Source organism: Asticcacaulis solisilvae, from assembly GCF_052327315.1.
GTDB classification, from domain to species: Bacteria; Pseudomonadota; Alphaproteobacteria; order Caulobacterales; family Caulobacteraceae; genus Asticcacaulis; species Asticcacaulis solisilvae_B.
The window spans coordinates 3,969,205-4,025,365 of sequence record NZ_CP166196.1; the positions used below are offsets into that span (position 1 = coordinate 3,969,205).

Sequence of the window (56,161 nt, forward strand, 5' to 3'; positions counted from 1 at the left end):
AAGCGTTCGAAGCCTTCGGTTTCGATCAGCTTCTTCAGGATGGCGATCTTGCCTTCCTTGGTGAAGGTGATTTCCTTGTCGCGGCCTTCGATGCGTTCCTGCACCCACGCCTTTTCCTGCGGATCGGCGATGTGCATGTACTGGACGCCGATATTGCCGCAGTAGGTGCGGCGCACGATGGCCAGGATTTCGCGAAGCGAGGCGGTCTCAAGGCCCAGCACGCCGTCGATGAAGATCGGACGGTCCATGTCGGCTTCGGCGAAGCCCCAGTATTCCGGCGTCAGCTCGGGGTTCTGGATGGGAGGCTCGATACCCAGCGGGTCGAGGTTCGATTGCAGGTGGCCGCGGATACGGAAGGCGCGGATCAGCATCAGGGCGCGGATGGAGTCGCGCGCGGCCGACTGGGTGTCGGCGACCGATGCCTGCGGATTGCGTTGCTGGATGCCCTTTTCGACCTTGGCGGCGACGGCCGGCCACATGCCGTCCATGGCCGAGATCAGGTCGTCGCGCGGCGCGGGTGCGGGCTTGGCCCACTGGCCGGTCGCCGCATTGGCCTTTACAGTGTCGGGACGATCGAGGAGCTGATCGAAGAAGGCCCGCCATTCAGGGGGCACGGAGTTGGGGTCAGCTGCCCACTTCTCCTGCATCATCTCGATGTACACCGCATTGGTGCCATAGAGGAACGAGGTCTCCGCGAAGACCTGGTTGAGCCGGCTGGAATCGTCCGCCATGTTTCCTGTCCAGACGGCCAATTACGACACCGCCTGCCTTTCCACTATATGTGCGTTGATGTCCGTCATGGGACACCGCCGCGATTTCAACGTGAAGCGGCCAATCACGACACCGCTCCGAAGTTGCCCCTGCGAAGTGCATGTCGCGGACCGGCGGTTTATCCGGTCCGCGCACCGCGCAGGGTTACGCATACTCTCTTTTTGCCGCTCTGTTTAGTCGGAAAAGGGTTAATCTTCCGGCCTTCGAGCAAATTGTCCGACTAAAACGCAATCCAATGAATTGCGCGGCCGGTTTAGAGACCCTTCAGCACGCTGAGCAGGGTTTCGCCGAGCGCCGCCGGAGACGGAGCCACCTTGATGCCCGCCGCTTCCATGGCCGCGATCTTGTCTTCCGCACCGCCCTTGCCGCCCGAAATGATGGCGCCGGCATGGCCCATGCGGCGGCCCGGAGGCGCCGTACGGCCCGCGATGAAGCCGGCCATCGGCTTCTTGCGGCCGCGCTTGGCTTCGTCGCGCAGGAACTGCGCCGCGTCTTCTTCGGCCGAGCCGCCGATTTCGCCGATCATGATGATCGACTTGGTGGCTTCGTCGGCCAGGAACATCTCGAGCACGTCGATGAACTCGGTGCCCTTGACGGGGTCGCCGCCGATGCCGACGGCGGTCGTTTGACCGAGGCCCGCATTGGTGGTCTGGAACACGGCTTCATAGGTAAGCGTTCCGGAGCGCGAAACAACGCCCACCGAACCGGCCGAGAAGATATTGCCCGGCATGATGCCGATCTTGCACTGGTTGGGCGTCAGCACGCCCGGGCAGTTCGGACCGATCAGGCGCGACTTGGAACCCGACAGGGCGCGCTTCACCTTGACCATGTCGAGCACCGGAATGCCTTCGGTGATGCAGACGATCAGTTCCATCTCGGCCTCGATGGCCTCAAGGATGGCGTCGGCCGCGAAGGGGGGCGGGACGTAGATGGCGGTCGCCGTGGCGCCGGTGGCTTCTCTAGCCTCGCCGACGGTGTCGTACACCGGCAGGTTGGTGTCGGCGTGAACCTGGCCGCCCTTGCCGGGCGTGACGCCGCCGACCATCTTGGTGCCGTAGGCGATGGCTTGCTGCGTGTGGAAGGTGCCCTGCGAGCCGGTGAGGCCCTGGCAGATGACCTTGGTTTCGGAGTTAATGAGAACGGACATAACGCTTAACCCTTCACGGCCTTGACGATCTTGGCCGCGGCATCGGCCAGGTCGTCGGCGGCGATGACGTTGAGGCCGCTTTCATTGATGATCTTCTTGCCGAGATCGACGTTCGTGCCTTCCAGGCGGACGACCAGCGGAACCTTCAGGCCCACTTCCTTGACCGCCGCGATCACGCCTTGCGCGATGATGTCGCACTTCATGATGCCGCCGAAGATGTTGACGAGGATGCCCTTCACCTTGGGGTCCGAGGTGATGATCTTGAACGCCGCCGTCACCTTTTCGGTCGTGGCGCCGCCGCCGACGTCGAGGAAGTTGGCGGGCTCCGAACCATAGAGCTTGATGATGTCGAGCGTGGCCATGGCCAGGCCGGCGCCGTTGACCATGCAGCCGATTTCGCCGTCGAGCGCGATGTAGGACAGATCGAACTTCGAGGCTTCGATTTCCTTCTCGTCTTCTTCGGTGACGTCGCGCAGCTCAACGATGTCCGGGTGGCGGAACAGCGCGTTGCCGTCGAACGACACCTTGGCGTCGAGCACGATCAGGCGGTCGTCGCCGGTGACGATCAGCGGGTTGATTTCCAGCATGTCCATGTCCTTGGCGTTGAACGCCGCGTACAGTTGGGACAGCAGCTTGGCGCCCTGCTTGGCGAGATCGCCCGACAGGTTCAGCGCCTTGGCCAGCGCGCGGCCGTGCGTCGGGAAGACGCCCGTGGCCGGATCGATGGTGAAGGTATGGATCTTTTCGGGCGTGTTGTGCGCCACGTCTTCGATGTCCATGCCGCCTTCGGTCGAGGCGACGATCGAGACGCGCGACGAGACGCGGTCGACCAGCAGCGAGAGGTAAAGCTCACGACGGATGTCGGCGCCTTCTTCGATGTACAGGCGGTTGACCTGCTTGCCCTTGGGGCCCGTCTGGTGGGTCACCAGGACGCGGCCGAGCATTTCGTCGGCATTCGCCTTGACGTCTTCCGGCGACTTGACGACGCGGACGCCGCCCTTGGAGTCGGGGCCCAGGCCTTCGAAGCGGCCCTTGCCGCGGCCGCCGGCGTGGATCTGGGACTTGACGACCCAGACCTTGGTATCTTTCAGCTCTTTGGCGGCCTTGAAGGCCTCGTCCGGCGAAAAGGCAGCGAAACCGCGCGGGACGGCTACGCCGAACTCCTTGAGGACGGCCTTGGCTTGATGCTCGTGAATGTTCATGGAACCGGTCTTGAATGGCCCCGCCCAGGAAATGGGCGCGGGAAATGGCAGAATGGCGCGGACCGTCGCGTCCGCCCCTGCGAACGAGCGGCTTTATAAAGACCGCCTCTTCTTTACGCAACCGCCCAATCACATAAAATTGAGTCTGGCTGCGCAAAACGCCATACAGGCAAGTCCTTACAAAACAATAAATGGTAGCGCTAACGGAAACACGCTTTACGGACAACGCTGTCAGCATGGACGGCCTCCGCCCATGCTGCGCTGCGATGTTTTCCAAACCTTCCAAACGCTTATGCAGGACAATCGGCGGACAGGATCGGGTACGTCTTAACCAAAAAACATCTGCCACATCAGCCGGCCCGGCAGGAAGGTGAAGACGCCGGCGATGATCAGCGCGCCGACATACAGGTTGGTGGCGATACGCCGGTGCAGGTTCACATTATGGCGGCGCGCCGCGTAGACCATCAGCGGCAGCATGACCAGCACCAGGCCGGACAGGATATGGATGAAGCTGAAGCCGCCGGGGCCGTGCGGATTGATCAAATGGATGAACAGGCTCGATCCGGCGACCGTGAACATCAGGACGACCCAGATCCAGCCCAGCGTCCGGTGAAGTCCCGTACCCTTCGGCCCGAATATCTGGATCGTGGCGATGACAAAGGCCATGAGCGCAGCCAGCAGGTGGATCTGGATGACCGGCGACACGTGCATGGCGGGCGCCAGGTTGGGCAGGTGCGGATGGGCGAAATGATCGAGGAACGACATGGCGAAAGTCTTTCTTTGCGGCGGGAATTGACCGATAAGAAACACGGCCAGCCGGGGATGTCGGATCGCATGCGTGAACAGGACGGGGATATTCGTGAAACGACGGCGCCTGCCGTTCACGCTTCGCCAGTTGCAGGCCTGATCGCGCGGATCACCGCCCCGTGGGGCGAACGGCAATGGCTGCGCGTCTACACCACGGCCTCGGCCCTTGCCCTGCTGATGAGCCTGGCGGCCGCCTTCGGCACCGACATCTTCCCGCCCTTGACGCGCATGGCCTACTGGCTGTCGGTCATGCTGGCGGGCTGCGTCATCGTCCAGGCGGTCACGCTCCTCATGGACCGCCTCTTCAAGCTCGAGCCCCTGCCCGAAGCCATCGTGCAGTTCTTCTTGTCGCTGCCGGGCCTGACGCTCGAGGTTTGGCTGATCACGACGGCCTACGCCCACCGCACGCTGACCCTGGCCGGCCTTTTCGGCCATATCGCGCCCGTCGCCATCGTCACCGCCGCCATGTGCACCCTGCAATACATCCTGCGCCGCGAGCCGAAGCAGAGCCACGTCTTTGCGCCAGAACAGACAGCGCAGACGCCGGCCGGCGCGTTCCGCGAACGCCTGCCGTTCAGGTTCCGCCAGGCCGATATTCATGCCCTGTCGGCGGAGGATCATTATCTCAGAATATACAGCTCGGCCGGCGAGACCCTGGTGCTGATGCGGCTGTACGACGCTATCCGCGAACTGGAAGGAATCGAGGGTTCGCAAACCCACCGTTCGTGGTGGGTGGCCAAGGACGCCGTGCGTGATGTCCGACGCAGCGATGGCCGCGTGACTCTCTTCCTGCCGGGCGAGGTTTCGGTGCCCGTCAGCCGGTCATATGCGAAGCCTTTACGGGACAGCGGCTGGTTTTAGAACGCAATCCGATAAAGTGTGCAGCCCTTTTCGGATAGATTGCGCGACCAGGCAAAAACGTAGAGCATGCTCTAGGGAACAGGCTGCGGCGCGGGCAAAGCGATACGGCTTTTCTCCGCCTCGGCGATCGCCTTGTCCAGAATGACAATGTAAGCCGCCTTGGTGGCCTCAAGCGCCGGATCGGCAACGGCGGAAATCGCCGCGCGTCGAGCGACCAGAGCCTGATACTGACCGTCATAGTCGTCGCTCAACTGGCTGCCGAACTGCGACACGAAATCGGAGCGAGTGGCCTTTTCCGCTGCAGCCGCCGACAGGAAGGCCTTGGCATCGGTCTGCGCCATATTGCTGACGGCGGCGTCGAGATGCTTCGTCGCCAACCCATGGTCGCGGGTTAGTGAATAACCGGCCATGGCGACCTGGAGGGCCAGCCGGTTACGCGCCTTCACCCGATCCACCAGCGCCTCGACGTCCTTGTCGGCGACCCATTCGCCCTGCGAACAGTCCGCCGTGCGGCAGCCGGTCAAATCGTCGTGCAGGGGTTTGAAGTGTGCAGCGTCAGGCGTGCCGGCAAAGTCGCGCCAATGCCAGGCCGTGGTCACCGTATCGATGGAACAGCCGCCGAGCCCAAGTATTCCCACGGCAGCGAGACAGAAGACGGGGTATTTCATTCCAGGCCCCCCTACGTTTTGCCGGGGAGGATATCATAAATTCCGGAAACGTCTAAGCTTCCATGTGAATGTAATGCAAAACGTCCGGGCTGTTGGCGGCGGCGGCCATCAAAACCTTGTTGAGATCGACCTTTGCGGTGCGTTCATCCAGTTCTCCGGTGCGCACCATTGCGGTGATGCGGCCGACATATCGGCCCAAGGCTGCGCGGTCGTCGTCGCCGAATTTCAGCGAACTGACATCCTCGATCAGCTTCTGCAGTCCCAGGCGAACATCCATTTCGCCGGTGGTCTCCCTGAGGCGGGATACCTGTTGCGACAGGTAGTCGTGGCGGGCTTCGGCGTTGAATACGTTGATGGACATGGGCAGATCTCCGTGTCTGTGAACCTTATGGTCTCACCGGAAACGGCATCTGGCAAATAAAGCAGCGGTCACAAGGGCGGCATCCCCGCCCCCGCAAACCGTGACAGGCCGTGACAGGCCGTGACCGTTACGCCAGCACCCTGTCGAGCTTCTCGAAGCTCTGGCTCCATCCCTGGACGCTGCCCGTAGCCTCGAAGGCATCGCGGTCGGCTGCGCTGGCATAGACCTGTTCGACCGTAAGCCGGGTCTGGCCGGCCCCTTGCGCCTCGAAGGTCACGCGCGTCACCACCGTCAGGGACGGCGGCACGTCTTCGGCGCCGCCGGCCTTGGTGACCTCTTCGGCAAGATAGTCGTGCCAGCTGGCGGGGTGGTCGTCGAGGTGCATCTCCATGACCAGATAGCGGTTCTCGACGACATCGAGATATTCGCCGGTCAGCGGATAGTCGGTGCCGTCGGCGGCGTGCATGGTGACCGCGAACGCGCCGCCCGAACGGACATCGAGCGTCGCTGAGGCCGTCATGCCATGCGGTCCCCACCACTTCGCCATGGCGTCGGGCGCCGTCCAGGCGCTCCAGACGGCGGCGACCGGCGCGTTGAAAACGCGGGTGAGGACGATCGAAAGGCCCGTTTTGGCGACATCAGTATCGAACATGATCTAATCTCCTGCCCGCGCCCCATACGTCTTGTTCATATAGTCGGCCATGAGCTGAAACATAGCCTCGGTGCCCTGAATCCGTCCGGCCAGGTGGTCCGACCCATCGAGAAAGACGATCTGCTCGGTATATTTCACCCTGGTGCCTTCGCCGCCGGCGCGCAGTTCGGTCGTGCCGACCGAAGCCGTCAGGATGGTTTCGTCCTGGTGCATGGAAAAGGCGTTGATGATGCGCTCATTCGGCACGATTTCGAGATAGGTGCCGTTATAGATGTGCATCGGCCCGCCCTTGGGTCCGCCGGCGCTGGTTTCGCGCCCGCCGACGGAAAAGTCGAAGCTGGAGGGGCCGGCCACCCAGTCGGGCGGGCCGGAAAACCATGCCTTTTTGGCGTCCGGATTGGAGTAGGCGAAGAAGACGAGCGACGGCGCGTAGGGAAACTCGCGCTCGATGACGAAGGTGTGGTGGTTGGCGGTGCGTTGGGTCATTTTCAGTCCCTTGTGACGACGCCGCCAACCGCGATCCTATTTCGCCTCGGCCAGCGCCTTGAGTTTCGTCAGCCCGCGTTCGAAGTCGGCGCCGACCATTTTGTCCATGTCCATGAACATGTGGAAGAGCTTGGCGACGAAGCTGAGCGGCCCGTGCATGCACCAGGTCACCATGCTTTCATTGCCTTCGTCGATAATGCGGAACTCGGTGGCGTTCGTCGCCTTCATCGGCCGCATGAAATCGAGGCGGATGTCGACGCTCATCGGGGCATCGGCGTGCTGGATTTCCATCCGGCCGGCGCCGACCTTGTTATTGCCTTCCCATTCGTAAATGGCGCCGACCCCGTCCTGCGCGCCCGTATAGGTGCGCTTCAGTTCGGGATCCATGTCTTCCCACGGCGACCACTTGCCCCAGCCATTGGCATGGAAGTCGGTCAACAGCGGATAGATGGCTTCGGGCTTCGCCTTGATGACGATGCGCCGCTTGATGGTGAACGTGTTCGGTCGCGTCGAAACGTAGACCAGGAACGCGATCAGGATGATGCAAAGGACCAGTACGATGTTCGACATGTTGTCTCCCCGTTGAGTCGTTGTCGGCGAACGGGGTTACGCTAAAACACGCCGGGGAAATCGGAAAGCGCTTTTAAGCGCTTTCCGAAACATCTCACTCGCAGTTGACCATCCAGGGGGTGCCGAAGCGGTCGGTGCACATGCCGAAGCGCTTCGCCCAGAAGGTCTGCTGCAGCGCCATCGACTCGACGCCGTCCTTGACCAGACCGGCAAAAATCCGTTCGGCCTCGTCTACATCCGACAAGGCGATAGTGACGGCGAAACCCTGCGGCGTCTTGAACATATGGCCCGGTGCATCGGAGCCCCCCAAGGTCTCGCCGGCGATGTCGAGCGTGGCGTGCATGACGGCGCCGTGCCAGTCGGCCGGCACATCGTCCTTCATCGGCGACTCGCCGAAGGTCTGAATGAAGGTGATCGAGCCGCCAAACAGTTCGGCATAGAAGGCAAAGGCCTCGGCGCACTTGCCGTCGAAATTGAGGTACGGGTTGAATTTCATTATAAAACTCCTTCTCTGGCAGCCAGGGCCTCGATGGCGTCGCCGGCCTTTTCAATGAGATATTGCGTGCCGGCGATACGGTCTTCCGGGGTCGGATAGCCATCGACATGCACCAGTTGTTCGGTGATGCGGATCAGCGTGCCCTTGGGCGCCGGCAGGAATTCTATGGTCGCCAGCGACACCGAGATGCGCTTTTCGTCGACGAACATGTCGTAGCTGTAAATGATCCGGCTTTCCGGCACGATGTTGTGATAGCGGCACTGGAAGTCGCTGACCTTGCCATTTTCCCAAAGTCCCTTCAGCCGCTCGACGCCGCCTTCGCGGAAGTCGAACTGGTCTTCGAGCACAGTCCACGCGGCCGGCGGCTGGAACCAGGCCGACTTGCCTTCGCGGGTCGCAAAGGCGAACCAGGCCAGGGCCTTGGGCGCCGCCACTTCGCGCTCGACGACGATAGTGTTGAAATGGGTGGAATAGGTCATTCTAACCTCCTGTCTTGAGGGCCGGGCCCGTCATCTCGGTATCGATGGTGAAGTCGACCAGGCCGCCGACCCCCATGCTCGAGCCCGGCGCCGGAATGCCGAACCCCATGCCGAAATCGGCGCGGTTGAGCGTGCCCGTGGCGGTGAAGCCGATACGGGCGTGCGGATCCATCTGCATGCCGGGATAGCCGCCGTTGAAGACGACATCGAGCGTCACCGGCTTCGTCACGCCCTTGAGGCTGAGATCGCCCGTGACCTTGGCGGTGTTGTCGCCGGTCTTTTCGATCTTCGTCGACGTAAAGGTCATCTGCGGATGCGCCTTGGCGTCGAACCAGGTCTGGCCCATCAGGTCGTCATGAAAGCCCTTGGGCGGCGAATTGAGCTCAAGCGACTGCGGGTCGACCGTGGCGGTCAGCCTGGCCGCCTCCGGATGGGCCGGATCGAGCTGCAGGGTCGCATCGAACTTTCCGAAGCGCGCCGTGTAGTGCGAGAAGCCCATATGGAAGACCTTGAAGGTCAGGGATGAATGCATCGGGTCGGTCTTGTATTCGCCGGCCGGAACGTCCTTGACCGACGGTGCCGGGAAGCTTTCGGCCGAGGCCGGGGCAGTTGCCGCGGCAGGCTGGGGCGCCGGCTTCGAGCAGCCGGCCAGGGCCAGTACGGCGGCGGGAATGAGCAGTGCGGACTTCATGATGTGCCTCATACTTTAAGCGTCGCCAGGTAGGCGTCGAGTTGCGTGAAGGTGCCGCCGAAGCCCATCTGCATGGAGGCATGGCCGGCTGTGAAGACAGCGCGTTCCTCGGCCGTCGCATTGATCGGCCACGAGCGGCTGGCCAAAAGCGTCTTGCCGTCAGCCGTCTGCGCCAGGGTCTGGACGGCCAGGACTTCGAGCGGCCACAGGGGCGCCATCGGGTGGCGGACCGGCACGCCGTCCTCGGTGCAGAAGGACACGACGTAGGACAGCGACCTGGGCGCATCGATGTCGCGGAACACCCACTTGCCCCACATGGTGATGCCGCCGGGCATGGCCATGCCGTAGAGGAAGACGCCGCCGGGCTTGAAGTCGAGCGACTTGACGATCAGCTTGGTGCCGGCGGGGCCGAACCACTGGCCGATGTGCTGGGCCTCGGTCAGCACCGCCCACAACAGGTCGGGCGAAGCGTCGAAGGTCCGGTTGAGAACGAAGACTTCGGATTCGGAAGCCGGTTGGTCTGCTGCGGTCATTGGGGGTCTCTCACTGGGTTAGAAAGGCTTCGAGCCGGTCGAAATTCTGTTCGTTGGCCGAATGGATAAGGCGGTCGAGATCGTCCTGGTCGCTGTCCGGCGTGAACTGCATGCGCCAGGTCAGGCGGCTGCCGGCGGCGGAGTCCTCGAACAGCATGGTCATCAGGAAGTGATGGACCGGCTGGTGATGCTCGACCACGACACGTTCGTTTCGGACGACCTCGTGAAAGGTCTTCCGGTTGTCGAAGCTCGCGCCGTTGGGGCTGATCATGGTGATGCCGAAGGCGCCGCCCGGGCGCAGGTCGAACGCGGTCACCTCGTTGCGGAAGCCCTGCGGCCCCCACCAGGCCGCCAGGGCTTCGCGCTGCGCGAAGGCCTCGAACAGGTCCGCCCGCGACACCGGGAAAACCCGGGTATTGGTCACCTCGATGCCGGTAAAAAGGTCAGTCATGTCCGGTCTCTTTCAACTTGGCCAGATACTGTTCCAGGCGGTCAAAGGCCGCTTCCCAGAAAGCTTTCCATTCGATCAGCCACTGCATCCGGATACTCCTTCTTGCTAGTGAATCTCGCCGTCGGGCTTGAGCGTTTTGAGATACGCGTCCAGGCGGTCGAAGCGTTCCTCCCAAAGCCGCCTGTACGAACCGAGCCACCCGTCGACCTCTTTCAGGGGCTCCGGCTCAAGCTTGCACGGCCGCCACTGCGCCTCGCGGCTGCGCGAGATCAGCCCGGCGCGCTCAAGCACCTTCAGATGCTTGGACACGGCCGGCAGGCTCATCTGGAACGGCTCGGCCAGCTCGGTGACCGAGGTCTCGCCCTGGGCCAGGCGCGCCAAAATGGCGCGACGGGTCGGGTCGGCAAGCGCGGTCAGGGTCTGACTCAGGCGGTCTTCGGTTTCCATGGGTTGTATTGAACTTATGAGTTAAATAACTGTTCGGTTAAATACACGGACCGACCTCAACCGTCAAGCGGGCGCGTAACACAATTTTTTGAAACCTATGTTTTGAGCCGCAGGCGGTTTTGCGCCCACTCTTCGCGCGTCTGGCCCCAGATATCGACAGGCTTGTCCGCATAGGGATCAGGCAGTTTGCCCGCCCCCTGATTGTAGCTGCCGAGCTTCGTCGCCACGGCGGCCGACGGCAGGTTGTCGGGCGCGATCGAATGAATGACGCGGTCCCAGCCCAGGGCGTCGAAGACATAGTCCATCGACGCGGCAGCGGCTTCGATGGCATAGCCCTTGCCGAAATACGGCGACAGCAAACCCCAGCCGACTTCGCGGCCCGGCCAGTCCCACGGATAGAGCGCGCCGATACGGCCGATCCATTGCCCGCTCTCCTTTTCGATGACGCTGAACATGTGGGCGCCGTCGAGATGCCAGGCGCCGGCGACGCTGGTATAGGCGCGCCAGGCCACCGCAGGGGACTGGACGCCGCCCAGATGCCGCATGGATTCGGCATCGGCGAAGAAGGCGCAGAAGCCGTCGAAGTCCTCGCGCAGCGGCGGACGCAGGATCAGGCGGGCGGTCTCGATCGTCGGACCGAGCGGCGAAGTCAGCGGCAATGGCATCAGTCGATCGTTTCCTCACCGACGCGGCGGCGCGTCACGCGGTCTATATAGACATACCGCGTCACGGTCGCGCCACCCCCGCCCCAGGCGCTGAGCCCAAGCAGGAAGCCGAAATCGTACCAGCGGCCGATATTGGGGTAGGCGTACATACGAATAGTCTCGGAGAACAGGCTGAGCACAAAGCTGATCGGCGCCAGGAAGCCGTCGATAAGGCCGCGGATAAAGGCCGGGTCGCCGTGATGGCCCATGGGGCGTTCGGCGCAGGCCGACAGCAGAAACAGGGCGGCGACGGCGCACAGGGACAGACAACGCGAACGGGTCATGGCGAACTCCCTTATTGGGTTGCGAAGATAAACGCCATCACGCAGCCGTTGCCAATAAAAAAGCCGCCCGGAAGGGGCGGCTTTTTCATCAGAAGTGTGTGTTCGCTTAAGCCAGCGACGGGTCGATGGTCTTGCAGGCGGCGATCAGGCCCTGGACGCTGTTGACCGAAGCCTGGAACATTTCCTTTTCCGCGTCGTTGAGCGTGAACTGCAGGATCTTTTCCGCGCCGTCCTTGCCGATGACCACCGGCACGCCGACATACAGGCCGCGCAGGCCGTATTCGCCCGACAGGTAGGCCGCGCACGGCAGGACGCGCTTCTTGTCCTTGAGGTACGAGGTCGCCATGGCGATCGCCGATTCCGCCGGCGCGTAGAAGGCCGAGCCGGTCTTGAGCAGGGCGACGATTTCGCCGCCGCCGCCGCGCGTGCGCTTCACGATGGCGTCGAGCTCGTCCTGCGTCAGGAAGCCCTGCGCCACGGCGTCCGGCAGCGGCAGGCCGCCGATCGTCGAGTGACGGACCATCGGCACCATGTCGTCGCCGTGGCCGCCCAGCGTCCAGGCGCGGATGTCTTCGACCGACACGCCGGTCTTTTCGGCCAGGAAGTAGGCGAAGCGGCCCGAGTCGAGGACGCCGGCCATGCCGATGACCTTGTTATGCGGCAGGCCCGAGAATTCGCGCAGCGCCCACACCATGGCGTCGAGCGGGTTGGTGATGCAGATGACGAAGGCGTTGGGGGCATACTTCTTGATGCCCTCGCCGACGGCCTTCATGACCTTCAGGTTGATGCCCAGCAGGTCGTCGCGGCTCATGCCCGGCTTGCGCGGCACGCCGGCGGTGACGATGCAGACGTCGGCGTCGGCGATGTCGGCGTAGTCGTTGGCGCCCTTCAGCGAGACATCCTTGCCGAACACGGCCGTGGCCTCGGCGATATCGAGGGCCTTGCCTTGCGGCGTGCCTTCCATGATGTCGAACAGGACGACGTCGCCCAGTTCCTCACGCGCGCAGATGTGGGCCAGCGTGCCCCCGATCATACCCGCACCGATCAAAGCAATTTTCGCACGCGCCATGGGAACTCCCCTTAATGATTGCGACTGCACAAAGTTGGGGTGCGATCTAATCCTTAAGCGGCGGCCATGCAAGTCTTTGCTGCAATGCGGTTGCTTTAATGCGCTCAGGCGCCGCGCAGGCTCGCCGCATGCGCGGCGGCGGGCAGTCGCCCTTGCCAAGCCGCAAGGGCGGCTTGGAGAATGGTGCGGTCAGCCCGCCGTCGCCTTGGTCATGACGATCGGCGTCTTCTCGCCCTGCACGTTGAGCAGGTTGCCGCGCCATGCGCCGCTGGCGTCGCGGTGAACCTGCAGGATGTTGGGCGAGCGCTGGCGGCCGGGCATGTAGTTGATTTCGAGGTCGCGGCCCGTCAGGCTGAGGTTCGAGATAAAGCCCGAGGTATTGAGACCGTAACCCGCCTGCATGGCGCGCCAGGCGCCTTCGAGCTGCCCCGAAATCTGATGATCGCTGCGCAGTTCCAGGCCGACCAGCTTGTGGCCGTCGCCGTCGCTCACCACCCACGAACCTTCCAGCCCGCCCATCTCGCTTTCCTTGTTGGCATAGGCCGACCAGATGGACGAGTCGTAGCGCGCTTCCTGCTCGCTCTTCGGGCCTTCATAATTTCCGCGATAGGCATCGACGCCGACCGCGGCCGGGCGGGACCCTGCGGCGTCCGGGGACTGGGACGCATCCTGGACAAGCAGAGCAGTAGACAACAACAAAACAGGCAACACGAGCGATACTCACTTCTGTTCGAATGTGCGGGCAATAACGGAATGCCGGGCCTTCGGCGGGCGCATCTTAGCTTTCCCTGCCGGACCTTAAGAATTCATTCACCGCAGCAGGGAACAACAGGATTTTGTCGAAGCTTAGGCGTGATCCTTATCGGTCCCTTGCCGGTAACGTGATGTCTGGGCGCCGGCCTTGCTGAAAAAGGGCCATTTCCGCCTATTGCTTCATTGACATGACGGATTTGGGGTCTACAAAGGCGCACGATTGCGCAGGGGCTATCACAAAGGCCTCACGCATAATTTACAGTCTTCGCATACAGCACATCGGGTTAGGCCACACCGCATGTCACCAGAAAGCCTGAAAACCTCCGCCACACCGCGCCGGCCCATGAGCCCGCACCTCCAGGTCTGGAGCTGGCACGTCACCATGGCGGCGTCGATCCTGAACCGCGCCACCGGCATCGCCAGCGTCGTCGGCGCCGTCGCGGTCGCCGGCTGGCTGATCTGCCTGGCCCTGGGGCCGGATACCTACACGATCTTCCTGACCTACGCGAAATCGCCGCTGGGCCTGCTGGTCTGGTTCGGCCTGTCGCTGGCCGGCTTCGTCCACCTGATGGGCGGCCTTCGCCACTTCGTCTGGGACATGGGCGCGGGCCTGCAACCCAGGACGGCCAGCGCGCTGGCCCTGTGGTCGATGATCATCGGCGTGCTGCTGACGATCGCCTTCTGGGCCTGGCTGTTCGTATCGGGAAAGGTTGTGCTGTGAGCAAGAAGAGCGTTTTCGGCGTCGACCGTACGTCCGCCGACTGGAAAAAATCGGAACATCATGGCGCGGGCACCTGGCTGGCAGAGCGCCTGAGCGCGCTGGCCCTGGTGCCGCTGACCCTGTGGGGCGCCTGGGCCGCCTTCCAGATCGCCGGCGGCGGCTACGATGCGGCCGCGACCTTCCTGCGGTCCCCGGTCCATGCGACCCTCCTGGCCGTTACCGTCATCCTGACCGCCTGGCACATGTATATGGGCCTGCGCGTGGTTATCGAGGACTATATCGGCAAGGACGAAGGCCGCGGATTCTACCTTTTCCTCACCTTCCTGCTGTGCGCGGCCGTCGTGGTCGCAAGCCTCGGCGGGCTTTACTGCGTGTACTCTCATACTGCGATTGCGGGGGCCTGAGTTAGATGGCGACCAAACCCTACAACATCATCAACCATGAATATGACGTCGTCGTCGTCGGCGCCGGCGGTTCGGGCCTGCGCGCGGCGCTCGGCGCCGGCCAGGCCGGTCTCAAGACCGCCTGCATCACCAAGGTCTTCCCGACGCGCTCGCACACCGTCGCCGCGCAAGGCGGCGTCGCCGCCAGCCTCGGCAATATGGGCGAGGACAAGTGGGAATGGCACATGTACGACACCGTCAAGGGGTCGGACTGGCTGGGCGACCAGGACGCCATCGAATATCTGGTGCGCAACGCGCCCAAAGCCGTCTATGAGCTGGAACACTGGGGCGTGCCCTTCTCGCGCACCGAGGACGGCAAGATCTATCAGCGTCCGTTCGGCGGCATGACGCGCAATTTCGGCGAAGGCCCGGTGCAGCGCACCTGCGCCGCCGCCGACCGTACCGGCCACGCCATGCTGCACACCCTGTACGGCCAGAGCGTGCGCAACGACGTCGAATTCTTCATCGAGCACTTCGCGCTCGACCTGATCATGGACGGCGACACCTGCCGTGGCGTGACGACGTGGCAGTTGGACAACGGCGACATCCACGTCTTCCGCGCCCACCTCGTCATCCTGGCCACCGGCGGCTATGGCCGCGCCTATTTCTCGGCGACGTCGGCGCACACCTGCACCGGCGACGGCAACGCCATGGTGCTGCGCGCCGGCCTGCCCTTGCAGGACATGGAATTCGTGCAGTTCCACCCGACCGGCATCTACGGTTCGGGCTGCCTGATCACCGAAGGCGCGCGCGGCGAAGGCGGATACCTGACCAACTCGGCCGGCGAGCGCTTCATGGAACGCTACGCCCCCTCGGCCAAGGACCTGGCTTCGCGCGACGTCGTGTCGCGGTCGATGACCATGGAAATCCGCGAAGGCCGTGGCGTGGGCCCGAAGAAGGACCACATCCACCTGCACCTGGATCACCTGCCGCCGGAAATCCTGCACAAGCGCCTGCCGGGCATCTCGGAATCGGCCAAGATCTTTGCCGGCGTCGACGTGACCAAGGAACCGATCCCGGTCATCCCGACCGTCCACTACAATATGGGCGGCATCCCGACCAATTATCACGGCGAAGTCCTGACCAAGCGCGGCCCCGATCCCGACGCCGTCGTGCCGGGCCTGATGGCCGTGGGCGAAGCGGCCTGCGTGTCGGTGCACGGCGCCAACCGCCTGGGCTCGAACTCGCTGATCGACCTGGTCGTCTTCGGCCGCGCCGCCGGTCTGCGCGCCAAGGAACTGGTCCAGCCGAACACGCCGCACAAGCACATGGCCTCAGGCGCCGTCGACGGCCACCTGCAACGCCTCGACCGCTTCCGCAACGCGTCGGGTGCAACACCGACCGCGCAGCTCCGCGACAAGATGCAGCGCGCCATGCAGGAAGACGCCGCCGTCTTCCGCACCGGCGAGACCCTGCAACAGGGCTCGAAGCGCCTGGCCGAAATCTTCAAGGCGTCGTCCGACATCGGCATCACCGATCGCGGCCTGATCTGGAACACCGACCTGGTTGAAGCGCTCGAATACGACAACCTGATCCACCAGGCCGTCGTCACGGTCGAATCCGCGCTGAACCGCCAGGAAAGCCGCGGCGCCCACGCGCGTGAGGACTTCCCGAACCGCAACGACGAAACGTGGATGAAGCACACCCTGACCTGGATCGACCTGGCCTCGGGTGGCACGAACATCGACTATCGTCCGGTCCATGCCTACACCATGACCAACGACATCGCCTATATCGCTCCCAAAGCTCGCGTTTACTGAGGACTTTGCAGATGGTTGAGTTGACCCTCCCCCGCGATTCGAAGATCAAGCCGGGGAAAAAGTTCAAGGCCGCCAAGCGGACCAAGACGACGCGGACCTACAAGATCTACCGCTTCGATCCGGATTCGGGTGAAAACCCGCGTTGGGACACGTATGAAGTGGACTCGGCCGACCACGGCCCGATGCTGCTCGACAGCCTGATCCACATCAAGAACCACATCGACTCGACGCTGAGCTTCCGCCGGTCGTGCCGCGAAGGCATCTGCGGGTCGTGCGCCATGAATATCGGCGGCCGCAACACCCTGGCCTGCATCAAGGGCCACGACGAGTTCTCGGGCGACATCACGATTTCGCCGCTGCCGCACATGCCGGTCGTCAAGGACCTGGTGCCGGACCTGACGGGCTTCTACGCCCAGTACGCCTCGATCGAGCCGTACATGCAGGCCAAGACGCCCGATCCGGAAAAGGAACGCCTGCAATCGCCGAAGAACCGCGACAAGCTCGACGGTCTTTACGAGTGCATCCTGTGCGCCTGCTGCTCGACCTCGTGCCCCAGCTACTGGTGGAACCAGGACAAGTATCTTGGCCCCGCAGCCCTGCTGCAGGCCTATCGCTGGATCGCCGACAGCCGCGACGAGAACACCAAGGAACGCCTTGAGCAGCTCGAGGACCCGTTCAAGCTCTATCGTTGCCACACGATCATGAACTGCGCCCAGGTGTGCCCGAAGGGGCTGAACCCGGCCAAGGCGATCGCCGAAATCAAGAAGCTAATGCCGAGCAAATGACTCATGGGGGAAACGGCGTTTCCCCCATGTACCCCCTTTACGAAGATCACGGGGAAACACGTTTCCCCCGTGCGCCCCCTTCCAGTATCGAAAAAATTTGCTAGAGACGGCTCGTCGCAAATTTTTGCTTTCTGTTTTTGAGAGCCGAAGCCTTGCTTCGGCTCTAAGTCTTTGAAGTGACCAGCATGGCCAAGATTACCTATATCGAGCATTCCGGCACCGAACACACGATCGAGGTCAAGACCGGCCAGAGCGTGATGGAAGGCGCCGTCAAGCACAACATCCCTGGCATCGACGCTGACTGCGGCGGCGCCTGCGCCTGCGCCACCTGCCACGTCTATGTCGACGACGCCTGGACCGACAAGACGGGCGAGGCCTCGGTCATGGAACAGTCGATGCTCGACTTCGCCAACGACCTCCAACCCAATTCGCGCCTGTCGTGCCAGATCATCGTCAAGGACGACCTGGACGGTCTGGTCGTACGCATGCCGGCCGACCAGCACTGAGGTTCCAGAGCTCAACAAAAAGCCCCGCCGGAGACACTCCGGCGGGGCTTTTTGTTTTTCGATCGATACGTGCTCTTACGCATCCACCTCGGCGTCGAGCGCGTTGTCCTGGATGAATTCGCGGCGCGGTTCGACCAGGTCGCCCATCAGCTTCGAGAACATGTCGTCGGCTTCGTCGGCGTGGTTGACGCGGACCTGCAACAGCGTACGTACATCCTTGTCGAGCGTGGTTTCCCACAGCTGTTCGGCGTTCATCTCACCCAGGCCTTTGTAGCGCTGGATGTTGAGGCCCTTGCGGCCGGCGTCGAGCACGGCGGCGACGAGGTCGAGCGGCCCCCGGATGTCCGACGTCTTGTCCTTGCGCGTGAAAACCCCGACCTGGGCATAGAGGTCGCCCAGGCCTTCGGCGCGTTCGGCCAGGCGGCGGGCGTCCTGGCTGTGCATCAGGGCGTCGTCGAGCACGATCTTTTCGGTCACGCCGCGGCGCGTGCGCTCAAAGACATAGCCGCCGACTTCACCGGTCAGGACCGACCACGGGCCGTCGCCGTCCTGGTTGAGGCGATTGAGATTGCCGGTGACGCGTTCGAGGTTCGGCGAGGCGCCAAACAGGCCGCCCAGGGCCGCCTGCTCGATGGCAAAGGCCGGGGCGCGCATCGACAGGCGGTCGACGCTGCCCTTGAAGCTCTTGGCGGCGCGGACCTGGGCCTCCAGGTCCATGCCGACGATACGTTCGCCGGAGCGCAGTTCGAAGACCGCGTCCTGGGTGCCTTCGTCGATCAGGTAGGCGTCGAGCTCGCTGTCGTCCTTGAGGTAGCGCGACGACTTGCCCTTGGCGACCTTATAGAGCGGCGGCTGGGCGATATAGAGGAAGCCGCGCTCGATGATCTCGGGCATCTGGCGATAGAAGAAGGTGAGCAGCAGGGTGCGGATGTGCGCGCCGTCGACATCGGCGTCGGTCATGATGATGATCTTGTGGTAGCGCACCTTCTCGATATTGAAATCGTCGCGCCCGATGCCGGCGCCCAGCGCCGTGATCAGCGTACCGATCTGTTCGGACGACAGCATCTTGTCGAAGCGCGCGCGTTCGACGTTCAGCACCTTGCCGCGCAGGGGCAGGATGGCCTGGTTTTCGCGGTTGCGCGCCTGCTTGGCCGAGCCGCCGGCCGAGTCGCCTTCGACGATGAAGATTTCGGACTTGGCCGGGTCGCGTTCCTGACAGTCGGCAAGCTTCCCGGGCAGCGAGCTGATGTCGAGCGCCGACTTGCGCCGCGTCAGTTCGCGCGCCTTGCGGGCGGCTTCGCGGGCGGCGGCGGCCTCGACGATCTTCGACACGATCTGCTTGGCCTCGGTCGGGTTCTCTTCGAACCACTGGGCCAGCTTGTCGTAGACCAGGCCTTCGACGGCCGGGCGGACTTCGGATGAGACCAGCTTGTCCTTGGTCTGCGACGAGAACTTGGGGTCGGGCACCTTGACCGACAGGACGCAGGTCAGGCCTTCGCGGGCGTCTTCGCCGGAAACGCTGATCTTCTCGCGCTTGGCGGCGCCCGAGCTTTCCATGTACTGCGACATGACGCGCGTCAGCGCGCCGCGGAAGGCCGCGAGGTGCGTGCCACCGTCGCGCTGCGGGATGTTGTTGGTGAAGCACAGCATGGTCTCGTGGTAGCTGTCGTTCCACTGCAAAGCCAGGTCGACCTCGATCTTGTCACGCACGCCGCGCACGCTGACCGGGGCCTTCATGATCGACGTCTTGGCCTTGTCGAGGTGGCGGACGAATTCGATGACGCCGCCGTCGTAATGCAGGATGATTTCGTACGGCTCGGCCTCGCGCAGGTCGGCGAAGCGGATATGGACGCCGGAATTGAGGAAGGCCAGCTCGCGCAGGCGGTGTTCCAGCGTCTTGCGGTCGAAGTCGATGAAGGCGAAGGTGCCGGTATCCGGACCCGTCTTCAGCGACGGCAGGAAGGTCACGACCGTTCCGGTCAGCGGATTGCCGTTTTCGCGCAAGGGCGCGTCGCCGGTAACGTGGGCGGGGGTGACGGTTTCACCCAGTTCGAAGCGCGCTTCGTGGGTCAGGCCGTCGCGATAGATCTTGAGATTGACGAAGTCGGACAGGGCGTTGACGACCGAAACACCGACGCCGTGCAGGCCGCCCGACACCTTGTAGCTGTTCTGGTCGAACTTGCCGCCGGCGTGGAGCTGGGTCATGATGACCTCGGCCGCCGATACGCCTTCGCCTTCGTGGATGCCGACCGGCATGCCGCGGCCGTCGTCGGACACCGAGCACGAGCCGTCGGCATTGAGGATGACTTCGACGCGCGTGGCGTGGCCGGCCAGGGCTTCGTCGATGGCATTGTCGACGACTTCGTAGACCATGTGGTGCAGGCCCGAGCCGTCATCGGTGTCGCCGATATACATGCCGGGGCGCTTGCGCACGGCGTCGAGGCCTTTCAGCACCTTGATCGAATCAGCGCCGTAGGCATTGGTTACGATCTCGGGGTTTTCGGCGTTTTCGTCGCTCATGCGATGATGTCCACTTTATTCAACAAATTCAACAAATTGACCGCCATCGACACGCACGCCCAAGGCGCGCGATTTCAGGCCGTCGAACAGGCCCTGATCGGTGCCCGTAAACAGTGTTTGTAGGCCCAAAGCATGGGTCTCGTCAAACAAAGCATGCCTGCGGCCGGGGTCGAGATGGGCCGCCACTTCGTCGAGAAGCAGGATCGGCGGGGAAGACGATTCCGCCTTCGCCAGCCGTGCGCCTTGGGCCAGGATGACATTGAGCAAAAGCGCCTTCTGCTCGCCGGTCGATCCTTCCGCCGCCGGACGGTTCTTGTCGCGGTGAATGACGGTGAAATCCATGCGGTGCGGCCCGAACAGCGACCTGGAAGCGGCCGCATCCCGGGCGCGCGATTGCCGGAAGCCATTGATAATATGGGTATTCAGGCCAGATCCTGCAAGGTCGTCCGCAAGGTCCCCGGCCAGACCCAGATCGGCTTTCGGGAACGGTCCGGCATGGGTCTCGATCTCGGCTTGCAGGGCCTCAACGGCGCGCCGGCGCGCCAAAATCATCGCTGTCCCCGTCTCGCCGAGCTTCTGCTCCAGAAGCGTCAGCCAGGCGTCGTCCGGCGGCCCGTCGGTCAGCAGCTTCAGCCGTTCACGCAGGGCCTTCTCATACGCGCTGACGACAGCGGCGTGGGTGGGCTCGGCAGCGTAGGTCAGGCGATCGAAGAAGCGCAGGCGTTCCGAGCGCGCCTCGATGAACAGGCGGTCCTGCGCCGGGGTCAGCCAGATCAGCCTGACATGCTCGATCAGGCGCGCGGCGGGCGCCGGCTCACCGTCGATACGGACAGTGCGTTTGTTGGGATCGCGCGGGTCGGAACCGGTCGCCAGGCGGACCTCGGTCTCGCCTTCACCGAAGGTGGCGGCCACGCCCCAGGCACGGCCACGCATTTCGTCCGGCAGACGCCGGCCAAGGTCGGAAAAGCCCGCCCCCCGCAACCCCTTGCCAGGGTTAAGCACGCTTACGGCTTCGAGCAGGTTGGTCTTGCCGGCGCCGTTCTGGCCGAACAGGTATATGCTGCGGCCATCGAGCGCGAAGTCGAGCCGCTCATACGAACGGAACTCGGTCAAGGATAAGGATTGAAGAGCGTGGTTCGACACGGATTACGCGCTGTCTCGGCCCTCCCCGTTTACGGGGAGGGGGGACCATCCGAAGGATGGTGGGCGGGACCCACAGGAAGACATAAACAAATTCGGTGCAGGTCGAACGTTAAGAAAGCCCCGCCCACCGCCTTCGGCGGTCCCCCCTCCCCATTTATGGGGAGGGCGAAAAAGGCAGAGGCCAATCATGACAGATTAAACCCGCAGGGGCATCAGCACGTACTGGACGCCGTTGTCGGCCGGGTCGAGGACGAGGGTCGGCGAGGATGCGTCCGAGAAGCGCAGCTCGACAGTGTCGCCGCCGATCTGGGCCATGACGTCCAGGATGTAGCGGGCGTTGAAGCCGATATCGAGCGTTTCGTTGTCGTACTCGATCTCGGCCTCCTCGACGGCCTGGCCGGCTTCGATATTGCGCACCGACAGGGTCAGGCGGCCGCTTTCGATCGTCATCTTCACCGAACGCGACTTTTCCGCCGAGATGGTCGAAACGCGATCGACCGCTTTCGACAGAACGCCCGAGTCGATCATCATCGTCTTGTCGTTGCCGCGCGGAATGACGCGGCCATAGTCGGGGAAGGACCCGTCGATGATCTTGGAGGTGAGCGAGGCGTCGCCGAACAGGAAACGGATCTTGGCCGGGCTGACGGTCAGCTCGACATAGCCCGAACCGTCGTCGAGCAGGCGGCGCGCCTGGTCGATCGTCTTGCGCGGAATGATGATGCCCGCGCCGCCCATGGCGCCGTCGGGCGCCGGCATTTCGGCGAGCGCCAGGCGGTGGCCATCGGTCGCCACCGCGCGCAGGTAGTTCGAACCGTCTTCGGCCAGGGTGTGCAGGTACATGCCGTTGAGATAGTAGCGCGTTTCCTCGGTCGAGACGGCGAAGCGCGTCTTGTCGATCAGGCGCTTCAGGTCGTCGCGCAGGATCTGGTAGGTGACGCCGTCGTGGTCGCCCGACATGATCGGGAAGTCGCCGGCCGGCAGGACCGGCAGGGCGAAGCGCGACCGGCCGGCCGAAACGTTCAAGCGCGGATCGTCGCCGGCGGCGTAGCGCAGCTCGACATCGGCGCCTTCGGGCAGCTTGCGGACGATTTCGTAGAGGGTATGGGCAGGCGCCGTGATCTGGCCCGGCACCTGGACGGTGGCTTCGGCCGTATCGACGATTTCCATATCGAGGTCGGTCGCCGAAAACGACACATTGCCCCGTTCCGCCGACAACAGGACGTTCGACAGTATGGGGATGGTGTTGCGGCGTTCGACGACGCTCTGCACATGGCCGAGGGCTTTGAGCAGCGCGCCACGCTCGATAGTGAACTGCATCTACGGTGTCCTAATTTAGAGAGTCTGCCGGCGTCTTCTGAAGCCGGGGGGCGGACATTACACCATCAGGCGCAAGACTCAAGATATGAGTCAAAACGGGAACGGAGTTCGCAAACCCCGTTCCCGATATGGGTTTTAGTTGCTGCGCAGCTTGCGCGTCAGGGCCTCGACGTCGCGGGCGATCTGGTCGTCCGAGGTCAGCAGTTCCTCGATCTTTTTCACGGCGTGCAGAACGGTCGTGTGGTCGCGCCCGCCGAAACGGCGGCCGATATCGGGGTAGGACCGTGTCGTGTGCTGCTTGCACAGCCACATGGCCACCTGGCGCGGGCGGGCAACCGAACGGGTGCGGCGCTCCGACAACAGGTCCGCCTGCTTCAGGCCGAAATGATCGGCCGTCAGCTTCTGGATTTCATCGACGGTGATGCGGCGCTCCACCGAAACCTTCAGGTTCGGTTGCAGCAAGGCCATGGCTTCTTCCAAAGTCAAACTCCCAAGACGAGGGCCGGCGGACGCCACCAGGGTATTGACCGCGCCTTCAAGCTCACGGATCGACCCCGGCACGCGCTCGGCCAGAAATTGCATGACGTCGGCGCGCGGGTTCTGGCCCGCGATACCGAGTTTCTGCGAAAGTTGTGCGAGCTTGCGCTCGATGATGCCGATGCGAAGCGACTGGTCCGCCACGTCGAGCGCGCACACCAGGCCCGAAGACAGGTGCGAACGCAGGCGGGCTTCGATCTCGCTCAGCTGCGACGGCGGCCGATCGGCGGTGAAGACGATGCGGCGATTGTTTTCCATCAGCGCCGTCAGCGTGTGGAACAGCTCTTCCTGCGACGACGTCTTGCCGCCGATGAAGTGGACGTCGTCGACCAGCAGAAGGTCGGCGCCGCGGATCTCGTCCTTGAAGGCGGCGGTGGACTTGTCCATCAGCGCCTTGACGAAGGTCGAGGTGAACTTTTCGGCCGTCAGGTAGACGATACGGGCGTCGGGGCGGCGCTGCTGCGCTTCCCAGCCGATGGCGTTCAGCAGGTGCGTCTTGCCGTAGCCGTAGGGACCATGGAAGAAGACCGGGTTGAAGTGGCCGTCCGCCCAGGTCGCGACCTGACGCGACATGGTATAGGCGAATTCGTTGCCGCGGCCGGGCACGAAGCTGTCGAAGGTCAGGCGTTCCTGCAGGCCGGTGATCCGGCCGGTCAGCTGCGCCGTGGTCGGGACGGCCGAAATCTGCGGCGCCGGTTGGGGCATCTGGATCGGCGCGGCGTGAACCGAACGGTCGGCCGTGCTGTCGACCGGAATGGCGCTCATGGTGCGCAGGTCCTGGCTGCGCGGATCCACGGCGCGCGGCGCCGTAACCGGTGTCTCCATCCCGGCCGCGCGGGCCTGGTCGTCGTACTCGACGCGCGACTTGACGTCCAGGATGCGCGCATCCGGATCGTGCTGCGCCCAAAGCTCCTGTGCCCGGCGAATGGCATTGCGCGAAATCCAGTCGCGCGCATAGGCGGTCGGTGTCACCAGGACCGGATCGCCGTACGGCCCCGGTTTGACGCTCGATGGCGCCACGTAGGAATTGTAAGGCCCTTCGCCGAGCTCGCGGCGGAGGACGGATGCCACTTTAGACCATACCGTCTCAGGTAGGACCGGCGACCAGCTTGTCATGCTTGGCATTTTTTGTGTGCCCCGATCATTTGCCCCATACTTACTCATACGCTTTTACTCCTCCCGGTCGGCCCTTCTGGCCGCCAGTTATTTTTATCAAGCCCCGACGTCGCCCTAGCCCGGGTCCGTACGCAAGCCTTCGGCCGTAACGCCGCGTTCAGCGACCCTTACAGCCTGCCGCCCTATGCGCCGGCTTTCCTCCGCACCGGCAAGCGACCCCTTTTTTACTCCGGGAAACAACTGCCCGGCGCATAACGCATTGACTTTACGCCAAAAACGGGAATTTCTGGTGTCGGGTCATAGCTGTTCCGTGCCTGAAAGTAACGCCTCAGACCGCGGAACTGAATGGAGACTCATGGACAGATACCCAGAGCCGAAAAACTGCTTGAACTCTCCGGCGCGCGTTTTTTTCGGGCGCCACCCAATTCATCCGTGTTGGGATGAAACCGGGCGAGAAGGTGTCCAAATTAGCGCCCCGGAGACGCGCGTCAATCCCGATATTTTCGCGACTACGCTGATAATTTTGTTGACTCCAATAAGCCGTTCCCTCGCAAAGGGAATTTGACGCTTTATTAACCCTTTATTAACTCTTTTGTGAAGCCCAAAATGCAGACGCACGGCTACGCATACCGACAGATGTTCAGCGGCAATAAAGGTCCGGCTGCGCGTGTTTTGCAGGCGCAATCTCGGTCAACGGATTGTCAGGAAAAAGGCGGCCGAGAAGGGCCGCTGGGGCCGGCGCCAGCCAAAGGCCGGCGCCGGAAAAGCATTTTTAGGCGACGCTCAGCTTCTTCAGCTGGGCGGCCAGACGCGACACCTTGCGCGAACCGGTGTTCTTGTGCACGACACCCTTCGAGACGGCGCGCATCAGTTCGGACTGGGCCTCGACAAAAGCCGTACGGGCAGCGGCGGCGTCGCCGGCGGCCAGAGCCTCTTCGAACTTACGGACGAAGGTGCGGACGCGCGAACGGCGCGCCTTGTTGACTTCGGTACGGCGAGCGATCTTGCGGATCGCCTTGCGGGCGCCAGGATTATTGGCCATTCATCACCTGAAAACGGACGAAAGTTGTAAACATGACCGTCCGGACACGCCGGAGGCCGCGAAATTCAAGGTCGCGGGATATAACTGATGACTCCCCCCCGGTCAACGCCTGCTCGCACCCTTTTCGTTACCTCGGCGTAAAATTATTCACACCGGTGGAAGTTTAAAGTGCCAGACGCCTAACTGACAGCTTCCGGCGCCTTGACCACCAACCCTGCTGCGATCAGGCTTTGCGCCGTCGAGCGAACCGCATCGGTGGCCGAGCGTGGCCGCCAGCCAAGGTCTTGCCAGGCGCGCGCGGGAGAGCACGGAGCATAATGTCCAAGGTCCGGCAGGGCGCGCGACGCCGAGCCGTCGAACATGGCCCGCAGGCGCAGTACGAAATCCGGCGCCGTCCGGCGGCAGATACGTCCGGCATGGTCCTGGAACTCGGTCGACAGAAGCTGCGCCACGTCCTCCAGCCACAGGAACCCGGCCGTTGCGACGTAGCGGTTGCCGATCGACAGGTCGTTGCCCAGGACGCGCATGTAAAGGTCGGCCAGGTCGCGCACGTCGATGCCTTCGAAGCCGATACGGGGCAGGTCGCGGTATTCGCCGGCCATCAGCCGCCGGATCAGGCCCGTTCCACCGCCCGGGGCCGCTTCACCGATAACCGGCCCGAAGACCTTGCCGGCATTGACGACGCTGACCTCCATTTCCTCGAAGCTCATGGCGAAGTCCCAGACCGCCAGTTCGGCGCGCGTCCGCGCCTCCTGGCCGGCGCTGAGACGGCCCGACGCGATGTCCGACCAGTCGGCCTCCGTAAACGGATTGAAGCGCGTGCCGGCTTCCGCGTCGCGAATATGCCCGCCAACGATGGCCGAGGTCGACGAGGCGACGATGATGCGGGTAAGGCCGGAGGCGCGCGCGATATTCAGCACACGCAGGATGGCCGACACGGCGCCCTGGACCAGGCCCGTCCGATTATGCCCCACGACCGCCGGCAGGGGCGAGGCCGGGATGATGACGGCGTCCATGCCTTCCATGGCCCTGGCCCAGCCCGCATCCGCGGAGAAGTCGGCCTGGACATAGTCCAGTGCGCCCACCGGCGCGTATTGCGACAGAATGGTCTTGAGCCTGTCCGGGTCTTCCGAAGAGTCGAGCGTGCCACGCACGGCATGGCCGGCATTCAGCAGCGAAACCGTCAATTGCCGGGCTACGCACCCGCCGGCATCGGTCACCAGAACCGCGCGATATCGCATGCGGACGGCCTCCTCAAGGGGCCGGGGTCACCCCCGGAAGCCCGACAGTATAGGCCGCAAATGCGGGAACGTCAAAAAACGCCGGTATCAGACCTGGCAGACAGGGCAGAAAAAGGTCGAACGCCCCTGATGGACCTTGCGTTCGATGACGCCGCCATCCTTGTGCCGGCAGGGCTCGCCTTCGCGGTCATAGACACAGAAGCTGTGCTGGAAATAGCCCGCCTTGCCCTCGGCCGAGGTAAAGTCGCTGATCGACGAGCCGCCGGCGGCCACCGCTTCGGACAGCACGGTGCGGATCGCCTCGACCAGGGTCTCCGCTTCCCGGGCCCTGAGATCGCCTGCGCGGCGGTCGGGACTGAGCCGCGCCCGCCACAAGGCCTCGCAGACATAGATGTTGCCCAGCCCCGCAATGCCCGCCTGCCCCATCAGCAGCGCCTTGAGATTGGCCGCACGCCCGTTCGACCGGGACAACAGGTAATCCGGCGTCAGGTCGTCGGACAGCGGCTCGACACCCAGGGACTTGTACCATTTGGCGTCATAAAGTTCGTCCGGCGTCATCAGCAGCATGAAACCGAAGCGCCTGGGATCGTAAAAGTCGATGCGCGCAGGCTCGCCGCCCGGTTTGGTGGCCACGGTCTGGAAGTGGAGGTGTTTGGCGCCGGGCCTGACCTGATGATAGTAGGCGCCAAGGCCCTCGGACGACGTATCGATCTGAAAACGCCCGGTCATGCCAAGATGCGTCACCCAGACGTGCTGGGTGTCCAAATGGGCGAGCAGGTATTTGGCCCGGCGGTCAAGACGCAGGACGGTGGCGCCGTCGAGGCGGCGGGCGAAGTCTTTCGGAAAGGGATAGCGCAGGTCGGCGCGATTCAGACGGGTATGCGAAAGCGTCGCGCCGGTCAGGTACGGATCGAGCCCCAGCCGGACGGTTTCGACCTCGGGCAACTCGGGCATTTGGATCAGGCCACGCGGATGAAGCGCTTGCTGACGTCGCCGAGGTCGGCATACCACTGCCGCGGATCGAGCGCGATATCGTCGTTGAGCGCCATGGCGTCCCAGTTGAGCCTGGGCGGCTGGCGTTCCGAGGCGGCGACGATGGCGCGCAGTTCGGCGGCCGAAGTCACGCCGACCACGACGGTCGATACGCCCTTGAGATTGAGGGCAAAGGTCAGGGAGGCGTGAAGCGGATCGGCGCCCTGCTCCATCATCAGCCGACGCACCTTCGACAGGTGCGGACCGATGGCGACCAGGTTCGACGGCAGGGCTTCGCGCGGCAGGAAGAGCAGGCCTTGCAGGAAGACCGAGCGGACCTGGACCTCAATGCCGAGATCGGCCATGGCCTCGATTTCGCCGTTCCGGACCAGACGCTGGTCGAGGATCGAGCACGGCACCTGGACGATGTCGGGCTTGAAGCGCTTGGCCAGCAGCAGCGGCTGGTCCTTGGCCGTCGCGGAAATGCCGATACGGGTGATCAGGCCCTCGGCCTTGAGCCTTTCCAGACGCTCCCACAGGGCGTCGCCGCCTTCGCCCGTCAGGTCCTCGGCGGAGTCGACCAGAGCCGCGTGCGCGCGCACCAGGCCCATATGGTCGACCGAGCGGCGCAGGCGCGATTCCAGCCAGTCGAGGCCCTTTTCCAGGCGCAGGGTACGGACCTGCGGCTTGAACGGCGACGGGAACGGCCAGCAGCGGCCGAGAATCCGTTCGACATCGCCGTCATAATGGGCCGCGTCGATGTGCTTGATGCCGCAATCGCCGGCCAGCGCCAGGATCTGGCGCACCTCTTCCTCGCCCACGCGGCCACGCGTGTTCGAGATGCCGTAATCACAGCCGAATTGTGCTGAGCCTAGACCTAAGCGGGCGACCATGGGGAGGGTGATGCTCTTCGAATCTTAACCATACCGGTTAAGGGCATCGTCGCCTCTAAATCTTAAAGAACCTCTGAACAGGAAATAAAAATCCCGTATGGCTGGGGATAAATTATGGTAAATTTGCTGTTAATGTCCGTTAACAGCCCGCTAACTACCCGCGTCATAAGCCAAAATTGGGCACCTGCGAAGTGCATAAGTCGGGCCGGCCTGTGGATAACCCGGTGTGGACAGTTAACGCCTGTTAAGGTCCGTTTAGCGTTCGTTAAAGCCCGTAGACGGCGACGCGCTGGTCCTCGCTGGCGATGCTGACACCCAGGTCGGTGACATGGCCGTTGGCGATGCTGTAGACCCAGCCATGGATGGTCAGGTCCTGGCCGGCACGCCAGGCGGCGGTCGTGATCGGGTTCAGCGTGACATTGCGCACCTGCGCCTTGACGTTCAGCTCGCACAGATGATCGACGCGCGCGGTCTGGTCGGCGCATTCATCCAGTTCATGGCGGTGCGTGTGCGCCAGTTCGCGCACCGGCGACAGCCAGTGGTCGATCAGGCCGTGGTCTTCGGATTCCAGCGCCGTGCGCACGCCGCCGCAGCCATAGTGACCGACGACCAGCACGTGCTTCACCTTGAGGACGGCGACGGCATATTGCAGGGTCGACAGGTAGTTGGCGTCCTGGGGCGGGGCGAGGTTAGCGACGTTGCGGTGAACGAACATTTCGCCGGGATCGAGATTGACGATTTCATTGGCCGGCACGCGCGAGTCCGAGCAGCCGATCCAGAAGTATTCGGGGTTTTGCTGGCTGACGAGACGGCGGAAGAATTCCGGGTCCACCTGGGTCTTCTTCTCGGCCCAGATACGGTTGTTCTCGATCAGATTGTCCAGCATTGACGGCGATCCCTTGCAAAAACCCGCCGCCGTTTAACGTCGCGACGGATCGGGAATCAAGCCTTTTGTGCGTGCGCGAGACCAAGGACGAAGGTGCGCACCGCATCGATGCCGCCGTCAATGGCCAGCCCGGCCTTCTCGAACGAGCCGTAGCGGATCAGCAGGATAAGCACGACGACGCCCAGCAGGGCCAACAGGCCCTCGAACAGGTTGATCGCCAGGTGTACGGGACGCACACGGCTGGTGCGGGCATAGGAGGTCAGGCCTTCAGGCGCGCGCAACGGACTGGGAAACTTCATGGGGACCCCCTGGTTTAGCGGGAGTTAACTCTAAAACGAGGCCGCCGCCAAGGGGGTGCACTCAGCGGGCGATTCAAAAAGAGCCGCGCGGAAAGTTGACGTTGAGGTATCTATGTTATTGTCCTGTTCACGCAATTGGGGATATCAATTGCGATCCGCCTTTTGCCCTGCCGATTTTACCGCCCCATGAGCGATTCCGAATCAACGACAGCGCCGCCGGCGCGCCTGAAGATGAGCGACGTTGCCCGCCTGGCCGGCGTGTCGGTCTCGACGGTCTCGCGTGCCCTGGCCGGCAGCTCCCTTATCCCTAAGCCCCTGCGCGACAAGATCGAAGCGATCGCCGAGGAAGCCGGCTATGCCGTCAATCACTCGGCGCGGACGCTGCGCATGCAGACGACGCGCACCATCGGCGTCGTCCTGCCGATCGGCCAGCAGACCGACCAGCGCGCCACCGACCCGTTCCTCATCGAAATGGTCGGCCACCTGACCGACGAGGTCATCAAGCGCGGCTACGACCTTCTGGTCAGCAAGGCGCCGTCCGCGCGCGAAGGCTGGCTGTCGGCCCTGATCCAGTCGCACCGCTTCGACGGCATGCTGATGATCGGCCAGAGCGACCAGAGCGCCGGCCTCAGCGACGTGGCCCGCCGCTACATGCCCATGGTGGTGTGGGGCGAGCGTTCGCCCGAATCCGCCTATTGCTCGGTCGGCGTCGACAACGTCTATGGCGGCCGCCTGGCGACCGACCACCTGCTCAGCATCGGCCGCCGCTACATCCGTTTCGTGGGTCCCATGGCGGTGCCGGAAGTCTGCGCCCGTCATCGCGGCTATGCCGAAGCGCTCGACAGCGTCGGCATCGAAGCCGGCGAACCGGTCGTCAGCACCTTCGCCCATGTTTCGGCCTATGAGGCGACGCGCAAACTGATCGAAAGCCGCGAACGTTTCGATGCCCTGTTCTGCGCATCCGACGTCATCGCCGGCGGCGCCCAGCGCGCCCTGATGGATGCCGGCCTGCGCATTCCCACCGATGTCGCCGTCGCGGGCTTCGACGATGTGCCACTGGCCCAGTATATGTCGCCGCCCTTGACCACGGTCCGCCAGGACCTGAAGGTCGCCGCCAACCTGATGGTCGAACTGCTGTTCCGCCGCCTGGACGGCACGGCGACGCCGTCGAGCGTCATCCCCGCCCGCCTGGTCATCCGCGCCTCCACAACCGGCTGATTGTACTCGCATTTTCCGAGTATTTTCAGATCAGGTAGCACAAATCCACACTTTTTACGTGTCCGACACATTTGATTCTTGATTTGTTAATCGTCGACACTATATCCTGCAAACGATTGCAAGGCGCGGTGGTCCGGTCCCCTCTCACCCCCCACGGCGACCCCGCCAGTTGCCTGAGGTTCCGCGGTACTTCCCCCCAAACCGCGAGCCCCCGCCACGGCGCCGCCAAACGACCTTGCATCGTCTGACTGACCGCTTCCGGCCCATCCCCCTCACCGCCGGAAGCGGTCTTTCATCTCCCATTCCGCCTCCGCTCTTGTTTTCGCCCCATCTTTCGGTCAAATGCCTGTCAGGACCCGGATAACGGGGTTGTAAAGACATGCAGGGGCGAACCATGGCGAAAGCCGAGACAGCCGGCGCGGCAACGCGAGGCCTCAAGACCATCGTCGCGGCCAGCGCCGCCGGCACGACCTTCGAATGGTACGACTTCTTCATCTTCGGCACGCTGACCAGCATCATCGCCAAGAACTTCTTCGCCGGCGTGCCCGGTACGCTCGGCACCTTCCTCAGCCTGTCGACCTTTGCGGTCGGCTTTATCGCGCGCCCGGTCGGCGCGCTGGTCTTCGGCCATATCGGCGATAAAAAGGGCCGCAAGGGCACCTTCCTCTATACGATCCTGGTCATGGGCCTGGCGACGATCGCCATCGGCTTCTTGCCGACCTACGCCCAGGCCGGCGCCCTGTCGCCGATCCTGCTGGTGGCTTTGCGCGTCGTCCAGGGCTTCGCATTGGGGGGCGAATATGGCGGCGCGGCCATCTATGTCGCCGAACACGCCCCGTCCAACAAGCGTGGCGGCTTTACCGGCTGGATCCAGACCTCGGCCGCCTTCGGCCTGATCTCGGCGCTTGGCATCATCCTGATCACGCGAACCCTGGTCGGCGAAAAGATCTTCGGCGAATGGGGCTGGCGCATTCCCTTCATCGTCTCGTCGGGTCTTCTGGCCGTGTCGGTCTATATCCGCGCCAAAACCGCCGAAAGCCCGGCCTTCAAGGCGCTGCACGACGAAGGGCGTCTGGCCAAGGCGCCGCTCGGCGAAATCTTCACGCGCTGGGGCAATCTCAAGGGCATGCTGATCGCGCTGTTCGGCTTCATGACCGCCCAGGGCGTGATCTGGTACACCAGCTTCTTCTACACCCAGGTCTTCCTGGACAAGATGGTCAAGCTCGATCCCATGCAGATCACCATTCTGACGCTGGGCATGACGCTGGTGTCGAGCTTCCTCTACATCACCTTCGCGACGCTTTCGGACCGCATCGGCCGCAAACCGGTCATGGTCTTCGGCATGTTGCTGGCCAGCCTGTTCTTCTATCCCGGCTTCCAGATGCTGCTGCACTTCGGCAACCCCGACCTGGAAGCGGCGACCAAGCGCGCCCCGGTCGTCGTGGTCGCCGATCCCGCGCAGTGCACCTTCCAGTTCGACCTGTTGAACACGGCGCAGTTCACCTCGCCCTGCGACCTGGCCAAGCGCGTGGTCAGCGATGTCGGCGTCTCCTACGTCAACAAGGCCGCCCCGGGCACGGGCGCGGTCGTCCAGGTCGGCGCGGCGCAGATCGCCGTACCGTCGGGCCAGGGCCTCGACAAGGCCGGCATCAAGGCGCTGAAAGACAAGGCGACCAAGGATATCAAGGCGGCGATGAAGGCCGCCGGCTATCCCGAAAAGGCCGATCCCGCGAAGGCCAATCTGTGGGCCATGTTCGGTGTTCTCTGTGTGCTGGCGGTCGCCTGTACGGCGCTCTACGGCCCCATGGCCTCGGCCCTGGTCGAAATGTTCCCGACGCGCGTGCGCTACACCGCCATGAGCCTGCCCTACAATATCGGCACAGGCTGGTTCGGCGGACTGCAACCCGCCCTGTCCTTCGCCATGGTGGCGGCGACCGGCGATATCTATTTCGGCCTGTGGTACCCGATCGTCACCGGCCTGCTCGCCGTCGCCGTGTCGCTTTTCTTCCTCAAGGAAACCAAGGGCCGCGACCTCCATACGATCGAGTAAAGTTTGTATCTCCCCGTTTTTCGCAGAAAAATGGGGTTTGGCGCCAGCGAAAGTATAGCTTTCGCAAGCCATCGGACCGCCCGGAGCGTAAGCGAAGGGTGGTGGTGGGGAATCTTGCTGTCTTCCAGCACCTGTGACTGAAAAGGAAGCAAGAATCCCCACCACCACATCTCCTTCTCCCTTGCTGCGCAAGGGTTCAGTCGTGCGGTCCCCCTCCCCATCGTTTCGCGACAGGGAGGTATAAATTATTGCGGGCCTGTGCCGTCGATGGCCTTTACCCGGACATGGCTCTTGTCGCTATGGCCGGCGGCATCGATCACGGTTAGGTCGTAGAAGCCCTCGGCGCGCGGCAACCAGCTGAATTCGCCATTGCCGTCGGCCGCCAGGGGCTGGCCGTCGATATACCAGGTCACGGGACGCTGACCCCGCGCCGACAGTTTCAGCGGCCGCACGACCTTGAGATTGCCCGCGCCGTCGCTGCCCGAAGCCTCGACATAGACGGTCGTGTTCTTGGGCGGAAACAGGATCGAAGCGCGTGAATCCGGCCCGTTCAATGCTTTAAGCGCGACCGGCGCCCGCGCCGGTCCCAGCGGCGCCGGCAGTTGCGACGGCGCCTGCAGCAGGTCGAAAACATCGAACAACAAGGGGGCGGCAGCCTCGCGCCCGGTCTGATCGGCGCGCGCGCCCCCGTCGGGGCGCCCGGTCCACACCATGACGGCATAGCCCCCCGCCACACCCACCGCCAGCGCGTCACGATAGCCGTAGGAGGTGCCGGTCTTGAAGGCCGGGCGGTTGCCGGCGCGCATCAGCGGTCCCGGCAGGCGGCCGGCTGGGGGAGGCGTTTCACGCAGGATGGCGACGATCTTGTCGGCCGCTTCGGCGCGCATCAGCCGTGTACCGCCGTCGTTCAGGCGCTGTTGTTCGTCATCCACCGTATAGGCCAGTGGTTTCGACAGGCCATGGTCGCCCAGCGCCGCGTAGAGCAGGGCCAGGTCGTCGAGCCGGATGCCTTCGCCGCCGAGCGCCAGGGCCAGGCCGGCGTCGCGCAGACGCGATTTCGGGCGATAAAGCTGCACGCCTGCCGCTTCCAGCCGGCCTTCGAAGGCGTCCGGGCCAACGCGGCTCAGCACCGACACCGCCGGCACGTTCAAGGAATTGACCAGGGCCTCCTTGACCGAGACCTCGCCGTGGAAAACACGGTCGAAATCCTCGGGCTGGTAGTCGCCGAAGCGCGTCGGCACGTCCATCAGCCGCGTATCGGGGGCGATAAGGCCGTCCTCGAAGCCGAAGCCGTAGATGAAGGGTTTGAGGCTGGAGCCGGGCGAGCGCACGGCGCGCGTCATGTCGACCCAGCCGCCCGGCCGGTTGAGCCCGCCCGAACCGACCGAAGCCCGCACCCCGCGCGTTTTTATGTCGATCACCAGGATGGCGACGGACGTATTGGGTCCCTGCTGTTTCGCCGTCCCCGCCGCCAGGATTTCGAGCCGCTGTTGCAGGTTGGAATCGAGCGAGGTCACCACCGTCGCCTGCAACCCCTTGACCGCGTGCGCCAGCCGGCCCGCCGTATGCCAGGCAATGGCCGGGAAGACGAGACGCTGAGAGGCGATCTTCTCGTTCATCGCCTCGCGGACCTGGAGGCCGTCGACGGCGCCGGCCTTTTGCAGCCGCGCCAGCATACGGTCTCGCGCCACGCGGGCGGCGAATGCGTGGCGGTCGGGGCGCCGGGCCTCGGGTGCCTGCGGCAGGGAGATCAGCAGCGCCTGTTCGCCCAGCGTCAGGCTTTCCGGCTCGTGGCCGAAATAGCTGAGCGAAGCGGCGCGCACGCCTTCGAGATTGCCGCCGTAGGGCGCCAGCGACAGGTAGATCGACAGGATGTCGCGCTTGGAATAGCGCAGCTCCAGTTGCAAGGCGCGCAAGGCTTCGACCGCCTTGTTGCCGTAGTCGCGCGGGTGCGGCGACAACAGGCGCGCCGTCTGCATGGTAATGGTCGAGCCGCCCGATACGATATTGCCGGCGTGCAGGTTGGACAACAGCGCGCGGGCCACCGCCGTGGCGTCGACGCCAGGGTGCCAGTAGAAGCGCTCATCCTCGATCTTGAGCAGGTGCTGGACAAAGGTCGGGTCGGTACGGTCGAGGTCGGCGCGAATGCGCCAGCGGCCATCGTCGACCGGCAGGGCGCGCAGCCACGCGCCGTTGCGGTCGAGCGCCACGGCCGAGGCCCGCTCGGCCTTGGTCATGTCGGGCGGCAGGGCCAGGTTCAGCGAGCAAATCGCCACCTGCGCTCCGACCAGGCCGATCAGACCCTTGACCAGGGCGGGGATGAAGCGGTCGAAATTGAACGACAGGAGCGAGAAAGAGAAGCCGCCTGTCTTCCTCTTCTCCCCTTTCAAGGGGAGAAGGTGGCCCGCAGGGTCGGATGAGGGGTCCACTGTCATCTTCCGCGTACGCTCTGTCTGTTTTTACCCCTCACCCGGGCGCATGCGCCCGTCCTCTCCCCTTGAAAGGGGAGAGGAGGGTTTTCCTTGTTACCGTCCCGCGATCACGGTGCGGCTGCCCGAGGTGCGGCCGAAGGTTTCCGGACGATAGAAGTCCTTGGCCTCGGCCCCCGGCAGGTAGTAGTCGCCCGGGCTGACCGCACGCGCCATGTAGGCGACGACGAAGTCCTTGGACGACGATACGTCGAGCGCCGCCACGAAACGGTCGTCGCGGGCTTCCTGCACCTTGGTATCGGAAAGCGCGCCGACGAAGCGGAAGGGCCCGTTCGAGACGTCTTCCGACGACAGGGTCGAGTCGATCTCGAACCCGGCCGGCAGGGCGTCGTCGACCACGATCGGCCGCGTCTCCGCCCGGTCGGAATGGCCGGAGATGACGATGATGATGCGGTCGCCCTGGGTCAGGTGCGACGGATCGATGCGCTGGCCATTAAGCGCATAATAGCTCTTGGTCAGGCTGAGGCCGCTGGCCAGGCTCGACGGCGGGGCGACCGGCGTACCGATGACCGTCACCGTGCGCCACAGCGGGCCGGAACCGGTATTCTTGAACGTCACACCGTTGAAGGTGGTGACGCCGAAGCGCTGGACGTTGAGGCCGCCCGGCAGGACCGAAACGTTATTGGCCGCCACGTGGGTCGGGCCCGCCGCCCTGAGCATGGCCGAGGCCGCGCGCAGGATGAAGGCCTGTTCCTGGGTATTGAGCGCCGACGGCGCCTTCATGGCGTTTTCGAGACGCGAGGTCAGCGAGGCGCCGATGTCCGGATTGCCCGATTCATAGGCCAGGGCGATGACGCCCGCCAGGTCGCGCAGAGGCGACTGGTACCAGTCGTTGGGATCGGAATAGCCGATCTTTTCGATCGCCTGCTGGAAGGCCAGGCGGGCACGGGCGCGGTCGCCCATGATGGCCAGGCCGGCGGCGACCTGGGCGCGGGCCAGCGGCGACTGTTCGTCGCGGAACTGGACGTCGCGGTACCAGCGCAAGCGGGCCAGGTCGCCCGTGCCGCCCTTGGCCATGACGTAGAGTGCATAGGCCGAGGCGCGCGAACGCAGCTGCTTGGTATACTGCTCGGGCGTCATGCCGAGGAAGCGCCAGTAGTCGGGGGCCGACAGCTGGTAGTTGATCGAGGCGAAGCCATCGGGACGCGACAGGCTGCGCATGGCGTTCATCGCCTTGTCGATCGCCTCCTGAGGCACATAGGCGCCGTGGGCGCGGGCCTGCAACAGGAAGTCGGTGGCATAGGCCCCGATGAAGCCCGTCGCTTCGGCGTCGCCGACACGCCACAGGCCGAAGGCCCCGTCTTCCGACTGGCGGTCGAGGATCTTCTGCACCGCCGTCTTCAAGGCGTAGTCGGACGGACGCGCCTTGTCCTTGCCGACCATGGACGGGTCGGCATAAAGCCACGGCATGGCGGCCGACGTCACCTGTTCGGTGCAGCCGTACGGATATTTGTCGAGCGCGGCGGCGATCGGCGCCGGGTCGATATTGCGGAAGGGCGAGTAGCTGACCTGGAGCGTGGCCGAGCCGGGTTGCAGGCCGGCCAGCAGTGCGGGCGACGGCGCAAAGACGCCGTTCACCGGCTGCTGGTCGACCGACACGCGGTTTTCAGGGCCCCAGCCGTTGCGCGTCTGGATCTGGAAGTCGTCGCTGAAGGTATAGCCCTGGCCGTTCAGCCCGATATGCACGGTCGAAATGCCCGTGGTGTTCGGCGCGGTCATCGGGATGGCCTGGATGACGCGTTGGCTGTGGTTGAGGTTGAACGCCTTCTCGAAGGCCAGCACCAGGCCTTGCAGGCCCTTGACGATGGCGGTGTAGATGCCGGGCTTGCCGTCGACATTGTCGAGTTCGAGCGTCGCAAACGCCTTGTCGCCCGGATTGAGGAAGCGTGGCAGGGCCAGGTCCATGACCACCGGTTCGCGCACGATCATCTTCTGCGCGGCCGAGCCCACGGCATCGTCGGTCCAGGCCACGGCCATGACGCGCAATTCGCCGTTGAACTTGGCGATCGGCAGCCGGACCGTCGCCTTGCCGTCCATGCCGGTCTCGATCACGCCGGACCACAGGGCGACCGTGCGGATCGGGGTCGTCGTCAGGCCTTCGCCGCCGATCTGGTCGCCGCCGAATTCGATCGGCGCCGGCGCACCCAGGTTCGGGTCGAGCAGGCGGCCGTAGTCGTCGTTATAATCGACGGCCAGGGCCTTCTTGCCGAAATACCAGTCGACCGGGTTCGGCGTCTGGAACTTGGTGAGGTTGAGGATGCCCTGGTCGACCACGGCCAGCGAGACGCGGGCGCGGTCGCCCAGCTTGAGCCCGTTGATCTTGACCGGCACGTCGATATAGCCGTGGCCGTTTTTGTCGAGCTGCGGCTTCTGCGGCTGGTCGCTGGCCGGCAGGTCGATCTGCAGCTTGCGGTTCCTGGCGTCGAGCGGAATATAGACCAGTCCGATGGCGCGGCGCGGCTTCGACGCCGTCACCGGATCGCGCGGCTGGATGACCGACACCATGACATAGGCGCCGCCGCCCCAGGCCGAGGTCGTCTTCAGGCGCACGGTCGTGCCGCCGTCGCCAACACTGACGGTTTTCAGGTCGATGACGTGATCGGTGGCGACGGCGATCTGCGCCTCGCCCTTGTACGGGGCCTTCAGCGTCAGGTCGACCGTGTCGCCCTGGTTATAGTGCTTGCCGCCGGTCGACAGGCGCACGAAGTCGGGGGCGTCGGAGCCCTTCTGCGACGAACCCCAGCCCGAGGCGAAACGCGCCACGGTGCGCGCCTTGCCCGGAACCTCGACCTCAAGACGATAATCGCCCCAGTCGAGCCCCTTCGGGATGGCCACGCCGGTATTGGCGTTCAGGTCATAGCTCTTGGTGAAGACCGGCACGTCGCGGTGCGTCGAACGCCAGTTCCATTTGCCGTCCTGGATGTACCAGTCGTAGTCCCAGTGCTCGGCGATCAGCTTGACCTGCACGCCCTTGAGCGCGACCTTCTGGCCCTGCGGCGTCAGCCCGATGATGTTGAACATCATCTGCGGCGTATCGCGCCAGGAGTTGCTGTCCTTCTGGTCGACCTTGACGCCGAGATAGAGCGGCGACGGCATGATGTGCAGGGTTTGCGATTCCTTGACCGGACGGCCGCCCGGCTCGAAGACCGAGGCGGTGACGGTAACGCTGAGCGGCTGCGTCGTGTCGCCGGCCAGCGAGGCCTGGAACGGGAAGAGCGCATTGCCCTGGGCGTCCGTCGTGGTCGCCGGCAGGTCGGTGTACTTTTCTTCGTACGGCGTGGCGGAATCGCCGAACGTATAGTCCTTGTAGGCCGGGAACGGGTTCGGATCCTGACGAATGCGCGCCTCGCCCGTCACCTGGAGGTCCGAACCGATGGCGCCATACAGGTAGTGGGCCGACACGCGCACCGGGCGCTGTTCCGTCAGGCTCAGCATCGGCTTGTTGGCGTCGGCATTGATATCGACGCCCAGGCGCTGCGGCGCGAAGTCTTCGACCGCGAAGCTGGTGGAACCCGCGGCGGACTCCATGCCGTCGAGCTGGATTTTCGCCGACCACTGGCCGCGCGGCGCGGTCTTGGGCAGGGCGATATTGGCGGCAGCGAAGCCTTGCTTTGTCTCTTCGAAGCGGAAGCGGAAGGCTTCGATGCCGGACGGCCGCGACACGATCAGCACGCCCTTGCGGTCCTTGACCGTCTTGCCTTCGTTGTCGCGCACCATGGCGACGAGGTGGACGGTTTCGCCGGGGCGATAGATGCCTCGGTCGGTATAGACGTAGGAATCGACGCCATAGCTGTTGGCGCGGCCTTCGGCGACATTGTCGTCGTCCTGGCGTCCGCCGACCCCGTGCGAGGTCAGGTCCATGGGCGCACGCTGCACATCGGCGGCCGTGTAGTCGTCGTTCGGCCCGTAGGCCATGACCATCTTGGCCTGGAGCGCATCGGTGCCCTTGAGCAGGGCCGAATTGAAGGTGACGCGGCCATCGACGCCGGACCGCGCCTCACCCAGCGTATCGCCGTTGGTGGCGACCAGGTCGACCTTGATGCCGCCCATCGGCTTGGCCGACTTCAGCGAGCGCACGACGACATCGAGACCGCTCTGGCCCTTGTAGGTCGTCATCGCCATGTCGGTATAGAGAATCCAGCGCCGCGCCTGGGCCGGCTGGTCGTCGGGCTTCTTGTCACGGCCGCCCGAGGCGTCGCGCACCTTGACGACATAGGCGCCGGGCTTCAGCGACTTCAGTACCGAACCCAGCGGGAAGACGGTCGTCACGCGGTCGCCATTGCCCTGCTTGACGCCGACCTTGCCGGTCCAGATCTTGACGCCGATATCGTCGGCGGCATCCTCACCGTATTCGTAATCATAGTCGCCTTCGGCCACGGGATCGGGCGCCGAGACGCTCTTGCGCACCAGGTTGCGGTCCGAGACGTGCCAGACCTCGACGGCCAGGGCCGAGACATTGACAGTTTCGATGGCGACACCGTCGGCCTCTTCGCGCGGCAGGATGACGCCGTTGCCGGCAAAGCCGACATAGGGGGGCTTTTCGCCGAACGAGAAGTCGAAGTCGCGATTGGCCTTCAGCGTGTCGCCGCCCTGGCCGGGCAGGCCCTTCAGCAGCGTAATGCGGCGGTCGGTGAAGCCGAAGCCCGAGACGCACAGCTCATCGCCCTTGACCGAGACCGCCGGGCCCGACGGCAGGGCGGGCGAAACGACGACAAAGTCGCCATAGGGCTTGGTGGGGTCGAGCGGCTTGGAGAACTGCACGCAGGCGCGCGCGCTGTCACCCGACGTGTCGAGGCGCTGTTTCCAGGTGTCGAAACCGATCGGCTTGACGTCGGAAGCGCGTCTGGCGTCCTTGTCGCGCGGCTTGCCGAACAGGCCGGTCGCCGGCCCGTCGAGCACGCCAGACGCCGCGACGGTGGACGTTTCGTGTCCGCCGTTGGTCGCCTTCGCCGTCAGAAACCCTACGCAGAACCCGGAGATCAGCACCGCCGCCGCACCCGCGATCAGCGTCCTGTTGTGCCAGTCGATCATGTTGGCCCCCACCGCCAGGCACGGCGCCTGCGCGTCCGTGCATTTTCGAAATGAAAAGCGCGGATCAGGGCACAAATCAATCTTTGTTTTACGAAATTTGCAAATACAGATAGTGAGGGACTGCTTCGCCCAGGCGGACCCTCATCTTTGTGAGTGTTTCCAAGCCTACCTCCATCAACGTCCCGAAAGAAACGCGTCTTTGGCCAGCCGATTTGCCCGCGTCATGGTTCTGGTGGTCGACGACAATCACTACATGCGGGTGATTGTCTGTACGATGCTGAGGTCCATGGGCATCACCATGATCCGTGAAGCCTCCGATGGTATCGAAGCGCTGGAAATCGTGCGCGACTGGCGCCCGGACGTCATCGTGCTCGACCTGATGATGGAACAGCTGGACGGCATCGAATTCACCAAGCTGATCCGCCGCGGGTCCGACAGCCCGCACCCCTATGTGCCCATCATCATGATGACCGGCCACACCGACCGCCGCCGCGTCATCGAGGCGCGCGACGCCGGCGTCAACGAGCTGGTGGCCAAGCCCCTGACCGCCAAGGCGCTGATCGACCGCATGCGCAGCGTCATCGACAACGAGCGCAGCTGGGTCAAGTCGGCCAACTATATGGGTCCGGACCGCCGCCGCAAGGTCAATCCGGAATATCGCGGCCCGTTCCGCCGGGCATCCGACAAGGCCGAGTGACGCCGGCCCCACCCTGCGGCGACTTGCCGCGGCGCACCCAAAACGACGAAACTTATTCCAATCGCAATCTTTTGCCGGTAAAGACAAGGCATGTCCGACACCGCCACCTCCCCCTTCGGCTTCAAGGACGTCGATGCCCGCGAAAAGGTCTCGCTGGTGCACGACGTGTTTGCCCGCGTCGCCCCCAAATACGACCTGATGAACGATGTCATGTCGCTGGGCGTGCACCATGTCTGGAAGGACGCCGCCTGCGCCCGCTTGAACCCGCAGCCGGGCGAGGTCATTCTCGACGTGGCCGGCGGCACAGGCGATATCGCGCGCCGTTTGGCCAGGCTGGCGCGCGCCGCCAAGGCCCGCCGCCAGGCGCGCGGCTATGAAGCCAAGGACGTGGAAATCCGCGTCATCGACTATAACGAAAACATGATCCTGGCCGGCCGCCAGCGCGGCACCGAGCCGGAGCTGACCTGGTCCGTCGGCGACGCCATGAACCTGGCGATCGACGACGGCACGGTCGATGCCTATGTCATCAGCTTCGGCATCCGCAATGTCTCGGACGTCCAGGGCGCGTTGAACGAAGCACAGCGCGTGCTCAAGCCCGGCGGCCGCTTCTTCTGCCTGGAATTCTCGCACCCGACCGCGACGCCGATCGCCAAAATCTATGAGGCCTACAGCTTCAAGGTCATCCCGTGGATGGGCGAGCTGGTGGCCAGGGATCGCGAGTCCTACCAGTACCTGGTCGAAAGCATCAAACGCTTCCCCGACCAGGAGACGTTCAAGGCCATGATGCTCAAGGCCGGTTTCCGCCGCGCCAGCTACACCAACTTCTCGGGCGGCATCTGCGCCCTGCACGAAGGCTGGGCATAAAGTTTCCGCGATGGCCAGTCTCGCCACATGGATGCGTACGATGCGCACGGGCCTTGTCCTGCTGCGCCACGACGCCTTGATCCCCAGGGAGGTTTCGCACCTCCTGCCGCCGATCCCGCGTTTCCTGGCCGGTGTCTTGCGCGCGATCTTCGCCCGCAAGGAAAAGCTGCGGCCGGGCGAGCGCTATGCCCTGGCGTTTCACGACCTCGGTCCGGCCTTCATCAAGCTGGGCCAGATCCTGTCGACGCGCGGCGACATCTTCGGCCGCCAGTTCATCGCCGATCTGAGCCACCTGAAGGACAAGCTGCCGGCCTTCTCGCAGGCCGTCGCCGAAGCCACGGTCGTCGAGTCGCTGGGCAAGCCGATCGACGCCATCTTCGCGGACTTCGGCGGCGTGCTGGGCGCCGCCTCGATCGCCCAGGCGCACGAAGCCGTGCTCCTCGACGGCCGCAAGGTCGCGGTCAAGATCCTGCGCCCGCATATCGAAGAGATCATCGCCGCCGACATCGCCATGCTGACCCTGTCGGCGCGGCTGGTCCATATCTTCGTGCCCCTGTCGCGCCGGCTGGAACCCGAGGCGTTCGTCGCCACGGTGGCGCAGTCGCTGCTGCTTGAGCTCGACCTGCGCCTGGAAGCGTCGGCGTGCGACGAGATCGGCAATATCATCAATGCCGAACCCTATATGCGCGCGCCAAAAGTCGTGTGGCACCAGGTGTCGCGCCGCGTCATCGTCACCGAATGGGCCGACGGCACGCCCCTGTCCAGCCCCGAAGCGCTGGAACTGCCCGGCCTCGACCACAAGGAAACGGCGGACAACCTGATCCGCGCCTTCCTGTCGCAGGCGCTCGACCACGGCGTCTTCCACGCCGACCTGCACGAGGGCAACCTGTTCGTCCAGGCTCCGGCCCAGCTGATCGCCATCGATTTCGGCATTATCGGCCGCCTGCGCCCGCAGGAGCGGCGCTATCTGGCCGAAATGCTGTGGGGCTTCCTGCGCCGCGACTACAAGCGCGTCGCCGAGGTCCATTTCGAGGCCGGCTACGTGCCCGGCCACCAGAATGTCGAGTCCTTCGCCCAGGCCCTGCGCGCCGTCGGCGAGCCTGTACTGGGCCAGAAGGCGACTGAGGTCTCCATGGGCCGGCTGCTGACCCAGCTGTTCGAGATCACCGCGCAATTCGACATGCATCTGCGCCCCGAGCTGGTCCTGCTGCAAAAGACCATGGTCAGCGTCGAAGGCGTGGCGCGCCGCATCTATCCCGAGCACGACCTGTGGGAAGCCGCGCGCCCGGTCGTCAAGGCGTGGATTTCGCGCGAGCTGTCGCCGCTGAACGAAGCCAAACGTTTGCTCGAAAAGCTGATCAAAAGGCTCGATGAGCCGGCGGCCGTGCCCGTCGCGATCCCGGCCGACGCGGACACCCTGCGCGCCGAACTGCGCCATAGCCGCACGGTCGGCTATGTGGCGCTGCTGATCTCGCTGCTCGGCCTTGGCGTCATGGTCTGGCTGGCGCTGCGATAAGGTCCTTGCGGACGAAAGCCTCGATGCCTTCGTAGCGCTGCCTTTGCGCCGGTGTCAGGGTGTCCTTGGCCAGCGGCGCGTAATCCTGCATCAGGCTGTGCGTTTGCGGATCGGCGTCGATCCAGCCCGGCCAGTTGAACGGCCCCAGGCCCACCAGCACGATATCCGGGCGCTTCATCAGGTCGCGATTGGCGACCGTCCGGTCATAGGCCAGCCAGGCCTTGAGCTTCGCCTTGCGCGCCGGATCGGCCGTACGTTGCAAGAGATAGTTGGCATTGGCAGTGATCCAGCGGCTGGAATAGGTGCCGACCCAGGTGCCGTGCGTCTCAGTTGTAATCGGATGGCCGGGCGTCAGGTCGAACGAGATCGACATGACGGTCGGATGCTTCACCGCCGCCCGGATCGGCGCGACAACGCCACCGCCGCCATAGCCGAAGCCCGCGAAATAGCTGAGGTGGGCAAGGGCCGCGATCGCGGCGGCGATCGCCGGCACGCGCTGCTTCGGGTCGCCCGAGGTCAGGGCGGGCACGACCGCCTGCGGGATCGCCATCAGCATCAGCGCCACCGCCGGATAGGCATGGTAGGGCCAATTACGCCCCTGGACGATCATGACCAGCAGGAAACCCGCCGAGGCCGCGACCAGCACGCCCGTCACCGAATCGAACAGGCGCCGGCGAATGGCCAGGTACAAACAGATGGCCGACAGCGCCCACATGATCGGCTTGAACGAGATCAGCACCTCGTTGAGCGGCAGGCGCATCGGCTGATAGAGGTCGACCAGCAGCGGCACGACCTCCTGTGCATAGGCCGGGATGAAGTGCGCCACCAGCAGGGCATAGGCGCCGAGCATGGTCCCGGCGATGAGGGCTTCCGGCGCCAGCAGGCTCAGCGGATTGCGGCGTTTGACGGCGATAAACAGATAGGGCGCGGCAACGCCGAGGGCGAAATAGGGCTTGATCATCGGCGCCAGGCCCGCCAGTCCGCCGGCCAGCACGATCAGCGGCCATGCGACGGCTGCTCCGCCCGCCCGGCGGATCGCCACGCCATAGAGCGGCAGGAGCAGGACCAGGGCAACGTGTTCGCGCTCCCCGAAGGCCGACAAGGGCGCGACCAGAACAGCGAAGAGGACGCTGGCCAGCAGGACATTCGACCCGTCCCTAACCAGCCGGTGAAACAGCCAGGCCGACGCCGTACCCGCCGCCAGCAACATGGCGGTAAACACGCCTTCCGCCGGCAGGCCGGTCAGGCGCTCGACCACCGTCGCCGGCAGGTAGATGAAGATGGCCATGGGCGGGTTGGTTTCGACAATGTCCTTGTAGAGGCGCGCGCCATCGAGGAAACGGCGGCAATTGCTGACCAGCCAGTCGATATTGGCGTCGATCGGCACCAGGCAGCGGATCACGACCGCCAGCGCTATGATCGCCAGCGGCAATACACGCGCATCGATTTTCAGGGTTCGGCCGTCAGCGCTCATGGCCGGGACAGTGGCCGAAAGCGGTTACCATCCCATAAACCTTATCCGGCATCGTCGTCGCGGCCGGCAGCCTTTGCGGCCTCGATGTCCTTCTGCTTGTCCCAGTAGGCCCTGCCTTCGTCCGGGCGGAAGACGGTGCGCGGCGCGCCCTTTTTCGTCATGACGGCAAAGACATTGCCTTTCCCATCGTAGAACAGCGTATCGCCGTTCCTGCGCTTCAGCGTCTCGGTACCCGGCGGCGGTGTGTGCACGAAGGCGTGCGCCATGGCGACATATTGCTCATAGCTTTTGGCGCCGAATTCGGGACCGTGCTTTTCGAACTGGTAGTGGGCATTGTCGTCTGCGGAATATTTGCGGTTCGACGACCACAGCGGCCAGTCGCCATAGGCGCTGTCGCTGATGTCCGCCTTCATGCCGGTCTTGAGCGCGGTACCGTAGTGTGGCGCATCCGTATGATCGTGGGCCGGCGCGGCGGCCAACGCCGGTTCTGGTTCAGGCGGCGCGCCATCGATCACCGCCATCGACGCTTCGGCATCGGCGCGGGGTGCGGCGGCAACGGCCTGCGGCGACGGTTTGGCATTGTCCGACACACCCTTGCCGTCGCCGTCGTGGACCACGGCCGACGGCCCGGCGTCGCAGCCCGCCAGGACCAGCATCATCGCGACACATGCGATCCGCAATTCTTTCATGATCCGGCCCCCGTCCCTTGCCTCATCCTACCGATCTATGACACAAGCCGCTCAAACGGAAGAGCCCAATGGACCCAAAGCGCATACTGCTCATCGTCGGCGGCGGCATCGCGGCCTACAAGTCGCTGGAACTGATCCGCCTGATCAAGAAGGCGGGAATGGACGTCCGGGTCGTGCTGACGCGCGCGGCACAAGAGTTCGTCACACCGCTCAGCGCCGCCGCCCTGTCGGGCGACAAGGTCTATACCGACCTGTTCGACCTGACCGACGAAACCGAAATGGGTCATATCATGCTGTCGCGCCAGGCCGACCTGGTCGTCGTCGCGCCCGCCACCGCCGACCTGATGGCCAAGGCCACGCAAGGCATGGCCAACGACCTGGCCTCGACGCTTTTGCTGGCCACAGACAAGCCCGTGCTCATGGCGCCGGCGATGAATGTGCGCATGTGGCACCATGCCGCCACGCAACGCAACCTGGCGCAACTGAAGGTCGACGGCGTGTCGTTCGTCGGGCCTGAGGAAGGCGACATGGCCTGCGGCGAGTTCGGCCTTGGGCGCCTGAGCGAACCCGAGGCCATCCTGGCGGCTATTCTGGGGCGCATCGGCCATTCCGGCGCATTGAACGGGCGCAAGGTCGTCATCACCGCCGGGCCGACCTTCGAGCCGCTCGACCCCGTGCGCGGCCTGACCAACCGGTCGTCCGGCCGCCAGGGCTACGCCATCGCCGAACGGCTGGCGCGCGAAGGCGCAGAGGTCGTCCTGGTGTCGGGCCCCGTGGCGTTACCGACTCCGCCGGGTGTACGCCGCGTCGACGTCGAGAGCGCGCAAGACATGTTCGACGCCGTCCACGCCGAACTGCCGGCCGACATCTTTGTCGGTGTCGCCGCCGTCGCCGACTGGCGGCCGAAAGAGGCCGCGACGGAAAAGCAGAAGAAGACCGCCGAGCCCGAAATGACGGTCACCTTCGTCAAGAATCCCGACATCCTCGAGGCCGTGTCGAAGCACCTCGAGATGCGCCCACGTGTCGTCATCGGCTTCGCCGCCGAAACCGGTTCGCTGGAGGACTATGCCAAGGCGAAGCTGGCGTCCAAGGGCTGCGACGCCATCGTCGCCAACAATGTCTCCGAAGGCGTCTTCGGCTCGGCGCACAACAGCGCGACCCTGCTCGACCTCAGCGGCTTTACCCCCATTCCCGGCGACACCAAGACGGCCGTCGCCGATTTCCTTGCCGACTACATCCAGAAGAAACTTTAATGTCCGAACCCGAGATCACCGCCCACGTCATTCAATTGCCGAACGCCGAAGGCCTGCCCTTGCCGGCTTATGAGACCCATGGCTCGGCCGGCCTGGACCTGCGCGCGGCGATTGCCGATGGCGAGGAACTGGTCATGAAGCCGCTCGGCCGCGCGCTGGTGCCGACCGGCCTCAAGGTCGCGGTGCCGCACGGCTATGAGCTGCAGGTGCGTCCGCGCTCGGGCCTGGCGCTCAAGTTCGGCATCACCTGCCTGAACTCGCCCGGCACCGTCGATTCCGACTATCGCGGCGAAGTCGGCGTCATCCTGGTCAATCTGGGTTCGGAGGATTTCGTGATTCGCCGCGGCGACCGGATCGCCCAGGCCGTGGTCGCCCGCCACGCCCGGATCGTCTGGGAACAGACGGAATCGCTCGAATCGACCGCCCGCGGTGAAGGCGGCTTCGGTTCCACTGGACGCTAATATAACCTTGTTTTCGTTTTATATTTCTCCCCTCAGGTGAAATTCACTCGCCTAACGACACACATATGTGATCATATAACCACATTATCTCACTTCACTGGCACAGCGAAGCACTGCACCGTTCCACCTCTACGGTCCGTATCGATTTTTAACGGCCCGTCCCTGTCCTTGGGAGGCAGGTGCCGGCCCTTGGTCTCCGGGCCGGCAGGATTGGTGCTTGTAACGCGCATCCGCGGCAAAAGCGGAGCGCCAGTGAAAGACTGAGTATATGGGCGAGTTTACGCAATTTCTCTGGGCCATGGTGGATTCCACGCGGGCGGCCCTGATCGGATTGAACCTGGTTCCCGTGATCGTGTTCGGACTGTTCGTCGGCATGATCTTCAGGCGCGGTCGAAGCTGGCTGAAGGCGCCGCTGGCCGTCATACCTGCCCTGATCGTCGCCGGCCTGTGGCCGGTGATCTACGGCGCGGACGCCATCTGGCCCGACTTCAACCAGATCGAGACCGGCATCCAGACCCTTGTCCTGTATGGCGTGGCCTGGGCCATCGTCGCTGGCGTAGGCTTTGTCAAACGCCTGATGAGCCCCATCGACCTGCGCCGTCCGCCGGTCATCGTCCCCATCATCTCGGAAAGTTGATCCCCCACAAGGTTAACGCCTGTTCATCTTCGGTTCATCATGGTTCATGAAGACTAGGGGCAGGGTTCAGGGGGCTGTTTGGTCGCGTATGCGTAAACGTATCCAGCCATAAGGGAACAAGCTTCATGAACGATATCTGGAATTCCGCCCTGTCCTTCGGCGATCTGCTTCAGGATTCCCTGGCGGCCGTCAACCTCCTGATGGTGCTGATCGTCAGCCTCCTCATCGGTCTCTTCCAGCCCAAGAGCGACAAGCCCGCCCTCAAGGCCTTCCTGGCCGTCGCCGTCGTCTACGCCATCCGCCTGGTGCTGCCGGCCCTTTCCGGGCACCGCGTCGCGCCCCTGCCCGACCTGCGTCACCTCGGCCCGATCGTGCAGTTGCTTCTGATGTATTTCTTCGCTTACGGCGTCATCGCGGCGCTGGGCAGCTTCAAGACCACGATGAAGTTCGAGGCCAAGAAAGCCTGAGACGGCGTCGTCAAACCCTAAAATTCAGGGCGGCGTTCCAACCGGAGTGCCGCCCTTAATTTATCAGAAGCCGAGCACGTCCTGCATGTCGTACAGGCCGGCTTTCTGCGTGCGGCCCCACAGCGCCGCCTGGATGGCCCCGCGTGCAAACAGCGTCCTGTCGCGCGCGCTGTGCGACAGGGTGATGATTTCGTCCTCGCTGGCGACGATCGCCGAATGCTCGCCGACGATACCGCCGGCGCGCACCACCGAAAACCCGATATCGCCGACGCCGCGCGGACCGGTAATGCCGTCGCGCGCCGTCACCTTGACGTCATTCAGCCGGACGCCGCGCCCGAACGCCGCGGCTTCACCCAGCAACAGCGCCGTACCGGAAGGCGCATCGACCTTGCGGCGGTGATGGCCTTCGGTGATTTCGACATCCCATTCCTCGGCTTCGAGACGCGCCGTGACCTGCTTGAGCAGCCCGGCCAGCAGGTTGATGCCCAGCGAATAGTTGCCCGAACGGATGATGACGACGCGTTCGGCAAATTGCGGAATGCGCGCGATCTGTTCGTCGGTGAAGCCGGTCGACCCGATGACATGGACCAGGGGCTTGGGACGGCTCAGGCCCTCGTTGGCGCAGGCCTCGAGCAGGGCCAGCGACGCTTCCGGCGTCGAGAAGTCGATCACCGCGTCGGCCTTAACCAGGTTCGGCAGCTCGCCCTTGTCGAACTTCGACGCCACCGGCAGTTTGCGGTCCTCGAGCACGCGCAGGACGGCCTGGCCCATACGGCCCTTGTAGCCATTGACGGCGAAACGAAATGCGGAAGCGGTAGCCATGACGGACCCCTTGATTGGACTGAGCTTCCGATAAGGGTTTGAAACCAGAGCGTCAAAGGCAAATGCAAAAGGAAGCGCATGGAACCGCAAGACATTCGAAATGCGCGGCCCGCAGCTTGGCTCGGCGCAACGTCTGGGTCGCTGCCACTTGCGAAAATTATACCCTCAAAAGATGCATCAAAATGACTAAAGATGTCATTTTTGCACTTTAACGATCACATTTGCAATTGAAAGACGATTGAAGTGCGGTATCCATATAGTGTCTTTGGACAATTCAATTAAAATCAATCAAGAGGAAACACAAAATGCTCAAATCTTACCGCACGCTTCGCAAGCTGCTCGTCGCGGCCGGCGTGGCCGGCACTGTCGCATTTATGGCGGGGACGGCCTCGGCCTATACGATAGAAGATTACAACGAAGCGCTCGCCCAGCAAGCCTATGCACAAATGGAAATCGAGACCTGGACGGATCAGGAACACGAGGACGGTGTCCAGCTTACGATTATCGAGAACAATATCAGCATGTCCGAAAATCAGTGCGGGGAAGATCCGGATTGTTTTCCACGATGGGAAGAAGAACGCGCCTATTATGAAAGCATGTACCAGGAATCCATGGACGAGGACCGGGATTTCGCCGACGCCGCGCGTTCCGACTACCTGTATTGGACTGATCAGGTCAATGCCATCCGGGAAGCCCTGGGCCTGACCTGACCTCAACGGCGTATTTGACAAAAGAAAGGCCGCCAGATCACTGGCGGCCTTTCGAATGTCGGCGGACGACGCTGCGGCTACTGCGCAGCGGCGCCGGTAATGTCGTCCCAGAAACGCCTGGCCTTGCCCATGAAACCCTGGCTTTGGGCGTAGGTCTGGGCCTGCGAGATTTCGGCGAATTCGCGCATCAGTTCCTTCTGGCGCACCGTCAGGTTCTTCGGCGTTTCGACGAACAGCTCGACGATCAGGTCGCCCTTGGCCCGCGAATTGAGGCCCGGCATGCCGCGGCCCTTCAGCTTGACCTTGTGGTTGGTCTGGGCGCCCTCGGGGATATTGACCTCCAGCTTGCACTGGCCGTCGCAGTTCTCGCCGCCCATCAGGCAGGGCACTTCCATGACGCCGCCCAGGACCGCCGTTTCCATCGGCACGGGGATGGTGCAGTGGAGATCGAGCCCGTCGCGTTCGAAGATGTCGTGTTCGGCCACGCCGAGGAAGATATAGAGGTCGCCCTTCGGCCCGCCCTTGGCGCCCGCCTGGCCTTCACCCTTGAGCAGGATGCGCGCGCCGTCATCGACGCCGGCAGGGATATGGACGTTCAGCGTCTTGTTCTGGCGGACCTGACCGTGGCCGTGGCAGGCGCTGCACGCGTCCTTGATCGTCTGGCCCTGGCCGTTGCAGCTCGGGCAGGTGCGTTCGACGGCGAAGAAGCCGTTCGAGGCGCGGACGCGGCCGGCGCCGCCGCAGGTCTGGCAGGTCTGGGGACGCGTGCCGGGCTTGGCGCCCGAGCCGGAGCAGACTTCACAGGTCATGGTGGTCGGGATGTTGATCTCGACCTCGGCGCCCTTGTAGGCCTGTTCCAGCGTGATTTCGTAGTCGAAGCGGACATCGGCGCCGCGCTGCGGGCCCGACGGCCGGCGCTGCTGGCCGAAGATGTCGCCGAACATTTCCGAGAAGATGTCTTCGACGTTCGAGAAGCCTTGCGCACTACCGCCGAAGCCGCCGCCAAACCCGCCGCCGGCCGATTGGCCGTTCATGCCGGCATGGCCGTAACGGTCGTAGGCCGCGCGCTTTTGCGCATCGGACAGGACGCTATAGGCTTCGTTGACTTCCTTGAAGCGCGCCTCGGCGTGCGGGTCGCCCTGGTTGCGGTCGGGATGGTGCTCCATCGCCTTCTTGCGGAAAGCGGATTTCAGCGCCCCGTCATCGACGGACCGTTCGACCTCCAGCACTTCGTAATAGCAACGCTTGCTCATTGTACTCGCCCCGATGACGACCGACGCTTCACACCCGCCGTTATAACGGCCAAAGTACCAGAAACTGTTTTCCGGCGGGTTAGCGGCCGTCTGGCCATTGTTTTGAATTGTTGAATTTTCGTTTTCGCGAACCTTAAGGTCGGCGACGGCAAGGAGTCAAACCTTGCCGTCGCACCTTCATCGCGTTTTGGCACCGCCGGAAGATCCAAAATCAGGGTTCCGGCGGTCATGGCAAGGGCCTCAGGCGCTCTTCTTGCCGTCGTCGACTTCCTCGAACTCGGCATCGACAACACCGTCATCCTCGGCCGCTTCACCGGCCTCGCCGGCTTCACCGCCGCCTTGGCCGTACATGGCTTCACCAAGCTTCATCGACGCCTGGATCAGGGTCTGGCTCTTGGCGCGGATGTCTTCGGCGTCTTCGCCGTCCTTTGCCGACTTCAGGTCTTCAAGCGCGGTTTCGATCGCCGTCTTGTCGGCGGCCGGAACCTTGTCGCCGAATTCCTTCAGCGACTTTTCGGTCGAATGGACCAGTGCGTCGGCCTGGTTGCGGGCTTCGATCAGCGCCTTGCGCTTTTCGTCGTCCGCCTTGTTGGCTTCGGCGTCCTTGACCATCTGCTCGATATCGGCATCCGAAAGACCGCCATTGGCCTGGATGCGGATCGAGTGCTCCTTGTTCGTCGCCTTGTCCTTGGCGTGGACGTTGACGATGCCGTTGGCGTCGATGTCGAAGGTGACTTCGATCTGCGGCACGCCGCGCGGCGCCGGCGGGATGCCGACAAGGTCGAACTGACCTAGGAGCTTGTTGTCGCCGGCCATCGGACGTTCGCCCTGGAAGCAGCGGATGGTCACGGCCGACTGGTTGTCGTCGGCGGTCGAGAACACCTGGCTCTTCTTGGTCGGGATCGTCGTGTTGCGTTCGATCAGCGGGGTGAACACGCCACCGAGCGTTTCGATGCCGAGCGTCAACGGGGTGACGTCGAGCAGCAGCACGTCCTTGACGTCGCCCTGCAGAACGCCGGCCTGGACGGCAGCACCCAGCGCCACGACTTCGTCCGGGTTGACGCCCTTGTGCGGCTCGCGGCCGAAGAAGGTCTTAACCGCGTCGATAACCTTGGGCATGCGGGTCATGCCGCCGACCAGGACGACTTCGTCGATGTCCGAAGCCTTGAGGCCGGCATCTTTCAGCGCCTGCTGGCAGGGGCCGATCGTCTTCGAGATCAGGTCTTCGACCAGGCTTTCCAGCTTGGCGCGGGTCAGCTTGAGGTTCAGGTGCAGCGGACCCGAGGCGTTCATCGAGATGAACGGCAGGTTCAGGTCGTATTGCGCCGTCGTCGACAGTTCCTTCTTGGCCTTTTCCGCCTCTTCCTTGAGGCGTTGCAGGGCCAGCTTGTCGGAACGCAGATCGACGCCGTTCTCTTTCTTGAACTCGTCGGCCAAGTAATCGACGATGCGCATGTCGAAGTCTTCACCACCCAGGAAGGTGTCGCCGTTGGTCGACTTCACTTCGAAGACGCCGTCGCCGATTTCGAGGATCGAGACGTCGAAGGTGCCGCCGCCAAGGTCATAAACGGCGATCTTCTTGCCGTCGTTCTTTTCGAGACCATAGGCCAGGGCCGCCGCGGTCGGCTCGTTGATGATGCGCAGGACTTCCAGGCCCGCGATGCGGCCGGCGTCCTTGGTGGCCTGACGCTGGGCGTCGTTGAAGTAGGCCGGAACCGTGATGACGGCCTGGGTGACGGTTTCGCCGAGATAGGCTTCGGCCGATTCCTTCATCTTTTGCAGGATGAAGGCCGAGACCTGCTGCGGCGAATAGTCCTTGCCGTGGGCCTTGACCCAGGCGTCGCCGTTCGGGCCCTTGCTGATTTCGAAGGGCACCATGCCCTTGTCCTTCTGCACCATCGGATCGTTGTACGTGCGGCCGATCAGGCGCTTGATGGCGAAGAAGGTGTTGGACGGGTTGGTCACGGCCTGGCGCTTGGCAGGCTGGCCGACCAGGCGTTCGCTGTCATCCACGATGGCGACGACCGACGGGGTCGTGCGTACGCCTTCGGCGTTTTCGATGACCTTCGGATTCTTGCCGTCCATGACGGCCACGCAGGAGTTGGTCGTCCCTAAGTCGATACCGATGATTTTAGCCATGGGTCTGAATTCTGCTCCGTTGAGGCGAATGGTTTTGGCAGCCTTATGAAGAAAGCACCGCGCTTGTCCATCCCCGATGAGGTTAAATTGTTACTTTGACCGATTGTGACCGACTTGGGACACACCCGGCTTCAGTCCGGGATATGGGAAATCCCGCATGGGCCGCAAGGGTATTGCGCGATTTTTTACGGACGGGGCATTCCGCCGCGACAGGGCCGCTTGTCACACGACGTGAAAACATTAAAACCACGGAGTCAGGTGGGCAGACAAGGACAGACACATGGACACGATCGTCAACATTACCCGCCCGGAAGGGTCCGAACCCGCCGACTTTCACCTGAACCGCCGTGCCCTGTCGGGCCTGTTCTTCGCCGGCTACGCCCTGTCGGCCGGCACCGCGACGGCGCAGGCCATCACCACCGACACGGACGGCCTGTTCGCCAAAAACATCACCATCGCGCCGCTGAGCGACGAAGGCGCCTACCAGATCCCGGCCTATGTCGCCATGCCGGCCAAGCCCGGCAGGCATCCGGTCATCATCGTCGTATCGGAAATCTTCGGCCTGCACGATTATATCCGCGACATCTGCCGGCGCTTCGCCAAGCAGGGCTATGCGGCCCTCGCGCTCGACTTCTTCGCGCGCAAGGGCAATGCCGCAGCGCTTTCCAATATCGACCAGGTCCGCCCGCTGGTCGAGGCCGCGACCTATCCGCAGGTAATGAACGACATCAAGGCGGCTTTGAAATGGCTGGCCAATCCCACCGATATCGGCCAGCCGCACGGCATGTTCGGCGGCAAGGGCTTTGCCGACATGGCCCGCGTCGGCATTACCGGCTATTGCTGGGGCGGCACGCCGGTGTGGATGGCCGCGGCGACCCTGCCTGAAATCAAGGCCGGCGTCGCCTGGTACGGCCGTCTTGAGCGCCCGGCCAGGGACCAGTTCCTGGGGGCCGAAGACCGTCCGTGGCCGATGGACATCGCCGCCACGCTGGAAAAGCCGGTGCTGGGACTCTATGCCGACCACGACCAGGGCATTCCGGTGGCCAGCGTCCAGCGCATGAACGACGCCCTTGCAGCGGCAAAAAAGACGCCGTCGCACATTATCGTGCTCGACAACACCCAGCACGCCTTCTTCGCCGACTATCGCCCGAGCTACAATCCGGACGCATCGAAGATCGCCTGGGCCGACTGCCTCGACTGGTTCAAAAAGTACCTGTAAAAAACCCGGGCTTTTCAGCCCTGGTTCCAGAATTTACTTGGCCAGAATTTACTTGGCCAGAATTTACTTGGTCTGCAGCTCTTTCTTGAAGGCCTCGAGGCTGAGCGGCCGGCCGAGGAAGTTCTCGATCAGCACATTGGCGTCCTGCGAGCCGCCCGGTTCCAGCACCAGCTTGCGGTAGCGCATGGCGGTCTGCGGATTGCGCATGCCGTCGGCCTGGAACTTCGTGAACAGGTCGAGTGCGATCGCCTTGGACCAGACATAGGTGTAGTAGATCGCCGAATAGCCGTTCAGATGCCCGAACGCTGCATAGGAATGGGTACCCGGCATGGGCGGGAACATCGAATAGCGCGCGATCTGTTCGTCATAGGTCGACGCCAGGTCGAAGTCCGGCTTGCGGTCATAGAAGTTGAGCGACACCGCCGAATAGGCCAGCTGGCCCTTCCACATGGTCGGCTCGCCGAAGTGACGGCCGGCATTCATCTTTTTCACAAGCGCTTCCGGAATAGGCTCGCCCTTGTCGTTCGAGGCAAAGCCCTTGAGCGTGTCGTAGTTCCAGGTCCATTCCTCCAGCAGCTGCGACGGCGCTTCGATGAAGTCCCATTGCAGGGCGCCCATCGACTGCGTGCCGTACTGCGTATGGCCCGAATACATGTCGTGGATCAGGTGGCCGAACTCATGCAGGAAGGTCGTGACGTCACCGTGATCCATCGGTCCGGTCGCCGGGAAGTTGGTGACCAGGGCGCCGACCGGCACCTGGCGGCCTTCGACGCCGGTGCGGATCGGGAACTGGGCGGCATGGTTGTACTTGCCCGCGCGCGGGCTGAGGTCGAGATAGAAGCGGCCGACCAGACGGTTTCCGTCATACAGCTCCCAGGCCGTGACGTCGGGGCTCCATACCTTGGTGTTCCATGGCCGGATGTCGGCGCCGAACAGGTCGTGGACGAGGGCGAAGATACCGGAGCGGCTCTTGGACAGGGTGAAGTACTGGCGCACCTCGGCGGCGTCGACATCATACTTGGCCTTGCGCAGCTTGTTCGACATGTACGAATTGTCGTAGCGCTCAAGCCGTTCGATCGACGGGTCGAGCGTCCTGGCGAAGGCCAGCAGCTCGGCATTTTCGGCATCGGCGCCCGGCTTGGCGGCCGCATTGACGTCGTCGAGGAATTTCGCCGCGCGCTCTGGCGAACCGATCATCTTGTCGGCGGTGATCAGGTGCGCGTAGTCGGGATAGCCCAGCACCTGGGCCAGCTCATAGCGCTTTTCCAGCAGGGTCTTCAGCGCCGCGTCATTGGCCGGCCAGCCGCGGTTGGAATAACCGGCCAGCACCTTCTTGCGCGTCTCGCGGATGTCGGCGAAGTCGAACACCGGAATGACATCGGGGTAGTCGTAGGTAATATGCACCAGTCCGTCGGCACCCGGCTTGTGGGCGTCGATATAGTCCTGCGGCAGGCCCTTCAGCTCCTCGGGCTTGAGCGCGATGTCGCCCTTGTCGTCGCGGATGTTCTTTTCGAACAGGATGCCCGCTTCGGTGATCTCGGTATTGAGCGCCTTGACCC

54 protein-coding genes (2 of these 54 running past the window's edge) are annotated in these 56,161 nt (G+C 63.7%); 17 read left to right on the forward strand and 37 right to left on the reverse strand.

Going from position 1 to position 56,161, the window contains the following annotated elements; genetic code table 11:
* The 4 genes from AB8717_RS18595 to AB8717_RS18610 all read right to left on the reverse strand — a co-directional run.
* Positions 1-731, reverse strand: the beginning of a protein-coding gene (locus tag AB8717_RS18595) for a 2-oxoglutarate dehydrogenase E1 component (RefSeq protein ID WP_443748811.1). The gene continues 2,221 nt to the left of window position 1, outside the view; 731 of the gene's 2,952 nt are visible here — the first part of the coding sequence; its start codon is at positions 729-731; its stop codon lies off the left edge, out of view.
* A 293-nt stretch (positions 732-1,024) separates the two neighbouring features.
* Positions 1,025-1,918, reverse strand: coding sequence for a succinate--CoA ligase subunit alpha (gene sucD / locus AB8717_RS18600; RefSeq protein ID WP_443748812.1), 894 nt, complete (start codon positions 1,916-1,918; stop codon positions 1,025-1,027).
* A gap of 5 nt (positions 1,919-1,923) precedes the next feature.
* Entirely contained in the window at positions 1,924-3,120 is a 1,197-nt protein-coding gene (gene sucC / locus AB8717_RS18605) for an ADP-forming succinate--CoA ligase subunit beta (protein WP_443748813.1), read from the reverse strand.
* Between the two features lie 327 nt (positions 3,121-3,447).
* Positions 3,448-3,885: a DUF2306 domain-containing protein gene (locus AB8717_RS18610; RefSeq protein ID WP_443748814.1), complete on the reverse strand. Its 438-nt coding sequence runs from the start codon at positions 3,883-3,885 to the stop codon at positions 3,448-3,450.
* A 69-nt stretch (positions 3,886-3,954) separates the two neighbouring features.
* On the opposite strand from AB8717_RS18610, the gene AB8717_RS18615 reads away from it, so the two are divergent.
* Entirely contained in the window at positions 3,955-4,788 is an 834-nt protein-coding gene (locus tag AB8717_RS18615) for a LytTR family DNA-binding domain-containing protein (RefSeq protein ID WP_443748815.1), read from the forward strand.
* A 71-nt stretch (positions 4,789-4,859) separates the two neighbouring features.
* Here the strand turns inward: AB8717_RS18615 and AB8717_RS18620 are convergent, their stop codons facing one another.
* The 15 genes from AB8717_RS18620 to AB8717_RS18690 form a co-directional block, all read right to left on the reverse strand.
* Entirely contained in the window at positions 4,860-5,456 is a 597-nt protein-coding gene (locus tag AB8717_RS18620; RefSeq protein ID WP_443748816.1) for a hypothetical protein, read from the reverse strand.
* Positions 5,457-5,508: 52 nt separating this feature from the next.
* The gene (locus AB8717_RS18625) at positions 5,509-5,817 is read right to left on the reverse strand and encodes a hypothetical protein (RefSeq protein WP_443748817.1); all 309 of its coding nucleotides are present in this window, start codon (positions 5,815-5,817) and stop codon (positions 5,509-5,511) included.
* Positions 5,818-5,944: 127 nt separating this feature from the next.
* Positions 5,945-6,469 (reverse strand): SRPBCC family protein, encoded by a 525-nt coding sequence (locus AB8717_RS18630; RefSeq protein ID WP_443748818.1) that lies wholly within the window; start codon positions 6,467-6,469, stop codon positions 5,945-5,947.
* A 3-nt stretch (positions 6,470-6,472) separates the two neighbouring features.
* On the reverse strand, positions 6,473-6,955 hold the full coding sequence (locus AB8717_RS18635) for an SRPBCC family protein (RefSeq protein ID WP_443748819.1): 483 nt from the start codon (positions 6,953-6,955) through the stop codon (positions 6,473-6,475).
* A 36-nt stretch (positions 6,956-6,991) separates the two neighbouring features.
* Positions 6,992-7,525 (reverse strand): SRPBCC family protein, encoded by a 534-nt coding sequence (locus AB8717_RS18640; RefSeq protein WP_443748820.1) that lies wholly within the window; start codon positions 7,523-7,525, stop codon positions 6,992-6,994.
* 94 nt (positions 7,526-7,619) lie between these two features.
* Entirely contained in the window at positions 7,620-8,021 is a 402-nt protein-coding gene (locus AB8717_RS18645) for a VOC family protein (RefSeq protein WP_443748821.1), read from the reverse strand.
* The gene (locus tag AB8717_RS18650; RefSeq protein ID WP_443748822.1) at positions 8,021-8,500 is read right to left on the reverse strand and encodes an SRPBCC domain-containing protein; all 480 of its coding nucleotides are present in this window, start codon (positions 8,498-8,500) and stop codon (positions 8,021-8,023) included. The genes AB8717_RS18645 and AB8717_RS18650 overlap by 1 nt, the downstream gene beginning before the upstream one ends.
* A 1-nt stretch (position 8,501) precedes the next feature.
* On the reverse strand, positions 8,502-9,191 hold the full coding sequence (locus AB8717_RS18655; protein WP_443748823.1) for a YceI family protein: 690 nt from the start codon (positions 9,189-9,191) through the stop codon (positions 8,502-8,504).
* Positions 9,192-9,199: 8 nt separating this feature from the next.
* Positions 9,200-9,724, reverse strand: a complete 525-nt coding sequence (locus AB8717_RS18660) for an SRPBCC family protein (protein ID WP_443748824.1) — start codon at positions 9,722-9,724, stop codon at positions 9,200-9,202.
* A 10-nt stretch (positions 9,725-9,734) separates the two neighbouring features.
* Positions 9,735-10,175, reverse strand: a complete 441-nt coding sequence (locus AB8717_RS18665) for an SRPBCC domain-containing protein (protein ID WP_443748825.1) — start codon at positions 10,173-10,175, stop codon at positions 9,735-9,737.
* Between the two features lie 105 nt (positions 10,176-10,280).
* The gene (locus tag AB8717_RS18670; RefSeq protein ID WP_443748826.1) at positions 10,281-10,622 is read right to left on the reverse strand and encodes an ArsR/SmtB family transcription factor; all 342 of its coding nucleotides are present in this window, start codon (positions 10,620-10,622) and stop codon (positions 10,281-10,283) included.
* Between the two features lie 95 nt (positions 10,623-10,717).
* Positions 10,718-11,287: a GNAT family N-acetyltransferase gene (locus tag AB8717_RS18675; protein ID WP_443748827.1), complete on the reverse strand. Its 570-nt coding sequence runs from the start codon at positions 11,285-11,287 to the stop codon at positions 10,718-10,720.
* Positions 11,287-11,610 carry a hypothetical protein gene (locus AB8717_RS18680; RefSeq protein ID WP_443748828.1) on the reverse strand — a complete coding sequence of 108 codons (324 nt, stop codon included), beginning with the start codon at positions 11,608-11,610 and terminating at the stop codon, positions 11,287-11,289. The genes AB8717_RS18675 and AB8717_RS18680 overlap by 1 nt, the downstream gene beginning before the upstream one ends.
* Positions 11,611-11,716: 106 nt before the next feature.
* Entirely contained in the window at positions 11,717-12,679 is a 963-nt protein-coding gene (gene mdh, locus AB8717_RS18685; RefSeq protein WP_443748829.1) for a malate dehydrogenase, read from the reverse strand.
* 189 nt (positions 12,680-12,868) lie between these two features.
* Positions 12,869-13,372: a hypothetical protein gene (locus AB8717_RS18690; RefSeq protein ID WP_443748830.1), complete on the reverse strand. Its 504-nt coding sequence runs from the start codon at positions 13,370-13,372 to the stop codon at positions 12,869-12,871.
* 358 nt (positions 13,373-13,730) lie between these two features.
* Between AB8717_RS18690 and sdhC the strand changes: the two genes are divergently transcribed.
* The 5 genes from sdhC to AB8717_RS18715 all read left to right on the forward strand — a co-directional run bounded on the left by sdhC (position 13,731) and on the right by AB8717_RS18715 (position 17,647).
* The gene (gene sdhC, locus AB8717_RS18695; protein WP_443748831.1) at positions 13,731-14,153 is read left to right on the forward strand and encodes a succinate dehydrogenase, cytochrome b556 subunit; all 423 of its coding nucleotides are present in this window, start codon (positions 13,731-13,733) and stop codon (positions 14,151-14,153) included.
* Complete coding sequence (gene sdhD, locus AB8717_RS18700; RefSeq protein ID WP_443748832.1) at positions 14,150-14,557, forward strand: succinate dehydrogenase, hydrophobic membrane anchor protein; 408 nt, start codon at positions 14,150-14,152, stop codon at positions 14,555-14,557. Before sdhC ends, sdhD begins: the two co-directional genes overlap by 4 nt.
* A 5-nt stretch (positions 14,558-14,562) precedes the next feature.
* Complete coding sequence (sdhA, locus tag AB8717_RS18705; RefSeq protein WP_443748833.1) at positions 14,563-16,356, forward strand: succinate dehydrogenase flavoprotein subunit; 1,794 nt, start codon at positions 14,563-14,565, stop codon at positions 16,354-16,356.
* A gap of 11 nt (positions 16,357-16,367) precedes the next feature.
* Positions 16,368-17,141: a succinate dehydrogenase iron-sulfur subunit gene (locus AB8717_RS18710; protein WP_443748834.1), complete on the forward strand. Its 774-nt coding sequence runs from the start codon at positions 16,368-16,370 to the stop codon at positions 17,139-17,141.
* Between the two features lie 185 nt (positions 17,142-17,326).
* On the forward strand, positions 17,327-17,647 hold the full coding sequence (locus AB8717_RS18715; protein ID WP_443748835.1) for a 2Fe-2S iron-sulfur cluster-binding protein: 321 nt from the start codon (positions 17,327-17,329) through the stop codon (positions 17,645-17,647).
* Positions 17,648-17,722: 75 nt separating this feature from the next.
* On the opposite strand, the gene gyrB is transcribed toward AB8717_RS18715, so the two are convergent.
* The 10 genes from gyrB to AB8717_RS18765 form a co-directional block, all read right to left on the reverse strand.
* Complete coding sequence (gene gyrB, locus AB8717_RS18720) at positions 17,723-20,167, reverse strand: DNA topoisomerase (ATP-hydrolyzing) subunit B (RefSeq protein WP_443748836.1); 2,445 nt, start codon at positions 20,165-20,167, stop codon at positions 17,723-17,725.
* 15 nt (positions 20,168-20,182) lie between these two features.
* Positions 20,183-21,310 (reverse strand): DNA replication/repair protein RecF, encoded by a 1,128-nt coding sequence (recF, locus tag AB8717_RS18725; protein ID WP_443748837.1) that lies wholly within the window; start codon positions 21,308-21,310, stop codon positions 20,183-20,185.
* A 195-nt stretch (positions 21,311-21,505) separates the two neighbouring features.
* The gene (gene dnaN / locus AB8717_RS18730) at positions 21,506-22,627 is read right to left on the reverse strand and encodes a DNA polymerase III subunit beta (RefSeq protein WP_443748838.1); all 1,122 of its coding nucleotides are present in this window, start codon (positions 22,625-22,627) and stop codon (positions 21,506-21,508) included.
* A 135-nt stretch (positions 22,628-22,762) separates the two neighbouring features.
* Entirely contained in the window at positions 22,763-24,280 is a 1,518-nt protein-coding gene (gene dnaA / locus AB8717_RS18735; RefSeq protein ID WP_443748839.1) for a chromosomal replication initiator protein DnaA, read from the reverse strand.
* 772 nt (positions 24,281-25,052) lie between these two features.
* Entirely contained in the window at positions 25,053-25,322 is a 270-nt protein-coding gene (rpsT, locus tag AB8717_RS18740) for a 30S ribosomal protein S20 (RefSeq protein WP_443748840.1), read from the reverse strand.
* 179 nt (positions 25,323-25,501) lie between these two features.
* Positions 25,502-26,563 (reverse strand): NAD-dependent epimerase/dehydratase family protein, encoded by a 1,062-nt coding sequence (locus AB8717_RS18745; protein ID WP_443748841.1) that lies wholly within the window; start codon positions 26,561-26,563, stop codon positions 25,502-25,504.
* 87 nt (positions 26,564-26,650) lie between these two features.
* Positions 26,651-27,517: a bifunctional DNA-formamidopyrimidine glycosylase/DNA-(apurinic or apyrimidinic site) lyase gene (mutM, locus tag AB8717_RS18750; protein ID WP_443748842.1), complete on the reverse strand. Its 867-nt coding sequence runs from the start codon at positions 27,515-27,517 to the stop codon at positions 26,651-26,653.
* Positions 27,518-27,522: 5 nt separating this feature from the next.
* Positions 27,523-28,428 carry an aldo/keto reductase gene (locus AB8717_RS18755; RefSeq protein ID WP_443748843.1) on the reverse strand — a complete coding sequence of 302 codons (906 nt, stop codon included), beginning with the start codon at positions 28,426-28,428 and terminating at the stop codon, positions 27,523-27,525.
* Positions 28,429-28,693: 265 nt separating this feature from the next.
* Entirely contained in the window at positions 28,694-29,314 is a 621-nt protein-coding gene (locus AB8717_RS18760; protein ID WP_443748844.1) for a carbonic anhydrase, read from the reverse strand.
* A gap of 56 nt (positions 29,315-29,370) precedes the next feature.
* On the reverse strand, positions 29,371-29,613 hold the full coding sequence (locus AB8717_RS18765) for a hypothetical protein (RefSeq protein WP_443748845.1): 243 nt from the start codon (positions 29,611-29,613) through the stop codon (positions 29,371-29,373).
* 186 nt (positions 29,614-29,799) lie between these two features.
* On the opposite strand from AB8717_RS18765, the gene AB8717_RS18770 reads away from it, so the two are divergent.
* Together AB8717_RS18770 and AB8717_RS18775 are read left to right on the forward strand one after the other, a co-directional pair.
* Positions 29,800-30,831 carry a LacI family DNA-binding transcriptional regulator gene (locus AB8717_RS18770; protein ID WP_443748846.1) on the forward strand — a complete coding sequence of 344 codons (1,032 nt, stop codon included), beginning with the start codon at positions 29,800-29,802 and terminating at the stop codon, positions 30,829-30,831.
* Between the two features lie 394 nt (positions 30,832-31,225).
* Complete coding sequence (locus AB8717_RS18775; RefSeq protein ID WP_443748847.1) at positions 31,226-32,881, forward strand: MFS transporter; 1,656 nt, start codon at positions 31,226-31,228, stop codon at positions 32,879-32,881.
* Positions 32,882-33,126: 245 nt separating this feature from the next.
* On the opposite strand, the gene pbpC is transcribed toward AB8717_RS18775, so the two are convergent.
* Both pbpC and AB8717_RS18785 read right to left on the reverse strand, forming a co-directional pair.
* Positions 33,127-35,271 (reverse strand): penicillin-binding protein 1C, encoded by a 2,145-nt coding sequence (gene pbpC / locus AB8717_RS18780; protein WP_443748848.1) that lies wholly within the window; start codon positions 35,269-35,271, stop codon positions 33,127-33,129.
* A 135-nt stretch (positions 35,272-35,406) separates the two neighbouring features.
* Positions 35,407-40,401, reverse strand: a complete 4,995-nt coding sequence (locus tag AB8717_RS18785) for an alpha-2-macroglobulin family protein (RefSeq protein ID WP_443748849.1) — start codon at positions 40,399-40,401, stop codon at positions 35,407-35,409.
* Positions 40,402-40,624: 223 nt separating this feature from the next.
* Here AB8717_RS18785 and AB8717_RS18790 point away from each other — a divergent pair, with 223 nt between their 5' ends.
* The 3 genes from AB8717_RS18790 (at position 40,625) to ubiB (ending at position 43,478) form a co-directional block, all read left to right on the forward strand.
* Positions 40,625-41,098: a response regulator gene (locus AB8717_RS18790; protein WP_443750922.1), complete on the forward strand. Its 474-nt coding sequence runs from the start codon at positions 40,625-40,627 to the stop codon at positions 41,096-41,098.
* A 90-nt stretch (positions 41,099-41,188) separates the two neighbouring features.
* Positions 41,189-41,962, forward strand: coding sequence for a class I SAM-dependent methyltransferase (locus AB8717_RS18795; RefSeq protein WP_443748850.1), 774 nt, complete (start codon positions 41,189-41,191; stop codon positions 41,960-41,962).
* Positions 41,963-41,972: 10 nt separating this feature from the next.
* Positions 41,973-43,478: a 2-polyprenylphenol 6-hydroxylase gene (gene ubiB / locus AB8717_RS18800; RefSeq protein ID WP_443748851.1), complete on the forward strand. Its 1,506-nt coding sequence runs from the start codon at positions 41,973-41,975 to the stop codon at positions 43,476-43,478.
* Here the strand turns inward: ubiB and AB8717_RS18805 are convergent.
* Both AB8717_RS18805 and AB8717_RS18810 read right to left on the reverse strand, forming a co-directional pair.
* Positions 43,453-44,952, reverse strand: a complete 1,500-nt coding sequence (locus AB8717_RS18805; protein ID WP_443748852.1) for a hypothetical protein — start codon at positions 44,950-44,952, stop codon at positions 43,453-43,455. The two genes, ubiB and AB8717_RS18805, sit on opposite strands and share 26 nt — an antisense overlap.
* A gap of 41 nt (positions 44,953-44,993) precedes the next feature.
* The gene (locus AB8717_RS18810) at positions 44,994-45,641 is read right to left on the reverse strand and encodes a hypothetical protein (RefSeq protein WP_443748853.1); all 648 of its coding nucleotides are present in this window, start codon (positions 45,639-45,641) and stop codon (positions 44,994-44,996) included.
* Positions 45,642-45,709: 68 nt separating this feature from the next.
* Here AB8717_RS18810 and coaBC point away from each other — a divergent pair, with 68 nt between their 5' ends.
* The 4 genes from coaBC (at position 45,710) to AB8717_RS18830 (ending at position 48,459) form a co-directional block, all read left to right on the forward strand.
* On the forward strand, positions 45,710-46,894 hold the full coding sequence (coaBC, locus tag AB8717_RS18815) for a bifunctional phosphopantothenoylcysteine decarboxylase/phosphopantothenate--cysteine ligase CoaBC (RefSeq protein WP_443748854.1): 1,185 nt from the start codon (positions 45,710-45,712) through the stop codon (positions 46,892-46,894).
* Positions 46,894-47,355, forward strand: coding sequence for a dUTP diphosphatase (gene dut, locus AB8717_RS18820; protein WP_443748855.1), 462 nt, complete (start codon positions 46,894-46,896; stop codon positions 47,353-47,355). The genes coaBC and dut overlap by 1 nt, the downstream gene beginning before the upstream one ends.
* A 268-nt stretch (positions 47,356-47,623) precedes the next feature.
* Entirely contained in the window at positions 47,624-47,992 is a 369-nt protein-coding gene (locus tag AB8717_RS18825) for a hypothetical protein (RefSeq protein ID WP_443748856.1), read from the forward strand.
* Positions 47,993-48,117: 125 nt separating this feature from the next.
* Complete coding sequence (locus AB8717_RS18830) at positions 48,118-48,459, forward strand: hypothetical protein (RefSeq protein WP_443748857.1); 342 nt, start codon at positions 48,118-48,120, stop codon at positions 48,457-48,459.
* Between the two features lie 63 nt (positions 48,460-48,522).
* Here AB8717_RS18830 and dapB read toward each other — a convergent pair whose 3' ends face one another.
* Positions 48,523-49,281, reverse strand: coding sequence for a 4-hydroxy-tetrahydrodipicolinate reductase (dapB, locus tag AB8717_RS18835; protein WP_443748858.1), 759 nt, complete (start codon positions 49,279-49,281; stop codon positions 48,523-48,525).
* Between the two features lie 305 nt (positions 49,282-49,586).
* On the opposite strand from dapB, the gene AB8717_RS18840 reads away from it, so the two are divergent.
* Complete coding sequence (locus AB8717_RS18840; protein WP_443748859.1) at positions 49,587-49,991, forward strand: hypothetical protein; 405 nt, start codon at positions 49,587-49,589, stop codon at positions 49,989-49,991.
* A 77-nt stretch (positions 49,992-50,068) separates the two neighbouring features.
* On the opposite strand, the gene dnaJ is transcribed toward AB8717_RS18840, so the two are convergent.
* On the reverse strand, positions 50,069-51,244 hold the full coding sequence (gene dnaJ, locus AB8717_RS18845; RefSeq protein ID WP_443748860.1) for a molecular chaperone DnaJ: 1,176 nt from the start codon (positions 51,242-51,244) through the stop codon (positions 50,069-50,071).
* A gap of 240 nt (positions 51,245-51,484) precedes the next feature.
* Positions 51,485-53,383, reverse strand: a complete 1,899-nt coding sequence (dnaK, locus tag AB8717_RS18850; protein WP_443748861.1) for a molecular chaperone DnaK — start codon at positions 53,381-53,383, stop codon at positions 51,485-51,487.
* 280 nt (positions 53,384-53,663) lie between these two features.
* Here dnaK and AB8717_RS18855 point away from each other — a divergent pair, with 280 nt between their 5' ends.
* Positions 53,664-54,602: a dienelactone hydrolase family protein gene (locus tag AB8717_RS18855; RefSeq protein WP_443748862.1), complete on the forward strand. Its 939-nt coding sequence runs from the start codon at positions 53,664-53,666 to the stop codon at positions 54,600-54,602.
* A gap of 63 nt (positions 54,603-54,665) precedes the next feature.
* Here the strand turns inward: AB8717_RS18855 and AB8717_RS18860 are convergent, their stop codons facing one another.
* Positions 54,666-56,161 carry the 3' portion of a M3 family metallopeptidase gene (locus tag AB8717_RS18860; protein ID WP_443748863.1) on the reverse strand. The gene runs 538 nt beyond the window's last position, so only the last 1,496 of its 2,034 coding nucleotides appear in the window; its start codon lies beyond the right edge, outside the window; its stop codon occupies positions 54,666-54,668.

Excerpts from the sequence above, each read along its gene's own strand:
- dnaN (WP_443748838.1), bottom strand. The coding sequence starts at position 22,627 with ATGCAGTTCACTATCGAGCGTGGCGCGCTGCTCAAAGCCCTCGGCCAT.
- AB8717_RS18855 (WP_443748862.1), top strand. The coding sequence starts at position 53,664 with ATGGACACGATCGTCAACATTACCCGCCCGGAAGGGTCCGAACCCGCC.
- sdhC (WP_443748831.1), top strand. The coding sequence starts at position 13,731 with ATGTCACCAGAAAGCCTGAAAACCTCCGCCACACCGCGCCGGCCCATG.
- AB8717_RS18630 (WP_443748818.1), bottom strand. The coding sequence starts at position 6,469 with ATGTTCGATACTGATGTCGCCAAAACGGGCCTTTCGATCGTCCTCACC.
- coaBC (WP_443748854.1), top strand. The coding sequence starts at position 45,710 with ATGGACCCAAAGCGCATACTGCTCATCGTCGGCGGCGGCATCGCGGCC.
- ubiB (WP_443748851.1), top strand. The coding sequence starts at position 41,973 with ATGGCCAGTCTCGCCACATGGATGCGTACGATGCGCACGGGCCTTGTC.
- AB8717_RS18625 (WP_443748817.1), bottom strand. The coding sequence starts at position 5,817 with ATGTCCATCAACGTATTCAACGCCGAAGCCCGCCACGACTACCTGTCG.
- AB8717_RS18615 (WP_443748815.1), top strand. The coding sequence starts at position 3,955 with ATGCGTGAACAGGACGGGGATATTCGTGAAACGACGGCGCCTGCCGTT.
- AB8717_RS18795 (WP_443748850.1), top strand. The coding sequence starts at position 41,189 with ATGTCCGACACCGCCACCTCCCCCTTCGGCTTCAAGGACGTCGATGCC.
- AB8717_RS18655 (WP_443748823.1), bottom strand. The coding sequence starts at position 9,191 with ATGAAGTCCGCACTGCTCATTCCCGCCGCCGTACTGGCCCTGGCCGGC.
- AB8717_RS18790 (WP_443750922.1), top strand. The coding sequence starts at position 40,625 with ATGGTTCTGGTGGTCGACGACAATCACTACATGCGGGTGATTGTCTGT.
- AB8717_RS18640 (WP_443748820.1), bottom strand. The coding sequence starts at position 7,525 with ATGTCGAACATCGTACTGGTCCTTTGCATCATCCTGATCGCGTTCCTG.
- dnaA (WP_443748839.1), bottom strand. The coding sequence starts at position 24,280 with ATGACAAGCTGGTCGCCGGTCCTACCTGAGACGGTATGGTCTAAAGTG.
- AB8717_RS18760 (WP_443748844.1), bottom strand. The coding sequence starts at position 29,314 with ATGCTGGACAATCTGATCGAGAACAACCGTATCTGGGCCGAGAAGAAG.
- AB8717_RS18755 (WP_443748843.1), bottom strand. The coding sequence starts at position 28,428 with ATGGTCGCCCGCTTAGGTCTAGGCTCAGCACAATTCGGCTGTGATTAC.
- AB8717_RS18745 (WP_443748841.1), bottom strand. The coding sequence starts at position 26,563 with ATGCGATATCGCGCGGTTCTGGTGACCGATGCCGGCGGGTGCGTAGCC.
- AB8717_RS18610 (WP_443748814.1), bottom strand. The coding sequence starts at position 3,885 with ATGTCGTTCCTCGATCATTTCGCCCATCCGCACCTGCCCAACCTGGCG.
- AB8717_RS18765 (WP_443748845.1), bottom strand. The coding sequence starts at position 29,613 with ATGAAGTTTCCCAGTCCGTTGCGCGCGCCTGAAGGCCTGACCTCCTAT.
- AB8717_RS18715 (WP_443748835.1), top strand. The coding sequence starts at position 17,327 with ATGGCCAAGATTACCTATATCGAGCATTCCGGCACCGAACACACGATC.
- AB8717_RS18830 (WP_443748857.1), top strand. The coding sequence starts at position 48,118 with ATGAACGATATCTGGAATTCCGCCCTGTCCTTCGGCGATCTGCTTCAG.
- AB8717_RS18680 (WP_443748828.1), bottom strand. The coding sequence starts at position 11,610 with ATGACCCGTTCGCGTTGTCTGTCCCTGTGCGCCGTCGCCGCCCTGTTT.
- gyrB (WP_443748836.1), bottom strand. The coding sequence starts at position 20,167 with ATGAGCGACGAAAACGCCGAAAACCCCGAGATCGTAACCAATGCCTAC.
- dapB (WP_443748858.1), bottom strand. The coding sequence starts at position 49,281 with ATGGCTACCGCTTCCGCATTTCGTTTCGCCGTCAATGGCTACAAGGGC.
- AB8717_RS18665 (WP_443748825.1), bottom strand. The coding sequence starts at position 10,175 with ATGACTGACCTTTTTACCGGCATCGAGGTGACCAATACCCGGGTTTTC.
- mutM (WP_443748842.1), bottom strand. The coding sequence starts at position 27,517 with ATGCCCGAGTTGCCCGAGGTCGAAACCGTCCGGCTGGGGCTCGATCCG.
- AB8717_RS18840 (WP_443748859.1), top strand. The coding sequence starts at position 49,587 with ATGCTCAAATCTTACCGCACGCTTCGCAAGCTGCTCGTCGCGGCCGGC.
- mdh (WP_443748829.1), bottom strand. The coding sequence starts at position 12,679 with ATGGCGCGTGCGAAAATTGCTTTGATCGGTGCGGGTATGATCGGGGGC.
- AB8717_RS18825 (WP_443748856.1), top strand. The coding sequence starts at position 47,624 with ATGGGCGAGTTTACGCAATTTCTCTGGGCCATGGTGGATTCCACGCGG.
- sucC (WP_443748813.1), bottom strand. The coding sequence starts at position 3,120 with ATGAACATTCACGAGCATCAAGCCAAGGCCGTCCTCAAGGAGTTCGGC.
- rpsT (WP_443748840.1), bottom strand. The coding sequence starts at position 25,322 with ATGGCCAATAATCCTGGCGCCCGCAAGGCGATCCGCAAGATCGCTCGC.
- AB8717_RS18670 (WP_443748826.1), bottom strand. The coding sequence starts at position 10,622 with ATGGAAACCGAAGACCGCCTGAGTCAGACCCTGACCGCGCTTGCCGAC.
- AB8717_RS18635 (WP_443748819.1), bottom strand. The coding sequence starts at position 6,955 with ATGACCCAACGCACCGCCAACCACCACACCTTCGTCATCGAGCGCGAG.
- dnaJ (WP_443748860.1), bottom strand. The coding sequence starts at position 51,244 with ATGAGCAAGCGTTGCTATTACGAAGTGCTGGAGGTCGAACGGTCCGTC.
- AB8717_RS18805 (WP_443748852.1), bottom strand. The coding sequence starts at position 44,952 with ATGAGCGCTGACGGCCGAACCCTGAAAATCGATGCGCGTGTATTGCCG.
- AB8717_RS18660 (WP_443748824.1), bottom strand. The coding sequence starts at position 9,724 with ATGACCGCAGCAGACCAACCGGCTTCCGAATCCGAAGTCTTCGTTCTC.
- AB8717_RS18775 (WP_443748847.1), top strand. The coding sequence starts at position 31,226 with ATGGCGAAAGCCGAGACAGCCGGCGCGGCAACGCGAGGCCTCAAGACC.
- dnaK (WP_443748861.1), bottom strand. The coding sequence starts at position 53,383 with ATGGCTAAAATCATCGGTATCGACTTAGGGACGACCAACTCCTGCGTG.
- AB8717_RS18770 (WP_443748846.1), top strand. The coding sequence starts at position 29,800 with ATGAGCGATTCCGAATCAACGACAGCGCCGCCGGCGCGCCTGAAGATG.
- AB8717_RS18645 (WP_443748821.1), bottom strand. The coding sequence starts at position 8,021 with ATGAAATTCAACCCGTACCTCAATTTCGACGGCAAGTGCGCCGAGGCC.
- AB8717_RS18785 (WP_443748849.1), bottom strand. The coding sequence starts at position 40,401 with ATGATCGACTGGCACAACAGGACGCTGATCGCGGGTGCGGCGGCGGTG.
- AB8717_RS18650 (WP_443748822.1), bottom strand. The coding sequence starts at position 8,500 with ATGACCTATTCCACCCATTTCAACACTATCGTCGTCGAGCGCGAAGTG.
- sdhA (WP_443748833.1), top strand. The coding sequence starts at position 14,563 with ATGGCGACCAAACCCTACAACATCATCAACCATGAATATGACGTCGTC.
- dut (WP_443748855.1), top strand. The coding sequence starts at position 46,894 with ATGTCCGAACCCGAGATCACCGCCCACGTCATTCAATTGCCGAACGCC.
- AB8717_RS18710 (WP_443748834.1), top strand. The coding sequence starts at position 16,368 with ATGGTTGAGTTGACCCTCCCCCGCGATTCGAAGATCAAGCCGGGGAAA.
- AB8717_RS18620 (WP_443748816.1), bottom strand. The coding sequence starts at position 5,456 with ATGAAATACCCCGTCTTCTGTCTCGCTGCCGTGGGAATACTTGGGCTC.
- AB8717_RS18810 (WP_443748853.1), bottom strand. The coding sequence starts at position 45,641 with ATGAAAGAATTGCGGATCGCATGTGTCGCGATGATGCTGGTCCTGGCG.
- sucD (WP_443748812.1), bottom strand. The coding sequence starts at position 1,918 with ATGTCCGTTCTCATTAACTCCGAAACCAAGGTCATCTGCCAGGGCCTC.
- AB8717_RS18675 (WP_443748827.1), bottom strand. The coding sequence starts at position 11,287 with ATGCCATTGCCGCTGACTTCGCCGCTCGGTCCGACGATCGAGACCGCC.